Origin of the sequence: Phytoactinopolyspora mesophila, assembly GCF_010122465.1 — a bacterium.
Classification (GTDB): Bacteria; Actinomycetota; Actinomycetes; order Jiangellales; family Jiangellaceae; genus Phytoactinopolyspora; species Phytoactinopolyspora mesophila.
In genome coordinates, this window is sequence record NZ_WLZY01000004.1 from 454,988 (window position 1) to 510,831 (window position 55,844).

A 55,844-nucleotide genomic window follows, 5' to 3' on the forward strand; every position below is an offset into this window, starting at 1 on the left:
ACGTGTGCAGTACAGCAGCCCGCTGCAGTTGGTGTCGATCATCTGTTTCCAGTTCTCGAGGTCAGCTTCCTGCGCCGGCTCGAGGCCCTTGGCCAGCCCGGCGTTGTTCACCAGGATGTCGATCTCGGCGAACTGGTCCGGAAGTGAGCCAAGTGCGCGTTCGACGGACTCCCGTTCGCGCACGTCCAATTCGACCGCCAGCACCCGTGGTCCCAGCCCCGAGATCACCTCGGCGAGCCGCTCCGAGCGGCGGGCGCAGGCGATCACCCTGGTGCCGGCCTCGGCGAATCGCCGGGTGATAGCGGCGCCGAAGCCGGAGCTGGCGCCGGTAACTAGGACGGTGGTATCGGCGGTGATCATCAGGTGCGTCCTTCCGTGGCGGCCGGAGCCGGGATTCTCTCGAGGAACTGCTCCACCAGGGAGTTGAACTCGGCCGGGCGCTCGAGGTTCGGCATATGTGCTGCTCCGTCGATCACACCGAGGCGTGCGTCAGGGATCAGCTCGTGGATGAGTTCGGCATCACTCACTGGCGTGAACTCGTCGTCACTTCCGACGATGACGAGCGCCGGCACCGCAACCAACGGCAGCTCAGGGAGGTAGTCGGGACGTTCTGCCCGGCCCCGAAGCGCTGCCGCGGCGCCCTCCGGTGAGGTGTTCTTCATCATGCTGGCGACGTGGGCGGCCACGTCCGGCATGGTCTTGATGTTCTGCGGTGACAACATCTTCGGCAGTGCCTCGTCCGCGTAGTGACTCATACCTTTGCGCAGCAGCCGGTCGGCGGTCTGGTGACGGGCGACCTTACCGTCCGCTGTCTCGGCGACGGCCGACGTGTCGGCGAGGACTAGCCCGCGCACGCGGTCCGGGAACAGCCGGTGGATCTCCATGGCGATTTGCCCGCCCATGGACAATCCGCCGAGCACGAAACTCTGTACACCGAGCCGGTCGAGCAAGCCGGAGATGTCCCGGGCGAACGTCTCCAGCGTGGTCTTACCTGGTACAACGGTGGATTCCCCGTAACCTCGGAGGTCCGGCGCGATCACCCGCCAGCCGCGCCTGCTGAAATGCTCGATCTGCGGGCGCCACATCGACCGGTCGAAAGGATGGCCGTGTACAAGCACCAGCGCGGTGCCGGTGCCGGTCTCCTCGTAGCCGAAGGTCAGCTCGCCGAGTCTCATTACGCTCACGTCGTGGCCGTCCTCGTTGAGGTTCCAGGTTGACGCCTCGATGTTAATCGGTGCAATATGTCGGTGCAATTGAAGAAATGCACTCGGTGCAATTCTGGGTGATGGGAATGCCTGACTATCGGAGCGTCGCCGATGCCGTGGCGGAGGACATCCTGGCCGGACGGCTGCGGCCAGGCGATCGGCTGCCGCCCCAGCGCCGGTTCGCCCGAGAGCACGGAATCGCGAATTCGACCGCCGTCCGCGTGTACAGCGAACTGATCCGGCGCGGACTGGTGGTCGGCGAGGTCGGCCGTGGCACCTACGTCAAGGCCGGCACGCCGGATGTGGCGCCAGCGCTCAGCGAACCCGGCGGAGCGGGAGTGGACCTGGAGTTGAACTTCTCGATCCTGCCGGAGCAGCCCAGCTTGATGGCCGAGGGGATTGGGCGCGGACTGCGGCCCGATGCGCTTGCGTCCAGTTTGGTTCCCGTCGGTGCGGCTGGCACGGCGCCCGCGCGGGACGCGGCCATCTCTCTGCTCGCCCGGGCCGGTTGGGCGCCTGGGGCCAGTCAAGTCCTCTTCGCCGGTAACGGCCGCCAGGCAATCGCAGCGGTGGCCGCCGCGCTCGTCCCGGTCGGCGAGCGGCTGGCGGTTGAAGCGCTGACCTATCCGGTCGTCAAAGGCATCGCGGCGAGGTTAGGCATCTCGTTGGTGCCGATCGCCGTCGATGAGTATGGAATGGTTCCGGACGCACTGGAGTCCGCCCACCACGCCAGGCCGCTTCGTGCGGTCTACCTGCAGCCCACGCTTCACAACCCGCTCGGCAGCACGATGCCAAGCCGACGACGCTCGGAACTCGTGGACACGTTGCACAGGCTGGACATCCCGGTCATTGAGGATTCCATCTACGGGTTCCTGCGTGAAGACCTGCCGCCGCTGGCCGGCCTGGCCCCGGAGCGCGTCGTCGTCGTCGATAGCCTCTCCAAGCGTCTTGCGCCCGGCCTGACGGTCGGATTCGTCGTCACGGAGAGCGCCGAACTGCGCGAGCGCATCGCAGCGGCGCTGCGTTCGGGCGGCTGGATGGCCCAACGATTCGCCCTGGCCGCGGCTACCCGGTGGGTTGACGACGGCACGGCGGCCACTGTCCAGGAGTTAAAACGCCGGGATGCCGCCGCGCGCCAGCAGAGCGCGGCGCAACGGCTGGATGGGTTCGATATCGCCGCCGACCCGCACGCCTATCACTGCTGGTGGAAGCTCCCTGGGCAGTGGCGGGCGGAGACCTTCGTGGCAGCCGCCGCTCGTCGCGGCATCGCGATCACACCTGCCGCGGCGTTCACCGTGGGGGCCGGCCATGCGCCGAACGCGGTGCGGCTGGCCCTGGCCTCCCCGCCACCCGAGGCTTTGAGCCATGCCCTTGACGTGCTGGCCATGTTGGCTCGCGGGACGCCGGAAGACACCGGTGTCGAGTGAGCCGAGAGCTCTTCGATACCAGGAACTGAACGCTGACGCTGCTTGAATCGCTTCACGCGACGTTCTTGGTATCAAAGCTGGCGACCAAGAATCTCCTGGGCAAGGATGGCCACGTGCAGGGACGTGACGGTCTCTGGGTCAGAGAGGTCCACGTTGAGAATGCGCTCGATGCGGGCCAGCCGCTCGTAGTAGGCCGGCCGCGACAGGTGAGATGCGGCAGCGGCAGCGGTCTTGTTGCCGCCGTGGTCGACGAACGTGCGCAGCGAAGCCAGGAGCGTGCCGCCGTGCTTGTTGTCGTGAGTGTTCAGAGCCGCCAGTTCGCGTTCTGTGAAGGCAGTCAACCGCTCGTCGTCGATCATCACGTGTAGCAGTCCGCGCAGATGGACGTCGTGCAGCCGGTGACATGACCGATTCGCCGACGTGCGCCCGGCCGCCGAGGCCACCTGCCGTGCTTCGGTGAGCGTGCGCCACGCCATGCCCGCTCCGTCGACCGGTGTGCCGGCGGCGACGAGAACTGGCAGCCCGCGAGGCAACTCGATCGCCGCACGGTGGATGTCGGCGGCGAAGCTGTCCACCAGAGCTCGATCGTCATCGGTGGGTGACAAAGACAAGAGGCAACCGACGACATTGTCACTGGTCACAGCGACGAGCGCGGCAACTCGGCTGGTGCGTGCCGCTCCCGCGGTGGCTTCGGCGAGATCGCGGACCAGTTCCTGCGCGGTGAGGGTGGCCGGCGGCGCGGCGTCGCCGGCATGGGGTAGAACGGCCAGGCCGATCAGCTTTCGGGCGTGTAGGGGGACTCCGGCATCGGCGCACCGGTCCACCACATCCGCGTCCGGCGGTGTCGAAGTGGAGAGCGCGGCGAGGAGCGTCCGATGGGTCTGGCGTTCGAGGCTCTCCCGGTCCCGCGCCAGCAGCCGATGCAGCGCCAGCGTGGAAGCCGCCCGTTCGAGCAGGACGAGATGGCGGCGTGGTGGCGGCTCCGGTGAGACCAGCACGAGCCGGCCCCAGTTGTCGCCGCGGGCACCGACGATGGTCACCAGCCAGCCCTCGGGCTGGTGGTATGTGGTGCGCTCAGTCGACTCGACCGCGCGGGAGCGTTTGGCCCACTCGGCGAGTAGCTCCCGGGCCGGTTCGTGGGCCGCGTCGTAGCCGAGAACCTGGTGTTTGATGGATTCGAGGATCACCGGCAAGCCGGAGAGGCGGGCGACCTCGGCAAGGATCTCGCTGATGCCGGCGCCGGCGACGCTGAGCTCGGTGAAGGTCTCGTGTACCCGTTCGGTGGTGCGCAGCTCTTCGAGCTGGGAATCGACGACGAGTTCCCCGACGGCCTGGGTGATGGTGACGAATGCCGCCTCGCGGCTCAACGTGATGAGTGGCAGGCCGGCGTGATCACAGGCGTCGACGAGGGCGGGCGGAAGCGCTGAGCGCCACCGGCGACCCAGCTCCACCACCAGCCCACTGACGCCGACAGAGGCCAGCCCATTGGCGTAGCCGGCCAGCTCGGTGTCGTCGCTCGGCAACGCGATGCCGGTGGTCATCAGCAATTCCCCGCCCCGCAACAGATGCGCGATGTCAGACAGCTCGGCCGAGTGCGCCCAGCGCACGCTCTTGGTCAGTCCGTTGCTGCCGGCGACCACCTGAGGCGCGCCGCGGCGCATCGCGGGCAGCGCAAGGACTTCGGCGACAGTGGGCAACATGGCGGTCCTTCGGCGATCTTTACGGACCATAAGCATAAGGCGTGACATCCTTACGCATCGTCGGTTCACGTGAGAGCTGCCGAGGTATTGCATAGAGATACACACCACAGAAAGGGCGTGCTGGAGATGCCAGACGAATCGCTGCTGAAGCGTCACCGGGCGGTCTTGCCGGATTGGATGGCCCTCTATTACGAGGAGCCGATCGAGATCGTCAGCGGCGCGGGCCGCCATGTGACCGACGCCGAAGGCCGGACCTACCTGGACTTCTTCGCCGGCATCCTGACCAACGCCATCGGCTACGACATGGCCGAGATCAGCGACGCCATCCGGCGCCAGGTGGATACCGGCGTGCTGCACACCTCCACCCTCTACCTGATCCGGGAACAAGTGGCTCTGGCCGAGCGGATCGCTGAGCTGTCCGGTATCCCGGACGCCAAGGTGTTCTTCACCACCAGTGGCACTGAAGCCAACGAGGCGGCACTGCTGTTCACGACCCAGGCCCGCCGGTCCCATCAGGTACTGGCGCTGCGCAACTCGTACCACGGGCGGGCCTTCGCCACGATGGCGATCACTGGGAACCGCGGCTGGTCGGCGTCGAGCCTCAGCCCGATCAACGTCAGCTATGTCCACGGCGGCTACCGGTACCGCAGTCCGTTCGCTGAGCTGAGCGACGCCGACTACATCCGAGCTTGCACCGCCGATCTTCGCGACGTGATCGAGACGACGACGGCTGGCGACATCGCCTGCATGATCGTGGAGCCGATTCAGGGCGTCGGCGGGTTCACCATGCCGCCCGACGGGCTCTACGGCGCCTTCAAGGAGGTGCTCGACGAGTACGGCATCCCGCTGATCTCGGACGAGGTGCAGACCGGTTGGGGCCGCACCGGCGACCACTTCTGGGGGATCAGCGCGCACGGCGTCGTGCCCGATGTCATGACCTTCGCCAAAGGCCTGGGCAATGGGTTGTCGATTGGCGGCGTCGTCGCCCGAGCGGACCTCGTCGACAGCGTCAACGTCAACTCCATCTCCACCTTCGGCGGAAACCCGCTGTCTACAGCCGGTGCCCGGGCCACGCTCGAGTACCTTCTGGAGCACGACCTCCAGGCGAACGCCGCCAAGCAGGGAAGCCATCTGCTGACGGCTCTGCGGGCAGCTGCGGAGAAGTATCGGCTGATCGGTGACGTCCGGGGCAAGGGCCTGATGCTCGGCATCGAGATGGTCGAGCCGGGCACACTGACACCGTCGCCGCGGGCGGCCGGCCTGGTTCTCGAAGCAGCGAAGGCCGCCGGCCTGCTGGTGGGCAAGGGCGGCCTGCACGGCAACGTCGTTCGGCTGGCGCCACCCATGACGCTGACCGATGCCGAGGCCGACGAAGGACTGCAGAAATTGCTCACTGCCCTGGAACAGAGTGATCGGGAGCTGCGCGGATGAACCACGGCGGCAAGATCGTCCACTGGGTGGAGGGCAAGCCCTGGGAGGGCTCGTCCGAGCGCACCGGGCCGGTGTTCGACCCGGCCACGGGTGAGGTCAGCGGTGATGTGCTGCTTGCCTCCGCCGTCGACGTCGACCAAGCCGTCGACGCTGCGTCGCGGGCCGCGGTCAGCTGGCGACGTGCGTCCCTGGCCAAGCGCAGCGCGGTGCTGTTCCGTTTCCGTGAACTGCTCGCTGAACGGGTGGACGAAGTCGCCGCCGTCATCACGGCCGAACACGGCAAAGTGTTGTCGGATGCCGCCGGCGAGGTGCAGCGCGGGCTCGAGGTGGCCGAGTTCGCCTGCGGTATTCCGCACCTGCTCAAAGGCGGCTTCAGCGAGAACGCCTCGACGAACCTGGACGTGTACTCGCTGCGGCAGCCGCTTGGCGTCGTTGCGGTCATCTCTCCGTTCAATTTCCCGGCCATGGTTCCCCTGTGGTTCGTGCCCATCGCGATTGCCTGCGGCAACACCGTTGTGCTCAAGCCGAGTGAGCGGGACCCGTCGGCCAGCTTGCTCCTGGCCGAGCTGTGGGCTGAAGCCGGACTACCCGACGGCGTCTTCAACGTGGTGCACGGCGACAAAGAGGCCGTCGATCAGTTACTGCGTCATGACGACGTCAGGGCGGTCTCGTTCGTCGGCTCTACGCCGGTTGCCCAGTACGTCTACGAGACGGCCACTCGGAACGGCAAACGGGTCCAGGCGCTCGGCGGTGCGAAGAACCACATGGTCGTGTTGCCGGACGCGGACCTCGATCTCGCGGCCGACGCAGCGGTCAACGCCGGCTTCGGATCGGCGGGCGAGCGGTGTATGGCGGTGAGCGCGCTGGTGGTGGTGGAGCCGGTGGCCGACCAGCTGGTAGCCAAGATCCGGGAGCGGATCAGTGGCCTGCGGGTCGGTGACGGCCGGCAGGCATGCGACATGGGGCCGCTGATCACCCGGTCGCACCGGGACAGGGTGGCGTCGTACTTGGACGCAGGGGTAGCCGCGGGAGCGGACCTCGTCGTCGATGGCCGGAAACACCCGATCGAAGGCGCGGCGGACGGCTTCTGGCTCGGGCCGACGCTGTTCGACCGGGTCACGCCCGACATGTCGATCTACACCGACGAGATCTTCGGTCCGGTGCTGTCGGTGCTGCGGGTCGCTTCCTACGACGACGCGCTGGATCTGGTCAACCGGAACCGATACGGCAACGGCACGGCGATCTTCACCAACGACGGCGGCGCCGCACGCCGCTACCAGAGCGAGGTCGAGGTCGGCATGGTGGGCGTCAATGTGCCGATCCCGGTCCCAGTCGCGTTCTATTCCTTCGGCGGCTGGAAGGCGTCGTTGTTCGGGGACAGCCATGCCTACGGTGCCGACGGCGTGCACTTCTTCACCCGGTCCAAGGTGGTCACGAGTCGCTGGCCCGAGACCGGCCGGGCTAGCCAGGGCGCCACGAACGGCGTCAGCCTCGCCTTCAACCCCACCGGCTAGGCCGTCCCCCAAATGATCATGTTTGGGGGGTTCTCTCGCGCGTCACCATGCCTGCAGGCCTGTCGCCGCCCGGGGAAACCCACCAAACATGATCATTTGGAGGGGAAGACGTGCGTGAGGGCGTCGGCGAAACGCCAGCAGTCGTGGTACGTCGAATACAGCGCGGCAGGAGCGACGCGGACCACGTCCGGTTCGCGGGCGTCGGTCATGACGCCGTGTCCGGACCGCAGGCGCCGAACGAGTTCGCCGGCCGTACCCTCTGTCACGCGCAGTGACAGCTGACTGCCCCGCTGCGCTGGGTCGTGCGGCGTGATCATCGTGATCGGCCGGCCTGGAGTGATCTCTTCGATGAGCCCGGCCAGATAGCCGGTCAACCGCAGGCTGCGTTCACGTAGCGTCGCCATGCCCGCTTTGTCGAACACGTCCAGGGCAGCCCGCATCGGGGCGAGCGCGAGGGCGCACGGCGTCGAGATCTGCCAGGCATCGGCCGACTCCGGAGGCTGGGAGACCGGCTCCATCAGGAATCGTGTCTGGACGTCCGTGCCCCACCACCCTTCGAAACGTTGCAGGTCGCGATTGCGCAGGTGGCGCTCGTGGATGAACGCCGCACCCGGCGCGCCAGGGCCGGAGTTGAGGTACTTGTAGGTACACCAGGCGGCGAAGTCGACACCCCAGTCGTGCAGATGCAGCGGGACGTTGCCGGCCGCGTGAGCCAGATCCCAGCCGACCACGGCCCCGGCCGCCTGGCCGGCGCGTGTGATGGCGGGGATGTCCATCAACTGCCCGGTCTGGTAATTGACTCCGCCGAGCAAGACCAGGGCGTACGTGTGCCCTTCACGGGCGAGGAGATCCACGATGTCCTCGGTGCGCAGGTGCTGCTCACCGGTTCGCGCGCGCAGGCGGACCACTGCTTGGTCCGGGTCCAGCCCATGGAATCGGGCTTGGCTGCGCACGGCGTAGCTGTCCGACGGGAACGCGGTGTCTTCGATCAGGATCCGGGTTCTTTCGCCATGCGGGCGATAGAACGACACCATCAGCAAGTGCAGATTCACCGTCAGGCTGTTCATGACGACGGTCTCCCGCGGCAGGGCGCCGACGAGCCGCGCGGCGGACTCGGCCAGCTGCTGTGGATTCGGCAGCCATGGCCGGTCTCCTTCGAAGAAACCTTCCACCCCGCGCTTCGCCCAGCTGTCCAGCTCGTCGAGCACCATGGACGGCGCGGCCTTCGGCTGTAGTCCAAGGGAGTTCCCGACCAAATACGCAGCCTCGGCGTAGTGCCCGCCTTCAGCGGGCGGGACGACGAAATGGTCGCGCCATCCGGGATCGTCGGCATCGGCGGCGCGGGCGGCCTCTTCAGTGGCCGGCAGGGCAGCGTTCATCGCTGTTGTGTCTCCTCGTCACATCTTGGTGCGGGCGGACCACAGCTCCGGGAAGACCACCCTGGCCAGACTACGTTCCAGCCATTTGATGCCGTCCGAACCGCCGCTTCCGGCCTTGGCTCCCATGGATCGGTGGACGGCGCGAAGGTGTTGGTGTCGCCATTCGTTGAACTGTTCGGCCACCTCCGTCAGCGCCTCGCCGAGCAACCGGAGGTGGTTGTCCGGGGTGTCATTCCGGTAGATCTCGACCCACGCGTCTTCGACGGCCGGATGTGGTTCGTGCTCGACGGTGACGTCGCGTTCGAGCACCTCATCGGGGATGGCGTAACCGTTCCTCGCCAGCAGCGCCGTCGTGTCGTCCCAGACGCTCGGCTGCTCAAGCGTTTCGATCAGCTCCTCATGGACCTCGGGCTGCCGCTTGAACGGCCGGACCAGGGACGCTGTCTTCAAGCCGAGCAGGAACTCCAGATGCCGGTACATCGCGGATTGGAATCCGGAGCCTTCACCCAGCAGGTCGCGGAACCGGTTGAAGTCGGTGGGCGTCATCCAGCGCAGGCTTTGCCAGCTCGCGGTCAGGCCGGTGAGATGCAGAGCTGCTCTGTGTAGCGGCTGGATAGCCCGCCACGCGTCGTCATCACGCAGCAGCCGCCTGGTTTCGAGCAACTCGAAACAGATGAGCTTGAAGTAGAGCTCCATGACTTGGGAGATCATCAGAAAGGACATCTCGCCGGGCTCGTCGCTCAGCGTCTGCTGAAGGCTGTGCAGCGTGCTTGCGTGCACGTAGGCGTCGTAGGGCACCTCTCCGGTGAAGTCCAGATTCGGGGTACCGGCGGATTCAGCGGCGCGCTCGGCGCGTTCCTGTTCCGACAGCGGCCGGAGCGCTGGCTTGCTTCGTGTCGTGTTCATGCGCCCTCTCCTCCTATATACACCATCATCGCGAGGTTGAAGATCCGATGGAATGCCGGATCAACGGCACTGCGGGCACCTCGCCGTTGATTCTCGGCGTATCCTCGTAGATCACTTTGTGAATGAAAGGACCTCATGGCAGACGAGATGGACTGGGCGATCCTGCGCGAGCTCCAGGACGACGCGCGGCTCTCGTACAACGAGCTTTCCCGGCGCGTGCACCTGTCGCCGCCGGCCGTGGCCGAACGGGTCCGCCGGCTCGAAGAGTCGGGCGTCATCGCGGGCTACCACGCACATGTGAACACCGCGTCCGTGGGATGGGCGATCAGCGCGTTTATCCGGCTGTCCTGCTACGGGCCGCGCTGTGTGCTCCGTGACCCGGAGGTGAAGCGCTGGCCCGAAATTCAGGAGATACACCGGGTCACGGGGGACGTGTGCAGCATCCTTCGGGTGGTGGCCGAATCGGTGGAGACGTTCGAGGCGCTGATCGACCGGCTGAGTGTGTACGGGCGGCCGTCGAGCTCCATGGTGTTGTCCACGCCACTCGACCGGCAGCCGATCGCTCCCACGGCTCGGTCGGCTGACGCGTCCTCAGACGACGTGTGACTCAGGGCGGGTCGTGGCGCCTGCCGCGAAGCGTTCGCCGCTGAGTGGTGTGACGTCGACCGGCGGGGTGCGGTCCAGATAGAGGTCACGGACGATCTCGCCGACGGCCGGTGCCTGCAGAAAGCCATGCCCGGAGAATCCGGTGGCGTACAGGAAGTTCTCCGGCGACGACGCGCGCCCGATGAGCGCATTGTGATCAGGCGTGACCTCGTACAACCCGGCCCAGCCGTTCGCGATGGCCATGTCGGCCAGCTCTGGAGCACGCCGCCGCATCGCCTGGCGGAACAGCTCCATCCAGCCTGGGGTCCAGCCGGTGTCGAATCCGGAGTTCTCCCTTGGGTCGGCCAAGCCGAACAGGAGGCCGTCGTCGCTGTTGTGGAAGTAGCCGCTGGAGTCGAAGTCGATCGTGAACGGGATGCGCGGTGCCGCGGGTCGCAGCGGCACGGTGAACGCGATCTGCCGGCGGAACGGCCGCACCGGCAGGTCGACGCCGGCCATCTCGCCGATCCGCGCGGACCATGCGCCTGCCGCACAGATCACCGTGGAGCATCGGATGGTGCCGCGCGACGTATGGACCGCGGTGATGTCGTCGCCATGAGTGTCCATGCCGACGACGCTGGTTTGGGGCATGATGCACACGCCTTCCCGCGCGGCGGCCTGGGCGTAGCCCTCGATGACGAGCGTGGGCCGGGCGTGGCCGTCGTCGGGCGAGAAGACCGCGGCCAGCAGACCCTCGGTTGTCACATATGGGCACAGCTGGTGGGCTTCATCCGGGCTCATCAGCCGGCTCGGCACCCCCAGGCGGTTCTGGATGGCGACGCTGTCCTCGAACGCGCTCACGTGGTCGTCAGTGGTGAGCAGGAACAGGTAGCCGACGTTGTCGAGTTTGATGTCGCGGCCGGGGCGGCGAGGGAAGTCTTGGAAGGCACGTAAGCTGCGGGCGCCGAGTTCGATGTTGAGGGGATCGGAGAACTGGGCGCGCACGCCGCCGATCGGTTTGCCGGAGCTGCCGCTGCCCAATTCGCTGCGTTCGAGCAGGACGACGTCTTTCACTCCGGCCTCGGCCAGGTGGAAGGCGATGCTGGCGCCCATGACGCCGCCCCCGACTATCACCACCGTTGCCCTCTCAGGCACCGATGCGCTGCCGGGCGAAACGATGCTGGACGGGCTCATAGACATGGGGCGATCCCTTCGGGCGGACTCGACACCAGTGTTCTACACCTCAGTCGGTGACGTAGGCGCCTCGTTGCGGGTCGAATCTGCGTGCTTCGGGGCCGCGCAGCCCATGGCGCGGGTCCCAGCGAGTGAGCGTGAGGTCCCCGGCTCGCCATTCCATCATCGAGACAAGGTCGAGAGAGACGGTGGCGACGTGCCACGACACGGGTCGCCAGCCGCGTCTGTCCTCGATAGCGTCCGCGATGGAGTCCCGGAGTTCGTCGTCAGGAAGCACATACGCCCGGCCGCGGATCTTGAGTTCGGTTTCCGGTTCGTCGGCGTTGACGATGGGGGACTGCAACACGAGGCGAGGATCCCGCGCGACATCGAGCGCCTTGAGCGACTGCGGAATGAGCACGAGGACCAGATGACCCTCTACCAGGTGCGCCTCGATGGGACTGATGCGTGGCGCTCCGTCTGGCCGGATAGTGCCGGCGTACACGAACCCCCATTGGCGGATGATGGAGCGGGCCCGAGCCGCGAAGTCCGGTGCGCTGTGCTTCAGGTGGCTCCAGCTGGACTGTTCAGTCATATGGCAGACACCCCCTTCAAGCCCCCGTGCCGCTACCGTACGCGACGACGAGCGCTCACGCAGCGAAGTTGGCTTCGCAACCGCGGATGTCGTTGTCCCGGCCCCAGGTCATCGTCTCGGGCGGACGATGACCTCACTGCCGATCGGCCGGAAGCCGACGGCGAGGAATGCGCGCAGGGATCGTGCGTTGCCCGGTGAGACCGCGGCGAATACCGGTTCACCGGGCGGAACGAGGCCGAGAGCGTCGTTGAGCAGCGACCGGCCCCAACCTTGGCCGCGACCTTCAGGTTCGGTCTCGATACTGAGCTCGCGCCGTCCGGCAAGACCGCTGGCCAAAGTCACCAGGCCGCGTTCGTCACCGTAGACCCGGACATCGTGACGCAGGCGAGCGGCATGGCGCACCCGCGGGTGAGCGGTCATGTCCGGTCGTTCAGGGAGCGGAACGCCCCCGCGCCCGTCCGCGACGAGAGTGGCATCGATCGTCCCGATCTCCCCCTGGGTGCCGGCCAGCCAGCGTAGGAAGTCAGGGGCCAGCGAGCGCCCGAATCCATCGGGCTGGTGTGCAGCGACCGAGGCGGCCGGTGCGTCCGTGGCGATGACGGCGTGGCCGGTGAACGCGACCGAGCACTCCAGGCTGTGGCCAAGTGCTGGCAGGACCTGGAACGCCCCGTCGGCGGGTGGGAACTCGCCGCGGGCCGCCGAGAGCAGGAGGTCGAGGAGTGGGTGCGCCTCGTCGTGCCCATGATCATGAACACTGTGTGACCGTATTGGTTCACTAGTGTTCATGATCACCGGGACTGGGGGAGCTTGACGGATCCCGGTTTGGGGACCCGGGCGGACGGTGGCGGCACCACCGGTCCGATGTCGCCGTCAGGCGCCTCGTCCAGGTCGACGATCACCGGCGCGTGGTCGCTCGGCCCGGTGCCCTTGCGTGCCTGCCGGTCCACCCACGCCGCCTTGACTCGCTCCGCGACCGAGCCGGTGGCCAGGGCAAGGTCGATTCGCATGCCGAGATCCTTGTGGAACATACCCGCGCGGTAGTCCCAATAGGTGAACACCCGATCATTGGGCCAGCGGTCGCGGACGACGTCATGCAACCCAATGGCCTGCAGGTCGCCAAGTGCGGCGCGTTCGGGCGGCGTGACGTGGGTCTGGCTGATGTAGGCATCCGGATCGAACACGTCGGCATCGGTCGGAGCGATGTTCACGTCTCCGCACACCATCGCATCCGGGGGACCGGATGCCACCACGTCCCGTAGCGCGGCGAGCCAGGCGAGCTTGTAGTGGTAATGCTCGGAGTCCGGTTCCCGGCCGTTAGGCACATAGACCGAGTGCACCCGGACGCCGCCGCACGTGGCCGCTACCGCGCGAGCTTCCGGATCCGGAAAGCCCGGTGCGCCCTCGATGCCGCTGACGACGTCGTCGAGGCCCACCCGGGACAGTATCGCCACGCCGTTCCAACGAGGCTCCCCGTGATGGGCGATCTCGTAACCGAGTGCGGCCAGTGGTTCCCCGAGCACCGCGGTGAACGCTTCGTCGGTGAGCTTGGTCTCCTGGAGGCAGACCACGTCGGGCTGCCGCTGTTCCAGCCAAGGCAGCAGCCGGGGTACCCGCTGCTTGGCAGAGTTCACATTCCACGTCGCTACCCGCACGTGCCCAACGTTAGCGCCCGTGGGTCCGCCTTCGGCTCGGGGCTACTCGCGGTGATCTTCACGCTGAGTCAGCGGAAGTCGTCGGCGTGGTCGGCAGCCCATTGCCGGAATGTGCGGGCCGGCTTGCCGGTGACTCGTTCGACGGTTGTGGTGACCGGCTCCGGGGAGTCCACCATCGCCGCCCACGCGTCGAGTGCCCCCTGAACGAAGCCCGGGTCGCCCCATTCGGCCAGGAGCTGCTCGTGCGCTTCCTCGCGGGAAAGCTCTTCCCACCGCACGGTACGACCGACCGCTTCGCCGATGATGTGTACCTGGTCGGCCTGGCTGACGAGCTCAGGCCCGGTCAGCGCGTATGCCTGGCCGACGTGCTGATCGTCGAGCAGCGCTAGGACGGCTACCGCGGCGAGGTCTGCCTCATGGACGAGGGACCTGCGCGCACCGCCGTATGGCCAGCGCACGACGCCGGCGCGGACCTCGTCGGCCCAGCCCAGCGTGTTCGTGGCGATGCCGCCCGAGCGGAGGAACGTCCACTCCACCCCGGCCTCCTCGACCAGCTGCTCGATCTCGCCCCAGAAGCCGTCCGGTCGTTGGTCGATGTCGGAGCCTATGGCGGAGAGGTAAACGATTCGGCTCGCGTGTTTGGCGAGGGTCTGTATCGCGGCGGGTGCGGTTTCGGTGGAGAAGTTCGGCCAGAGCAGGAAGACGGCGTCGACGCCGTCGGCGGCAGCGGCGAGAGTTTCCGGTTTGGCCAGATCGCCGGGAACGACGTCGACCCCGTCGGGCAGCCGTGCCGTGTCCGGGTTGCGGACCATGGCTCGGACCTGCACTCCGGCGGTGAGCAGGCCGGACACAACATGGCGGCCGACGTTGCCGGTGGCGCCGGTGACGAGGATGGTGCGGGGTGTAGTCATGGGATTCCCTCAGGTCGTGATGTCGTCGAGCAGCCGTGGGCTTCCCGGCGGAGGCCCTGGGTGACGGCCTCGTTCACGAGCTTCCAACTTAAACAATGGTTTAAGTCAAGCTACGGTGGTCGGCATGACTCCCATCCCTCCTGGCGCTGACGTTCTGACCATCGGCGAGTTGTCGGAGCGCAGCGGCGTGCCGTCGTCGGCGCTGCGCTTCTACGAGCGGCAAGGCCTGATCCGCAGCCGGCGGACGACAGGAAACCAGCGCCGTTACAGCCGGGCGACGCTTCGGCAGGTCGCCTTCATTCGCGCTTCACAGAACGTCGGTGTGCCGCTGGGCTTGATCGGCGAGGTGCTGGCGTTCCTGCCGGACGACGCCGCACCGACGCAAGAGTTCTGGGAGCGGGCGTCGTCGTGCTGGCGCGACATGCTCAATTCGCGGATCAAGCAGCTCGAACGCATGCGCGATCTGTTCACCGAATGCATCGGGTGCGGCTGTCTGTCGTTCGATCAGTGTCAGCTCATCAACCCTGGGGACAAGCTGGGTGAGCAGGGGCCGGGACCGCGCCGGCTGGTCAAGTCCTGAGCGAGATGCCCGCGGCCAGGCCGCTGCGGTTGCGGGAGCCTGGCGGCGGAGTCCGGCTGGAGGGCAGAGTCTTGCGCCACTCGCACAGGGAGCTGTGATCATAGTGACCGTGACGGAACATGTGCGCGTAGTTGTCGTCGGGGCGGGAGCGGCCGGTCTGGCGGCCGCACTGGAACTGCGTCGGGCCGGCGCCGAGGTGACAGTGCTGGAGGCCCGGCCGCGGGTGGGCGGGCGCATCCACACGGTCACCTTCCCAGACGGCCGATGGGCCAATGCGGGCGCAGAGTGGGTGAACTCCGATCACCATCTGGTTCGTGAGCTGGCTGCCGCATATGGACTGGCGTTGATACCGGCGCGGGGTTTCGAAGCGTTCGTCGTCGAAGGCCGGCTCCATGAGGAGGAGCCTTCGGAGCTATCCGTGATCGGGGATGCTCTCGAACGTCTGGCCAACGGCCTGACGGATCCGGATGCACCATGGCGTGATCGATTCGCCCTTGACCTCGACCGGCGCAATGTTGCCGAATGGCTCGACGAACTCCGCCCACCCGACACCGCGCGGGCATGGATCGAGACCTATGCGCGCGGTGAATACATGGTGGAGCCGCACGAGCTATCGCTGGCCGTGATGGCGCTCGCCGTCCGGCTCGATACGGCTGACACCGCGTTCCGGTTCGCCGACGGCACAGCCGCGCTCGTTGAGGCGATGACGCGAGATCTCGGATCCGAACGGATACGTCTCGGCGAGCCGGTTCAGCGCATCGAGCACGACGCGTCGGGTGTTTCGGTCGTGACGCATCACGCCGAGTACGAGGCCGACGACGTCGTGGTAACGGCGCCCCTGCCAGCCGTCGACCAGATCACGATCGATCCCGCGATCGAGGTGCCGTCAGTCGGGCAAGGCCGCGGCGGGAAACTGCTCGTGCCGTACCCATCACGGGGGTGGGATCGGGTCGAGGGCGACGCCGACGTCGATGCCGCTTTCGATTTCGTGTACGAGAACGCTCCGGACCAGCCGGGCTCGGGGCGAGTGCTGACCGCCTACGGCACGCGCGTGATCGGCGACGACGACGTCCATCACGCCTTCGCCACCTGGTTTCCGGATCTGGAAACACCCGATGGTGACGCCATCGCCGCGTGGTGGAGCACCGAGCCGGAGACTGGATGCACGTACTCGGCGTTCCGGCCGGGTGACCTGCCCGCGCTGGCACGAATCCGTGAACCGTTCGGCCGGATCCACCTGGCCGGTGAACACACCGAGGTCGTCAACGGCTATGTCGAGAGCGCACTGCGCAGCGGTCGTCGTGTCGCCAACCGGATTCTGGAGAGGGCGTCCAGCGGCCAGATTGGTGGAGAGTTTCCGCGATAACGGTCGCTGCGGTTTCCGTTCGCGCGCCGTAGCGCGCCGCCGGCGATCGACGTCAGCGGACGGCAACCAGCACATGGTCGTCTCCGACCTGCCACAGCGGCGCGACGCTGCTGAACCCCGCTGCGCGCAGCATGTCCGACTGTTCACCCACGGTGAGGCCGTTGCCGTGATGGCTGTGTGCGTCCTCGTCGCCGTCGTTCGAGGCCGTCTGCGCGCTGTCGAAGCGCTCGGCCCGGGCTCGGGCGAGCTCGCCGAACTCCGGCTCGGCGAGAATCGTGTCCCACCAGCTCCGCCATTCCTCGTTGTCCTGCACACCGGCCCGAACGGCTCGCCGGTTCCGGACGGTCTCGGCCAGGGCCTGCATCCGTGCGTCACCGATGCCCAGATGGTCGCCGTTGACCACCACGCCGCCAGGTTCGATCACTTCGCCCAGCGCGCGATACATCTGCTCCAGCTCGTCGCTGGTCAGCCAGTGCAGCGCCGTTGTGGACACGGCGGCATGGACGGTTGAAGGAAGCCGGCGACGCCAGGACGGCGAGGCGAGGTCGTCGTCGACCCATTCGATGCCCTCGCGATAGTGGGATCTGGCCAGTCCGAGCAGAAGTGGGTCGGAGTCGATGCCGATGATCGCGGCCGCGGGGATACGTTCATGTAGGCGCGCGGCGAGCGAACCGGGCCCGCAACCGAGGTCGACCACCACAGGCTCGGCGACGTCGGCCACGGCGGTCTCCACGATGTCGCAGATGACAGCGAAGCGTTCCTCGCGGTCGGCGACATAGAACTCTTGCTGTTCGTCCCAGCGACGCATCCACGCGGCCGCCGTGGTGCTCGATACGGTCGCGTTAGCAGTGTTCTGCGTCATGCTGACTCCATCACTGTCGATAAACTCTTTGCCAGTGACGACGCTAGTCCCGGAAGGGGTAACTGGTCAAGTGAACTTTGACAGTCACACCAGTGACGTGCTCGCCGCCGCCGTGAAGGTCATCAACCTGCTCACGCCTGGGTATGCACGCGGTCGCGAGTACCACCCGGCCGCCACCGCCGACGACGTGCGGCAGGAACTGCACTGGCGTTCCGCTCGCGAGTACGAAGTCTCCGACGCCGACGTGGACACGTTGCGCGGCTACGCTGAACGGCTCCGCGCCATCTTCGAGGCCGTCGACTGTGGGCGTATCGACGACGCCTGTGAACAGACCAACACCCTGCTCCGCGAGACGCAGGCGGCACCGGTGTTGACCAGGCACGACGACGAGCCGTGGCATTTGCACTTCCACGCCGCGGATGCCGAATGGGCCCGTAGCTGGGCTGCGCCCATGGCGACTGGACTGGCGGTTGTCCTCGGCAATCCAGTCTTCGACCGGCTGGGAATCTGCACAGCGCCGATGTGCGACCGCGTCTTTGTTGATACGTCGCGCAACGGCGCCCGAAGATTCTGCTCGACCGCGTGCCAGAATCGGGTGAAAGCCGCCGCATTCCGAGCCCGGCAGCGGACATGACGGGCGTCTTCACGGCAGCGACGGCGCCTGCAACGCTCTGAAGGAATGTGAATGATCGAGCAGTTCAAGCCCATCGTGACCAAGCGCCTGGTCCTGCGCCCGTTCACCGCCCGGGACGAAGAAGACATGCTGGAGTTCGAGTCACGCGAAGACGTGGCCCGCTACCTCTTCAACGAGCCCCGGACCCGGGAAGACAACGCCCGCGAGTTGGCCGCCCGCCAGACCAAGACGGCGCTGCGCAAACAGGGCGACACCCTGATTCCAGCCATCGAGCTGGACGGCAAGGTCATCGGTTACACAGTCTTGAGCTGGTTGAGCGAGCAGAACCGGCAAGGCGAGTTCGGCTACGTGCTGCACCCGGACTTCGGTGGCCAGGGGTACGCCACCGAGGCCGGTATCGAGATGCTGCGGCTCGGTTTCGAGGAGATGCGGCTGTACCGCATCATCGGGCGCTGCGATGCACGCAACACGGGCTCCGCTCGGGTGATGGAGCGCATCGGGATGCGCAAAGAGGCCCATTTCGTCGGCAACGAAATCTTCAAGGGTGAGTGGGGCGAAGAACTGGTTTACGCCATGCTCGAGTCGGAGTGGAAACAATCCCCTTGGGCCTGAACCGTCGTCCGTTGCTGCTGTTTCACGGCACGAGCTTGGCGGCCGCACGTTGATATCGCACCGCCGCACGTAGGAGTTGTTCAGCCAGCTCTGGTGGATGCTCGACCTCGAAGTCCACGTCGAGAGCACCGAGCAGGAACGCGAGCGAGTGCAGCGTGTCCGCGCCGAAATGCAGCAAACAGGCATCGCGGTCGATCGGTTCGATCCGGCCGTAGGTGGTCGCCCGCCTAGCGGTCGCGGAGTCGGCCGGAACGTGCAACTTCACGGTGGCTTGGTAGGGCCAGGCCTGGTCGACGCTGCGGGCGACGAAGGCCGCCGCATCGCCGCCGGGTAGCTCTCGTGGTGAGAACCGCGGCCCGGTCGGTGTTCGCGTGCGGATCCGGTCGACCCGGAAGGTGCGCCAGTCGCGACGGTCCAGGTCCCATGCCACCAGGTACCAGCGTTTGCTCCATGTGACGAGTTCGTGTGGCTCGGTGTCGCGGCGGCTCGGTGTGCCTTGGCGGCCGTGGTAGTCGAATCGGAGCCGCTCGTGGTCGCGGCACGCTGTGGCCACCGCGGTGAGTTCGTTCGCGTCGACGGCGGGGCCGGCCGGCGTCTGCACCGTGGAGACTCGCAACGCCTCGATGCGCCGCCAGAGCCGGTGCGGTAGCACTTGCTCCAGCTTGAGCAGGGCACGCAAGGCCGCTTCACCGACCCCGGTTACGCCGCTCCCGGTAGCGGTGCGCAGGCTGACAGCCACCGCGACGGCTTCCTCGTCGTCGAGCAGCAGCGGCGGTAACCGGCCGCCAGCACCGAGCCGGTACCCGCCGGCCGGGCCCATGTCGACATCGATCGGATAGTCGAGGTCACGCAGTTTGTCGATGTCTCGCCGCACGGTTCGGGTACTTACCCCCAGATGCTCAGCGAGTTCCGCTCCGGGCCACTCGCGACGAGACTGCAGGAGGCTCAGTAGCCGGAGTAGACGAGCAGAGGTTTCCTTCATGCCCGACATTATGACCGGAGTAGAGGACCGAATCTGTCCGCTACTTCGCTTAGCTTCGGAGGTATGGATACCTCGATCAAGCCCTTCCGCATCAACGTTCCGCAGGCTGATTTGAACGACCTCGCCATGCGCCTGAAGAACACCCGCTGGCCCGACGAACCGTCCGGCATCGACTGGAGTTTCGGCATTCCCGTCGGCTACCTGCGGGAACTCGCCGACTACTGGCGAACCCGCTACGACTGGCGGGCCCACGAAGCGCGGCTGAACACCTTTGCGCAATTCACCACTGAGATCGACGGACATGATGTGCATTTCGTGCACGTCCGCTCGCCTGAGCCCGGTGCGCTGCCACTGGTGTTGACTCACGGATGGCCCGGATCGATCGTGGAGTTCATCGATCTGATCGGCCCATTAGCTGATCCACGCGCCCACGGCGGCGACCCGGCGGACGCCTTCCACGTAGTAGTGCCCTCTCCACCGGGCTTCACGCTGTCCGGGCCCACCCGTGAGCTGGGCTGGTCGGTGGCCAGGGTTGCGCGGGCGTGGGCGGAGCTGATGCGCCGCCTGGGCTACGACAGATACGTCGCGCACGGCGGTGATTTCGGTTCGCTGGTCTCTCGAGAGCTGGGTCTCGTTGATTCCGAACATCTCGCCGCGCTGCACCTCACCTCGGTCTTCTCAGCGAGCGCGACCCCGGAGAACGCTGATTTCTCCGTCGAGGCGGAGAAAATCAGCGTGGAGAAGGGGTACCGATACGAATATGAGCTCGGCGGCTACGCGTCGATCCAGGGAACGAAGCCGCAGCTCATGGCCTATGGGTTGACCGATTCGCCGGTCGCGCAACTGGCTTGGATCGCCGACGGGTTCAAGGCGTGGACGGACTCCACCGATGTGCCCGAAGACGCCGTGGATCGCGACGCGATGCTGACCAACGTGATGTTGTACTGGTTGACCGGCACAGCTGGATCGTCGGCGCGTTATTACAAGGAGGGCGTGGAGACCTGGGGAGAACCCGAGCCGGAGTCCTCGGTGCCGACGGCCGTCGCCGTCTTCCCGCACGACATCGCCCTACCGATCCGCCGGCTGGCCGAGCGGAACAATGCCATCGTGCGGTGGACCGAGTTCGACCGGGGCGGGCATTTCGCGGGCATGGAAGAACCCGATCTGCTCCTTGAGGACCTGCGAGAGTCTTTCCGCGCCTACCGCTAGAGACACCCCATGATCATGAACACTTCATGACCATATCGGTCACGAAGTGTTCATGATCATGGGGCAGGGGCGTCGTGGAACGCTTTCCTCGGCTCGTACCAGGTCTCGCCAGCGGGCTCGCCGGCGATGTTCCAGCTCCACGAGACGGTTGGCGTGATGCGGATGTAGGTTCCTGGGCCCACCATGCCGACTCGTTCGAATGGTTCCTCGGCGTACCCGAAGACCCGGATGCAGCGCGTGATGAAGGGCTCGAAGGAAACCATGTCGTCGACAACCAGGGCGACTTTGTGGTTCCCGGCCCGCACGTTGCGGAACTTGCGGGTTTCGGTCACGTTCGGGCCGGGACCACCGACCCAGAAGAACGACCCGTCGTATTCAAACGCAACGGGGACTGCATCCGGCTGCCCGCCCGGTCCAACGGTGGCGAGCCGGGCGAGCGACTGTGAGCTCAGGTAGGCGATCTCTTCAGCGGTGAACGTCATGAATGCCTCCATGCGTGGAGATGATTGTTCCGATACTCATACGAACGGCAGCCGGTCGCATCGACGTGCCGGCCGTTATCCGTTGGATTAGTGCAGGGCATTCCATTGGGGCGTCCCGGCGGACGGCGTAGAGTCAGATTCGTGCGGCATGATCACCATGGCCGGACGCACCGGCTAGAACTTGGCGACCAGACACTTCGCGAATGGGATTGCACGGTTCTCGCCAGCGATCCCGAAGACGGCATAGTGCTCGACCGCTCCGCCTTCTACCCGGGCGGCGGTGGGCAACCGCCCGACCACGGCGTGCTGCTGTGGGGTGGCGTTCAGACACGGATCGTGGGGGTGCGGGCGCGGGACGATCTCTGGCTCATTCCCGAGCCCGACGATCCGTTGCCGCCTGTTGGTGCCCAGGTCCAGGGGGCTATCGACGACGAGCGCCGCAGCATGCTCATGCGCACACATTCCGGCCTGCACGTGCTGTGCGGCGTGATGTTCCGTGACTTCGGCGTGCCGGTCACCGGCGGCAACATGGAACCGGGCGAGGCACGGCTCGACTTCGACTTCCCCGAGGTTCCGGCCGGGTTCAAGGAGTCGTTGACGGAGGCGCTGAACGCCGAGGTGGTTGCGGACCGCGCCATCCAGGTGAAGGTGTTGCCCCGTGAAGAGGCTTACCAGCTCGGCCCGATCATCCGGACCGCGACGGATCTGCTTCCGCCGGAGCTCGAGGTGGTGCGGCTGATCGACATCACCGGCCTGGACCTGCAGGCCGACGGCGGTACCCACGTCGCCTCCACGCGGCAGATCGGCCGGATCGAGGTCAAGAAGGTGGAGAACAAGGGACGCGGCTTCCGGAGAGTGCGGATCAGACTGCCGGAGTAGGTGTGGCGAAGCCTGAAGGGAGTGCGTCCGGGCGTCCGGCCCCATCGCGGATCTCGTGAGTGAGCAACGGGACTGATACGGCGGTCGTCAACGCAAGGCGGGTGCGTGAGGAACCCGAACGGGTAGAGAATCGTCCATGGGCATGCTCCCGGATCGAGACGAGTTCAGCCGCTGGAACGATGAGCTGGCACAGACCGGGTCTCGGCTGACCGGCACGGCGCAGCACGAGCGGTTCGTCGACAGCCTGGGTGAGCGGCTGGAGTCCCTTGGCCTCGAGGTGCACCGCGACACGGTTCGATTCACCCGTTGGCAGCCACGCCGTTGGGATCTGCGGGTGAGTGCGGCGATGACCCGATCCCTTCCGGTCAGCTCACCGTTCCCCTACTCCGGAGAGACACCTCCCGAGGGCGTCAGCGGTGAACTCGTCTACTGCGGCGGCGCACCGGGATCGTTCGAGGCGGCCGCGGGCCGGATCGCGATTGTCGAGGTCCGGGTGCCCCGGATTCCCACGCTGATCTTGCCTCGCCGGTCGGGCCGCCTGCCACTCACCATCACCAACCCGTTGCTGGCATCGTTCCTTCGGGCGCCGGACCTGGCTGCGGCCCGCGCCGCAGGCGTGCGGGCGGTGATAGGCGTGTGGAGAGGTGTTTCGCCCGATAACGCTGCTGGCCAGGTGCTGCCCTTCACCTTGCCCTACCAGGGCTGTCCGGGCCTGTGGGTCGATGCTTCGACCGGCGACGAGCTCATCGACGCGGCACGACGCGGCGAGACCGCCACTCTCGTGCTCGACGCCGAGATCACCGACGACGCCGTGACGCACACCATCTGGACAGAGGTGGCGGGCGCCGACCCTGCAGCCGCGGGCGAGACCGTCGTCGTGAACACCCACACCGACGGGCCGAACCTGATCGAGGAGAACGGCGGCCTCGCACTGCTCGCCCTGGCCGGGCACGCCAGGCACGCCGTCGGTGCGAGCCGGTGGCGGCGCTCGCACGTCTTCGCCTTCGTGAGCGGGCATTTCCGCATCCCCGACATCGCCACTGATCCGCACGGGCAGGCGACCAGCACCTGGCTGGACGCACACCCCGAACTATGGGACGGGGAGCACGGGCATCGGCGTGCGGTCGCGGGTGTCACCGTCGAACATCTCGGGGCCACCGAATGGGATGACCGGCGCGGCCGCGCGCCGTACCGGCACACGGGCGCACCGGCCCACGAGCTCGTGTACACCGGCAACCCGGAGATGGAGCGGATCTATCATGCGGCGTCACGGTTGCAACTGCCGCGGCGCCCGGTGACGCTGCGACCAGCCTTCGGTGTCTATTTCGGTGAGGGGGCCGCGCTGTATCGCGCCGGTCTGCCGACGATCTCGCTGGTGCCCGGCCCGTCGTATCTCGCGGCCGAGGCGCCCGACGGCGGGCGACAGTGGTTCGACCCGGTGCTGGCCCATGCGCAGCTGATGACCTTCGCCCGAGTCTTGGAAGAGATCGACCGGACCCCCACGTCGCAGGTCGGCGTTGCCCAACCAGAGCTGGGCGCCGCCTTGGGCCGGCTGACTGACAAGGTGGCCGCTCGCGGATGAGCCCCTAGACGTCCGTCCACTCGATCTCGCCGGCGACATGCCGCGCAGCGCCCTGGCTCCATGACGCCAGATCGGCGACGGTGCGTTCGACGGCATCAACGGGCACGGCTATCCGCAGGACGGCTTCGTCCGGCCCGAAGGCGACATCATGGACGGCGATCCCGGCATTGCGGATCGCGCCGTCGAGCCGTCCGGCCGTGGAGTGGTCGACGTGGACTCGTAGGCGGCGCATCAGCCGCCGCTCCCGGGTGCCGACGTCGTCGAGCGCCGCGGCCACAGCATCGGAATACGCGCGCACCAAGCCGCCGGTGCCGAGGAGGGTGCCGCCGAACCAGCGCGTGACGACGGCGAACGACGTCGGTGACGTCCCGGCGGTTCAGCACGTCGAGCATGGGTGCTCCGGCTGTTCCGGACGGTTCGCCGTCGTCGTTGCTGCGTTGCAGATCTCCCGTCGGCCCGATCCGGAAAGCCGAACAATGATGCCGCGCATCCCAATGGGTGCGGCGGGCGTCCTCGACGACCCCGCGGGCGGCGTCCTCGGACTCGGCGCGAACCAGCCGGCACCGGAATCGGGAGCGTTTGACCTCGATCTCTACCTCGCCGTCCCGGGCGATGGTGGTGTAGCGCTCGGGTGCGGGCATCGGTCCAGTTTAAGGATCGCGGGAGTCGCTCACGGCAGAAATGATCTTGCGAGGCCTTCACAGGCCACTTGACTCCTGGTTCAATGGTCTAGACCATCCTAGCCCCGAGGATTGGACAAGCCCATGAGACACCGCATCACGGGCCGGTTCGCGGTCGTGGCCGCGACCGCGCTCGCCGCGACCATCCTGACGCCGGTCGGGCCCGCCGCGGCAGACGAGTTCAGTGTCGTCGTCGAGGCCACGGACTCCGATCGGTTCACCGCGAGTGAGAACTGGGAAACCTCGTCGTGGTCCGATCAGCGTTACGGCGACGAGTATTACTTCGCCGACCCCGACACCAGCGCCAGCGACGCGGCCTGGTACTCGGCCGACATCCCCGAGACCGGCACGTATCGCGTCGAGGTCTGGTACCCGGCCAACGCCGGATACAACAACCGGACACCGTTCGTTGTCGCGACCGCTGACGGCAACCAGACCGTGCACGTCAACCAGCGCAGCAATGGCGGACAGTGGGTGAACCTGGGCGTCTTCCAGCTCGCCTCTGGCAATGACGACGTGGTGGCGGTGAGCCGTTGGACCACGGGAGACGGGTACGTGATCGCCGACGCGATCCGGATCAGCGAAGCGCCCGACGGTGGCAGTGACGAGTGGTCTTTGCCAGTACCGGACGACTTCTTCCCCCGCTCGGAGTACGAGCGGACCCACCACACCTACCCGGCCATCGATCTGCGGACCCCGACCGGCACGCCTGCCCGTGCGGTTCGCGCAGGCACCGTCACCAGGATCGACGACGGCAGCTGCGGGCTGGGCATGAGCCTGGCCGGCACCGACGGCGCCACGTATAACTACTGCCATTTCTCGGCGTGGTCGGTCCCGAGCGGGACCACCGTCGTGCCTGGCCAGCAGATCGGTCTGACGGGCAACACCGGGACGTCCACCGGACCGCACCTGCACCTGCAGATCCGCACACCTGACGGCGCGCTCCGGTGCCCGCAGAATCTACTCCTCGCGATCTACGACGGCGTTACCCCGCCGGCGGCGAACACCTTGCCCACCAGCGGCTGCACACACTGACGAGTTGCCAGGCGCGGAGCCGGGACCAGGTCTACCGGCTCCGCGCCACGGCCAGGTAGCCCAGGACGGGTAAAACCGCTGGTACAAGCCTTGTCCCGCCGGTTCTTAGGTTGCTCTTAAACGAAACGCGCACACTGAACCTGTGCGAGTCCTCGTGGTGGACGACGAGCCGGTGCTGCTGGAGTCACTGGCTCGATCGTTGCGATTCGAAGGCTACGAGGTAGTCACGGCCGGAAACGGTGCCGAGGCACTGGAGCAGCTGCCCGCCATGCGTCCCGACGTGCTGGTGCTCGACGTGATGATGCCGCGGCTGGACGGCATCGAAGTATGCCGCCGCATCCGTGATGCCGGTGACCGCACCCCCGTATTGATGCTGACCGCCCGGGACGCCGTGCGGGATCGAGTGCGCGGGCTCGACGTGGGCGCCGACGATTATCTGGTGAAACCGTTCGCACACGAGGAGCTGCTGGCCAGGCTGCGAGCCATGCTCCGGCGAGTTGGAAGCACCGCCGACGAACGCCCGCTGGTGGTGGGTGACCTGCACATGGATCCGAAGCGCTGGCACGTGGTGCGCGGCGAGCGTCAGCTCACCCTGACCCGGACGGAATTCGGTGTGCTCGAGCTGCTGATGCGACACCCGGGACAGGTTCTAACCAGGGCGCAACTGTACGAGAACGTGTGGGGGGCGAACCTCGACGGCTCGACGAACTCCGTCGACGTGTACGTCGGATACCTGCGCAAGAAGCTCGAAGCGAACGGCGAGCCACGGATGCTGCACACGGTGCGTGGGGTGGGTTTCGTGCTGCGGCCCCCCGAGCGGGAAACATGACGCTGCGCACCCGCCTGGTGTTGCTGGCCTCCGCCGCTGTGGCTCTCGCGGTCCTGGCCGCGTCGGTGGCTGCGTGGTTCCTCATCCGTGGCACGCTGATGGACGAGGTCGACCAGCGGCTGCTGGAGCGGACACCAAGCCTCGACCGGATAGCTGACGGGACCGTCCGGATCTCGGAAGAGCCAGCTGCTGGGGAGATCGAGGAGATCGAGAAGGTCGAGGGTGGGCCTCTCATGCTGCTTCAGGGCCAGCCCATCGGCGTTCAGCGGGTCGCACCGGACGGCACCGTATTGACCGCGGCGCCGCCAGGGGACCTACCGCTTGACCTCCACCCGGATGAGCGCGGGATCGTCGACGGCGAGACCGGAGACCCGCTGTTGTGGACCGCGACGGTCGACGGCGCGTCATACCGGGTCATGAGCGCGCCGCTCGACGACGAGTCCTTCTTGCGCCTGGTGCATCCGCTCGAGGATGTGGAGAACGCGCTGACCCGGATGGCCTGGCTGCTGGTAGGTGTGGCGGGTGTTGGTGTCGCGATCGCCGGCGGTGCTGGTTGGGTGATCGTACGAGCTGGCCTTCGTCCGGTCGACCGCCTCACCGAGGCGGCGGAACAGGTCGCCGCTACCAACGACCTCGCGCATCGGATCGACACAGTGGGCCACAAGCGAGATGAGGTCGCCCGGCTGGCGCGTTCGGTGAACACCATGCTGGCGGCTTTGGACGATGCCCGGACCGAGCAGCGGCAACTGGTGGAGAACGCCGGACACGAGCTACGGACGCCACTCGCCACGCTACGCAACGACATCGGTGTTCTCATCCGGGCTGAGCAGCATCCCGAGCGTGAGCTCGACGCCAAGGACCGCGCGGACCTGCTACGCGATCTCGATCTCGAAGCGGCGGCGCTCTCCGACATGGTCGCCGAACTCGTCGACTTGGCACGCGGTGAAGTCGAGCCCGAGCCGCTGCTGGAAACCGACCTGCGTGCGCTGGTCGACAGGGCGATCGCCCGCACTCGCCGGATCGATCCACGGGCGACGATCGACATCCGGGGAGCGAGCTTCGAAGCCACCGTCCGCCCGGCGATGCTCGAACGGGCGATCGCCAACCTCCTGCGCAACGCCGTCCAGGTCAGCGATGACGCCGGTCTGGTTGAGGTAAACCTCGCCGAGTGCGACGGGTGGGCGACGGTGCGCGTGCTCGACCGCGGACCGGGCATTGCCGAGCACGACCTGCCAAGGCTGTTCGAGCGGTTCTACCGTGGCGACAGCGCGCGTGGGCGGCATGGCTCCGGGCTGGGACTGGCGATCGTCGCCCAAGCCGCGGAGCAGCACGGCGGGAGCGCCGATGCGGCCAACCGCGATGGCGGCGGCGCCGTGTTCACTCTGCGGATTCCGGCACGTCAGGGCTAAGAGGCAGGGCAGCCTCCTGGTGTCGTGATTCTCAGGTAGCTCATAAAGAAGTTCTAAAGACGCTTAATGGCTGACTGGAAGCGTAGAGGACGACGGAGGGCCCCGGAGATCCCTGCCGCGTCCGCCGGGGTCATCGGGAGCCCCTCCGTCGCTAAGTCACCGAAATCAACTCGTCCCCGGGAGGACGATCATGACGAATCTACGATTGCGAAGCTGCGTGCCGGCAGGGATCTCACAGCGGGGCCGAACCGGGCCAGTGCTTGGATTGCTCGTCACGGCCGCGCTGACCACGACGCTGGCCGCCTGCGGATCCGATGACGCGGGCGGCGACAGTTCGGCGTCTGCTGCCGGCGAAGGCGCGGAGGCGAGCGAAGAGCAGCTGATCCTCGGCTTCTACCAATGCCTACGCGATAACGGGCTCGACGTGGCCGATCCAGATCTGGAAGGCAGCGGTCCGCAGGCAGGCGGTGGACCGCCAGGCATCGATACCAACGATCCGGCCGCGATGGAGGTTGTGGAGCTGTGCCGGGACGCCGTTCTGGGCGATGTCGAAGGACCGATGCAATTCGGTGATGGAGCGGGCGGGAACATGGCCGACACGTCGTCGCTGATCGAGTTCGTCAGCTGTATTCGTGACCAGGGCATCGATATGCCAGACCCGAGTTCTGACGGACGGCTGGCCATGCCCGACAACGTCGATCCGCAATCCAACGAGTTCCAGGCAGCGGTTCAGGAGTGCTCGGAGCATCTGGATGGCGGCGGCATCAGGATGGGTGAACCCGGGGGCGGCGGGGTCGCGGGCCGTGGGAACTGACCGGCCGACAGGCGAGCGGAGAGCGGTGATTCGACATGACTGACCAGGCAACGGAGATCGACGCGGAGATCGACGAACCACATCGCCGTCCTCGCCGGTCCCGCCTGCTATGGCTGGGTCTCGGCGTGCTGGCGGTGGCCGGCGCGGGTACGGGCTACTGGTATACCACTCAGGACGAGGCGGCGGACGCCACGAGCCAGGAGGCGGATCGGGCGGTCGCGACGGCGGAGGTTGGCCGGGACACGATCTCGGACACTCGGAGCTTCGACGGGACGCTGGGCCACGGCGAGGCGTTCACCGTGGTCACCGCCGGGCAAGGCGTCATCACCGGCATTGTTGACCAGGGCACCGAGGTCGAACGCGGCACCGAGTTGTTCCGGTTGGACCAGCAACCAGTCGTCGCCCTGCACGGAGCGGTCCCGATGTACCGCGATCTGCGGCCCGGAGCCGTGGGTGCCGACGTCGAGCAACTCATCTCGAACCTGACCGAGCTCGGCTACGCCGATTGCGAAGCCGAAGACGAGTTCACGTGGTGCGTCGAGGTAGCCGTCCAGGAATGGCAGGAAGACATCGGCGCCGACGAGACCGGTCTGGTGGCGCAGACCGATGTGGTGTTCGTTGCCGACGGCGGCCGGGTCGACACCATCCACACCGGCGTCGGCGGTGTCGTCAGCCAGGGGTCGCCGGTATTGGACCTCACCGGCTCCGACCACATTGTCAGTCTCGACGTGGACGTGCGAGACCGTGACCTCCTCGCCGTGGATACCGCCGTCGCGGTTCGCCTGCCGGGTGGAGACGAGGTCGACGGCCAGGTGAGCGCGGCCAACGTCGTTCCGACGGGTTCAGGAGGGGACGGCTCCGAGGGCTCCGAGGATGCCGTCGCTCGCGTCGAGATCACCCTGGACGAAGCGGTGGACGAGGCTCTGCTTGGTTCCCCCGCGGACGTGATCATCGAGGTCGACGAGCGCGTCGACGTGCTCACCGTCCCCGTGATCGCCTTGCTGGCACTACCAGGGGGTGGTCACGGCGTCGAGGTGGTAGCCGACGACGGCACTACCGACCTTGTTCCGGTGGAGACCGGGCTGTTCGCTGGCGGCCACGTCGAGGTCACCGGCGACGGCATCGACGAAGGCACCGTCGTACAGGTGGCGGGCCGATGAACGAGGCGGTTGTACATCTGGAGGTGGTCTCACGGGTCTATCCGGGCAACCCGCCGGTGCGAGCGCTGGACCGGGTCAACCTGACCATTCGCGCCGGAGAAATGGTCGGCATTGTCGGGCCTTCGGGGTCGGGCAAGTCCACCATGCTGAACATTCTCGGTACGCTCGACCGGGCCGACGCCGGCGCCGTGCACATTGACGGGCATGACATCGCGACCCTCTCCGACCGGCAGCTCTCAGCTTTGAGGGCACACCGGATCGGGTTCGTTTTCCAGCAGTTCTTCCTCTCTCCTGGTGTCACTGCCCTGGACAACGTCGCCGATGGGATCCTGTACACCGGGTTGTCTCTGCGCAAACGCCGGATCCGGGCACGTCGCACTCTGGAACGGGTCGGGCTCGGAGACCGGGCCCACCATCGGCCTCATGAGTTGTCGGGCGGACAGAAACAACGCGTGGCCGTAGCCCGCGCTCTGGTCGGGAAGCCAGCGATCCTGCTCGCGGATGAGCCGACCGGAGCGTTGGATTCGGCATCTGGGGCGGCGGTCATCAAGCTCCTTCACGAGCTGCACGATGCCGGCACCACCATCGTCGTCATCACCCATGATCACGGCATTGCCCGAGAACTACCGCGACAGGTCCACATCCTCGACGGCCGAATCGAATCCGACGAGCGGGCTTATGGTGGACCCCGCGGGTCGAGATACCACCATGGCGCACCGAGGAAGGTGGGCCGGTGATGATCACTCCCAAGCCTGCCCCTCCGCACATGCGCCCAGCTGACACCCTGCGGGTGGCCTTCTCGGGGCTGCGGACGCGACCCCTGCGCGCGGTGCTATCCGCGCTGGGGATCGCGGTCGGCATCGCGGCGATGGTCGCCGTCGTCGGGATCTCGGCCAGCAGCCAGGAGCAGGTCAATCAGCAACTGCGTGAGCTGGGTACTGACATGCTCACCGTCCAGGCGGGGACCTCCTTCAGGAGTGATGAAGCCAAGCTGCCCGAAGACAGCGTCGACATGGTTTCCCGGATCGAGCAGGTCGCAGCGGTCAGCGCAATCGGCACGGTCAATGACGCTGCCGTCTACCGCAACGAGCTCATCGACCCGAACCAGACGAACGCGCTCGCCGTCTATGCTGCTCACACGGATTTGCTCGCTGCGGTCAGCGGCACTCTCGACGAGGGGCGATGGCTCGACGATGCCTTGGCCGCCTACCCCGCCGTGGTGCTCGGTGCCACCGCTGCCGAGCTGCTGGGTATCACCAGGACCGACGGCAGCGTCGAGGTGTGGCTCGGCGGCCACTGGTTCACCGTCGTCGGGATCCTTGATCCGACACCCCTGGCGCCTGAACTGGACATGTCGGCCATGATCGGCTGGCCTGTGGCCCAAGAGTTGCTCGGGTTCGACGGTTCACCCACCACCGTCTACGAACGGTCCCATGAGTCCGACGTCGACGATATCCGCGCACTCCTGCCCGCCACCGTCAACCCGGCCAATCCCGAAGAGGTGGCCGTCAGCCGTCCGTCGGATGCGCTCGCCGCTCAGGTCGCCGTGGACGAGACGCTGACGACACTGCTGCTTGCCCTCGGGGGTGTCGCTCTTCTCGTCGGAGGAATAGGAGTAGCGAACACCATGGTCATCGCCGTTCTGGAGCGCCGCTCGGAAGTGGGTCTGCGTCGAGCCCTCGGCGCCACCCGCGCCCACGTCCGGCGCCAGTTCCTGGGTGAGTCGATCCTGCTCGCGGGTCTCGGCGGGATCGGGGGCGCGGTGCTGGGTGGTGTCGTCACGGCGGCGTTCGCCTATAGCCGCGGCTGGTCTCTCGCTCTTCCGATCTGGGTCCTCGGGGGCGCAGCCGGCGCCACCGTCCTCGTGGGCGCGCTGGCCGGCGTCTATCCAGCGGCCCGAGCTGCCCGGATGCCGCCCACCGCAGCCTTGGCCTCAGCCTGAGCGCGGTCTCCTTTGGGAGAGCTGATTCAGGGTGCGCTGGTGTGATGTCCGGCGGGCTCATAGCGTTGCGGTATGGGCCCGCCAGGCACGCTGCCGTTCCTCGGGGACCTCATCGCGTTCGGCTCCGATCGGCTCGGCTATCTGTCGCGTGTCGCCGACCGCGACGGTGACGTGGCCCGGATCCGCCTGGGACCGTACCAGTGCTGGCTGGTGACACATCCCGACGATGTCAAGGCTGTGCTTGTTGATCACACCGATCGGTTTCGTAAAGGACCGGTGCTTCAGCGGGCTCGTTTCGTCCTGGGCGACGGACTTCTGACGGCGGAAGGCGAGGTTCATCGGCGGCACCGCAAGCTGGTGCAACCGGCGTTCCACCCGCAGCGGATCGGCGGTTATGCCGAGACGATGATCGCCCGCGCCGCGGACACGTCGGGGCACTGGGTGCCGGGCGTCCCGCTGGATCTCCACGCGGAGACGGTGCGCCTGACGCTGGCCTCCGCGGGATCCGCGCTGCTGGGCGCCGATGTCGGCGATGACGACGTGCGTACGGTGGAGGCCGCGATAGCCGATCTGATCAGTGCGTACAAGCTGGCGTTCGTACCCTTCGGCTGGAAGTTGGAGCGAGTCCCAGTCGGCCCGATCCGGCAGCTGCGTCGTGGCCGGGAGAAGCTGTACAGCGTCGTCGACCACGTCATCGAGGCGCGTAAGTCCACGCCTGCAGATGCGGGAGACCTCCTCTCTTCGTTGGTCCATCCAGTCGACGGTGAACAGCTGTCCGATGACGAGATCCGCGACCACGCGACCACACTTCTGCTGGCCGGACACGAGACGACCGCAAATGCGCTCGCCTTCGCCTTCCACCTTCTGGCTTACCACCCAGCCGTCGAGTGCCGGGTACAAGACGAGATCGACAGCGTCCTGGACAAGGATGTCCCCGATCCGGACGATGCCGACCGCCTGCCGTTGTGCCAGGCGGTGATCTCCGAGTCGCTGCGGCTGTATCCGCCGTCGTGGATGATGGCCAGGCAGGCACTGCGAGAGCTTCGGCTGGGTGACCACGTTGTCCGAGCCGGAGACTTGGTCTTGCTGTCGCAATGGCTCGTGCATCGTGATCCGCGCTGGTGGCCGGACCCGGAGATGTTCAGGCCGGATCGGTGGCTCGACGGCAGTTCCAAGCAGCGACCCCGGTGGTCGTACTTTCCGTTCGGCGCTGGGGTGCGCCGCTGTATCGGAGCAGAGTTCGCCTCGACCGAAGGTGTCCTGGCTCTCGCCACGATCGCACGCCGGTGGCGGCTCCGGCCGGTGCCGGAACGTCGCCTGGTACTGGATCCGTTGATCACCCTTCGCCCGCGTGACGGGTTGTGGCTGCGTCCACAGCTTCGACGTCCGCGCTGAGCCCACGCGCGTGTATGGATGTCAAGAAGACTCGGGTCCGTGAGCTGGCTCGGCTGTGCGGGCGGTGGGTCCGCGCCGGACCCACCGCCCCTGGCCGGGTGCGAGTCTGTTCTGCGTCGCCTCAACGGTGCGAGGCGAACCAAGGCTCGTGCAGATCGAGGTAGTGGACGTCCTCCAGGAGCGCCCTCTCCTCGTCCATGAGCTGGCGGGCCATGGCGCTGAGCTCGCGTTGTTCGCCTTCCCTTGCCTCTGCCTCGCTGGTGAATGCGACCGTCTCCGTGACGATGCCGTCGTCATCGATGGCGATGGTGCCGCCGATGATCTCCGGGCGCTCGCTGGCGAGGACTGAATCCGTCTGCTCGATCAGCGAATGCATCCGGTCGCGATCTTTGACCCTGCCCTGGATCACCTGGACGAATCCGGCGTCGTCGGAGCCACCGCCGAGGAACATCATGACGTCCCTGCAGTCGTGGAACGTCACCTCGCCGTCGAAACACTCGGACATCTCGCGCCACCAGGCGTCCTGTTGTGGACGCTGGCTGTTCCTGCGCGCTGCCTCCTCCGACTCGAACCGGACCGTCCCGACGAACATCCCGTCGTCAGTGATGCCGTAGGTGCCGCCGAGCCAGCCGTCAGCGTTCGGTGCGAACTCAGCGAGCCACCGGTCCATTCCTGCACGCAAGCGTTCTTCGTCGCGCACATGACCCTGGATGACCTGGATGAACATGGCGACCTCCCCCAGGTCGCGATCCCCGCGGACCTCCCGATGACGTCCGCTCGAGGGACGTGACCGTTCCTCAATCTACGCCGGGAGAACGGCGACGTCGATAGGGGACTCGTGCCCGCGCTGTCGTCATCCAGTCAGTAGCTGCCAGCCCCCGCCAGTGGTCGACGAGCGTGTGGGATGGCACGTTGGATACACGCTGTAAACCGAGTTTTCGACGACATCAGCGTGTATTCACCGTGCCATGGTCACCGCGATACAGCCGCTGAAACCAAAAGACGGCCGAACCCACCACTATTGGGTTCGGCCGTCCACAATGTCTCGAGACATCACATGGTGCCCTCGGCAGGATTCGAACCTGCGACACTCCGCTTAGGAGGCGGATGCTCTATCCCCTGAGCTACGAGGGCATGCGCCAGCGCCGGGTCTCGGAGACGTGCCGCCGCGCCCGTACAGCGTACTAGCCGCTGGATCGTCGCCCGTCGGTACACGCCTTGTTGGAGGGTATGGCGTGACGTATGGCTGTACCGTACCGTGATACGGTACAGCCATGACGAACGAGGGGCGCCGACGCCGAGCCGGCGGCGAGCGAAGAGAAGAAGTCCTGGATATCGTGGTCGAGGTGCTCGCGAGGCGCGGGTACCAGCAGACACGTTTCAAGGACGTGTCCGAGGCCAGTAGCGTCGCGGTGAGCACACTGCAGGGCTATTTCGGCTCCCGCGAAGACATGCTGATCGAAGCCCTACATCGAGCGACCGAACGTGAGGTCGCCACGATGGAACGGGAGAGTCGCGACATCGATGACCCATGGCAGCGGTTGGTGTGGCTGATCGATCGTGGGATCTCCACACCCGTCCCGGTCTGGCGGATGTTGATGGAGTTCTGGACCGCTGCGGCACACGACGCGGAGCTGCGGCGGAACAGTCTGGACTTGCAGGCTCGCTATCGGCAGCCGTTGACGGCTGCGATCGAGCACGGCCGTGACAAGGGAGACTTCACGCTGAGACACGAGCCGGCGGCGGTGGTCGACGTCGTGGTGGCCGCGCTGGACGGGCTGCTCTATCCGCGGGTACTCGAGCAGCCGCGGCCGGACAGCGACGGTTTCCGGCACGTGCTCTTGGACCAGCTCGCCAGCACGCTGGGGGTCCGATCATGACGGTGCTCGTCACCGGCGCCAGCGGCAAGGTCGGCCGCCACGTCGTCCAGGCGCTCGATAGCCGTGGGGTGCCCGCTCGACCGGCTACTCGGCGCAGCAGTATCCCGCTGGACTGGACCGACCCGGCCGGGTGGAACGCGGCGCTCGCGGGCGTCGACCGGGTCTTTCTCGTGATGCCGGGAGGCGACGACGGGCACCGCTCGGTCACCGGGCTGGGTCGTCGGGTGATCCGCTTTCTGGACCTGGCAGAACAGTCGGGTGTCGGCCGAGTCGTGCTGATGACGGCGATGGGGATGCAGTACGTGCCCAGCGAAGTCGATCAGCGGGCAGTGGAGTTACGCGTTCAGAGCAGTTCGATGCGCTGGACCATCCTCCGTCCCAACTGGTTCTACCAGAACGTGACCGAAGGGCCGCTGCGCGACCTTGCCGAGGCGTATGCCGGGCGGTTGTTGTTGCCGACCGGTGATGCCGCAGTGAGCTTCATTGACGCCCGGGACATCGCGGCCGTGGCCGTGGCTGCCCTCGTCGCCGACCACCACGGGCACGAATACACGCTGACCGGATCGGAGAGCCTGACCTTCGCCGACGTGGCATCTCTGGCCTCGGCAGAAGGTCTCCCCGTCACGGCGTACGAGCATGTGCCCGTTGCGCAGTTCCGTCACGCCGTGCTCGATCTGGGATGGGAACCCAGCTACGTCGACACGATGTGCCAGTTGTTCGCGACGATCGCAGCCGGCCACGCCGCGCACATCTCGCAGGACGTGCCCAGCGTGCTGGGCCGGAACCCCACCACATTCACCGAGTTCGCACAGCAGTGGCAGGCCTCGATCGCGTAGGCCCAGCCTTGGTGCCGGTGACCTTAGTTCTTAGTCCAGGACGCCGCAGTCGGCACCCAGTTCCACCAGTCCTCCGACATATGCGCTGGTGAGGGTTGACGCGTCGGAAAGGTCGTCTTCGGACACATCGTCGTCGTCCTCCAGGCTCAGCCATGCATCCCGTGCTGGCGGTCCGAGGGCGACGATGGCGTCCACTTCGTCCTGAGCCATGTCTTCGGTGAGCGGCGGGAGGTCCTGAATGCGCGTGTTCAGGGTTTGTACGCCGGCTGACACGGTCTCGAGGTTGTCACTGTCCAGCCGGCTCTCGCTGCCCTGGGTGAGGAGCGGGTATTCCTCGGCTACCGCGAAGCACACGTCGCCGGCCTCGTCGACCCAGGTAGTCATCGAAACCGGTGCGTTGTCGTCGCGTTCGGTGCCTTCTCCAACCAGCATGGTGTAGCCGACATAGGTGGCGGCGACGACGATCAGCAGCGTTGTCAGCAGGGTCGCCACGACCCTTTTACTCGAGGGCCGTGGAGCCGGCGCTGCGCTGATTTCCTCGAGTAACCTCACCAATGACTCCTCACAAGAAGCGAAGATCCGCCGCCCGGAGGGACGCCGGAGCGATTTACCCCGTCACGGCGCGCAACTCTAGCTCGTTTTGCTCTTTTGTCCAGAGCCTTGCTGGTAGTGGGCGTGCCGCCAGTGATCGACTGTACTCTCCAGGGTTATGTCCCACGGCGTGGGATACAGGCCGAGATCGTCGCTCGTCGCAGTGGAGTCGATCTCCCACGGTTGCTTGAATTGGTACAGCACCCCATCCAGTTCCCGCAGCAGCGCGGAGAACGGGTAGAACGGCCGCAGCATGCCCCGGCGCACCCGGCGGACTCGTGGTGCCCGGGCTCCGGCGAGCTGAACGGCCTGTTCCACCACCGCTCGCGCTGAGACCGGCGGTGCCGTAGGGACATGCCAAGGCCGTCCCCACGCACGCTCGTCAGTGCCCAGTACGGCCAGCGTGCGGGCGACGTCGGGCATGTATGTCCAGCTGTGCGGCGCGTCAGGGTCGCCGAACATGTAGACCGGCTTCCCGGCCACGGCGGCCAGTCCGTACCGGGTTATCAGGCCGCCGTTGGGCCCGACGCCTGGTCCGATGAAGTCCGATGCCCGCGCTTCGGTGACCCGAACACGCCCGGCCTCGTGGGCCGCGAGCGCGTCCTGCCACATGCGGGCCCGCAGCATCCCCTTGTGATCGCTCGGGGTGAGCGGATGGTCACGGCTGATCGGTCCTTCCACCGGACCGTAGCCGTAGAGGTTGCTCATGGTGACCAGTACGGCTCCGGTTGATTCAGCAACGCTGAGCATGGACGCGGCCAACGGGGGCCACGACCTTTCCCACAGCGCGTATGTGGGCGGATTGGCGCAGTTATAGAGCGCGGCGGCGCCCGTCACGTGTGGCAGGAGCGCTGAGCGGTCAGCCGCGTCGGCTCGGATCAGCCGGATGTGCGGATGGGCAGGTCCGCTTCCAGAGCGGGTGACGAGGCGGACCTCGTGCCCGGAATCGGCCAGTTCAGTGGCGAGCGTGCTGCCCACCGCGCCGGCGCCGACGATCACATGAAACGACATGGCTCCTCTTTCAGAATGTGAGCACTGCTCTCGAATAGGACCAGTGTCCACCTAAGCGCTGCTTTAGTCAAGAGCAGTGCTCACAATTGTGTTGCCTGCTCTTGAGATGGCAGAATGTCCGGCATGCCGATACGGGGAATCCGAGAACGGGTCCGCGCGGAGCTGATCCGGGAGATCAAGGACGCGGCCCGCCGCCAGTTGGCCGAACATGGCCCGGACGGACTCTCGGTACGTGCCGTCACGCGGGAGATGGGTATGGCGTCGTCGGCGGTCTATCGTTACTTCCCTAGCCGGGACGCTCTGCTCACCGCGCTGATCGTCGACGCGTACGAGGGAATCGGCCAGGCCGCGCAAACGGCCGACGCCGAGGTGCCGCGGGCCGACTACCTGGGCCGGTGGCTGGCGGTATTCCGGGCCGTTCGTGCCTGGGCGCTGGACCACCCGCACGAGTACGCCTTGATCTACGGATCGCCGGTACCCGGCTACGCCGCGCCCGCGGACACCGCCGCGCCGGCCAGCACCGTAGCCCTGGTGCTGGCCAGGATCGTCGCGGACGTCGTGGCCGACCCCGCGATGCCCACGTCCCTGGCCGAACCGGCCGAAGGTGTCAGCGACGCGTTGGGTCATGACATGGAGGTCGTGAAGGAATACATACCGCAGGTTGTGACTGGCGCGGATGAGACCTTCACGCATGCCGACGCGTCCGCCGTCCTGCACGTCATCGATGCCTGGACCATGTTGTTCGGCGCGGTGAGTTTCGAGTTGTTCGGTCACTACAAGAACGTGGTGACCGCGCGGGGGGACTACCTCGACCGGTTGGCGCTGCGTGCCGCCGCGCCTTTCGGAATGACGGCGCCACGTGTGCCGTGATACATGCAACATCGAGGACTCCGACGCCACCTCACCGCCGATGATCACCGGCTTTACCCATTCGTACGGCTTGTCTGCGTCGCTCTGGGCGAGTCTCTGAACTACTCTCGGCGGAGTGAGGGAGAGTGAAAGCGTGAGCCAAGTGGTGGAACGGTGGAGAGATGAGCTCGCCGGGCTTGGTGGACGCGATCCCCTTCTGTCCTTCCGGGACCTGAAGGTTGGCACGCTTGACTTGGCCGCTGCCGAGCCCGAGGCGCGCCGGTTGCTGCTCGAGGGTGAGGAGACGCTGCTCTCAAAGCTCTTTCCACATGAGCCGTTACGCAGTTCCGCATTGCGTTCCACCCGTGCCATCCGGGACAAAGCGCGTGAACTCTTCGACGAACGCGGCCTGCACGTCTCCCTGATGGCCATCGGCATCGCCACCTGGTCCAACCCCTTCGTGGCGCACCGGCCCACCGCTCCCGTGCTGTTGCGAACGGCGACGGTGACGGCGCGTGATCCTGCCGAGACCGATTTCTCGATCACCGTGGCCGACGACCCCATCGTCAATCCGGTCTTGCTCCACGCATTGGACACCCAGCTAGGGCTCCGGTTCCATGCGGATGATCTCCGTGATCACTCCGGGCAGCTCAAATACCCCACGGTCGTCGAGCGGCTGCGCGAGTTCGCGCCCGCCCATGTGGTCGACGGATTCTCCATCGCCCATCGCGCGGTACTCGCGACGTTCGCCACCGCTCCGTTGCTGCTGAGCCGGGATGTCGAAGACCTCGGTGGCGAGATCGAGCAGCATCCGGTGATAGCCGCGCTGGCCGGTGACGACACCGCGCGCGCCGCGGTCAGCACCGCCGTGGCGCCGTCCGTGCCGAGATACCTGGCACTTGATACCGACGCCGACCAGCATGATGTCATCGCCGCTGCGGCGGGCGGCGGCAACCTGCTGGTCGACGCCCCGCCCGGCAGTGGTCGTACCCAGACGGTGGCCGGGATAGTGGCCGAGTTGGCCGGCCGTGGCCAGCAGGTGCTCGTCGTCGGGCAGAAACGGGCCACCATCGATGACCTGATGGCCCGGCTCGAAGCCGCGGGGCTCGACGACCTCGTCGTCGACCTTGGCAGTATGTCACCGGCGGAGGCTGTCGAACGTGTCACCGACCAGGCGCAGTCGCTGCGAGAGACGGCCGTCGAGGAGCAGGTCGAGTCCGTCGATGAGCTCGCCGCCAGCCGGCTGCGGACCGAGCTCGACGCGTACCGCGAAGCTGTCCATCGAGTCCGTGATCCGTGGCAGATCAGTGCTTACGATGCCATGCTGGTCACATCCACATCGCCTCAGCGCGCGCGTACGTCGGTGCGGCTGCCGATGAGTTCGCTCGAACGGATGACCGCCGCGTCGACGCTGGGAGCCGCGCTACGTGAGTACGCCGAACTCGAAGGTCTCACCCTCACGCACGAAGACTCGCCGTGGTTCGGCTCGGAGATACCGAGCCGTGATGCCGCTGACTCCCTGCTCACCACCGTCGTCGGACTGCGTGATGTTTACCTTCCGCAGCTGCGTGATTTCGCCACCCGAGCGGCGGTGGAGGTCGGCCTCAGCGGGCCGGCCACGGTCACCGAATGTGTCGAGGTCGTTCAACTACTGACTGACGTTGAGCGCACCGTCAAAGACTTCGGGCCCGGAATCTGGACCGAGCCGATCGACGACCTCGTCGCGGCCACGGGCACCAGGGCCGAGCGAGCCGAGAGCCCGAGCCGGCCAGGCTTCTTCGCCCGGCGACAACTGCGGCGTAGAGCTTTCGATCTGGGCGGGCGTTCCGGCCGGCACCAGCGCGAGGTCCTCCACGCCGGTCTCGTCGCCGCGCGTGACCAGCTGGCCAGTTGGAAGCGGTGGTCGCGCGACGGCAAACTGCCCCGCACGGGTGAGTACCTGGCCAGAGCGGCGGACGCGGTGACCGCGATTCAGCGACGCCTGGCAGTACTCGTTCAAGCCAACCCGCGAACCAAGGACTTCCCGGACGTCTCGTTCGCGGAGATGGCACGGCGACTGAACGATCTCGCCACGGACGAGCAACATCTCCGGGCAATGCCTCGGCTGATCAAACTCAAGGCCGAGCTCAGTGCTGCGGGCCTGGACGAGCTCATCGACGACCTGCGACGCCGGAAGATCCAGCCGGATGCCGTCGAGGATGTCCTGGAGTTCGCCCGCCTCGCCTCACTTCTCGAGCATTGGCGGACGCAGGACGCGGCGTTGCGGCAATTCGACACCGAGGCACACCGGCGCAAGATCGAGGAGTTCTGCCGCGCGGACCAGGCGGACGTGCGCAACGGCGCGAACCGGGTCCGTCAGGCCCGTGCCGGCCACTTCGCGCAGATGAGTGAAGAGTTCGAGGGTCAGGCGGAAGTCCTGGCGGGCTCCGCCCACGATCCCACGTCCGAAGCCATGCGGACGCCACGAACCCTGCTCGAGACCGCTCCGGACATCGCGCTGGCGGCGGTGCCGTGCTGGGTCATGTCACCGCTGGCCGTGGCCAGTACGTTGCCACCGCGCAGGCTGTTCGACGTCGTGATCGTCGAGGATGCCGCCCGGCTCGCCGTCGCACAGGCTGTTCCGGCGCTTGCCCGCGGTGAACGCGTCATCTTGATGTCCGACGAAGAAGTCGCCGTCACGGATTTCACGACGGCTTTCGAGCCGGCACCCGACCCCGACGAGCAAGAAGGCCCATGGGCCGGGGATCCACCTGCGTCCGTGGCCGAGACACTGCGCGGGATCCTGCCGGAGCGCGGCTTGCGCGGGCAGCACCGTTTCCGGGATGACCGCTTGGTGGGCTTCGCCGCTCGTACGGGGTATGCCGGGCGGATCAGCACTGTGCCCGCGGCGAGCGGCCAGGAGCGTCTGGTGCTCGACCGGGTGGACGCCCCGTCCGGCGGTGATGACCCGGTCGACAGCTCTTCGGCCGAGGTCAACCGGGTGGTCGAGCTTGTCCTCGAGCATCTCCGGGCCCGGCCGCACGAAAGCCTGGGGATCGTCACCCTCGGCCCCCGGCACGCCGAACGGTTGGATGCCGCCCTGCGCCGAGCGCTGGTCCGAGCGCCCGATGTCGCCCCGCTGCTGAACGACGAACGCGCGGATCCGTTCTTCGTCAAAGACGTGGAACGGGCCGCGGGTGATGTCCGGGACGCGATCGTACTGAGTCTCGGATACGGCCGTTCGGTGGACGGACGGATCCTGTACCGCTTCGGCGCGTTGGGCCGTCCTGGCGGCGACCGTCGCCTCATGTCGGCTACCACCAGGGCCCGAGAACGGTTGACCGTAGTGTCCACGTTCGGTGCCGAAGACTTGAGCCCGCGTCGCCTGACCACCCCCGGCGCGCAGGCATTGGGTGATTTCCTGTCGTACGTGGAGAGCGGAGCGCGCGCGCTGGGAGATGAGCCGACGCCCGGTGCCGATGCGCTCGCCGAGGCGGTAGCGCACCGGCTGCGTCAGGCAGGTGCGGCCGTGGAGGTCGGCTACGGCGGTCCAGGTGGCGTGGCGGTGGCGGTGCGGCATCCGACGCGTCGTGACCGGTTCGTCCTAGCCGTCGAAACCGATGCGGACAAAGGACCGGCCATGCGCTCGGCCACCGTGCGCGAACGGATCCGGCCGATGATGCTGGAACGGCTTGGCTGGAGTGTGCACCGGGTCTGGGTGGAGGAGTGGGCCGACGACCCAGACGACGCGGGCAAGCGTTTGGTCAAGGCCTACGAGGACGCGGTCGCGGCCGCGGACGCCTACGACTGGGCGGTGGCGGCCGCTGAGGCGGACGTCGTCGCCGGAATGCCCGAAGAGATCCTCGATCCACAGCCGGCGAGCCAATCCACCCCTACGGGTTCGGACACGGCGTCGAGCGAAATCGAGGCGGACTCGGCCAGTGGCGCTGAGCCGGGGGGCGACGAGCCGTCGGACGCCGCTTCCTTGGAAGAGGCCGACGAAGCTGAGCCGGCGGACGGACCCGGACCACGTGCGGCGCGGCGGGTCGGCGTGCGGCCCGAGATCACCGCGGGAATGCTCGTGCCTGATTACACCTGCCGCGAGCTCGCCGCGCTGGCCCGCTGGATCGAATCCGACGGCATGAGCCGCCAAGAGGATTACGTCGTCGATCTGATGACCGTCGAACTCGACCTGTCGATGGACGACGCTCGCACCAGGGACGTGCTGCGCCACGCCGTTCGGGTCGCCCGCGCCGGCTACCCACCCAAATGAGGCTCTTGTGACCTTTCCGTGGGTGAGTTCATGGGGGGCCGCTGCTGGCGGCTCGTGTTGCCCGGGGGCTTTCGGCGGGGTCCAGTTGTGGTGTGTCGCGTTCGTCGGGTGGTTGCCGCTGGTTGTGAAGATCGTCGTGTGAACCGCGACCGGCGGCAGGGGCGGTATTCGGGGTCGTGGAGATCGTCGTGCCGGCCAATGCCGCTGTGCGCCGTGGGGATTCACACGACTGGGCACACACCCGTCGTGAAGATCGTTGTGTGAACCACGACGGGCCGGCGGGGCGGTCTTCGGGGTCGTGGAGATCGTTGTGTGAACCGCGACCGGCGGCAGGGGCGGTATTCGGGGTCGTGGAGATCGTCGTGCCGGCCAATGCCGCTGTGCGCCGTGGGGATTCACACGACTGGGCACACACCCGTCGTGAAGATCGTTGTGTGGTGTGAACCGCGACCGGCGGCAGGGGCGGTATTCGGGGTCGTGGAGATCGTCGTGCCGGCCAATGCCGCTGTGCGCCGTGGGGATTCACACGACTGGGCACACACCCGTCGTGAAGATCGTTGTGTGAACCACGCCGGCGGTCCAGTGGGGGCGGGCGGTTCGAGCAGGCACGCCACCTAGCCCCAAAGGGCCCGGGCATGCGCCACAACACCCAACCGCCCACGGACACACCACCCGCCAAGGCGCTTCCACCCACGGACACGACAGAAGCGTCCCAAATGATCATGTTTGGCGGGTTTCCTCGTGCCTCAACAGGCCTGTAGGCATCGTGACGCACGAGATGTCCTGGTAACGCCGATCGTTGCGCGGACGGCTGTGGCTCGCCGGGGGAGTCATCTCCCGCCCGCCGAACTGGCCCGGCCGTAGCGAGCGGACAGGGTGCGGAAATGCTCGATCAGCTCCACGGGCTCGATCACCTCGAAGTCCACGCCCACCAGCCCGATGTAGACCGCCAGGTCGCCGAGCGAGTCGTTGCTCGTGCTGAGAACGCACGTGTTGGAGTCGATCTCCTCCAAGGTGCCCACGGCCGGGTTCAGCCGTTGTCGCATCGCCTCAAGTGGAGCGTGCAGCCGCACCTTCGCGTGGTATCGGCGTGGTGCGACCGAGACCTGCCTGGCTACATAGGCGGCGATGTCGTCATCGGGCAGTGGGCGCGGGGCGAAACGCGCACCTACGGGTGTGCAGGTCGCCACCCGGTCGATGCGGAATGTCCGCCAGTCGCTTCGGTCGAGATCCCAGGCCACGAGGTACCAGCGCCGTCCCCAGCGCACCAGCCGGTAAGGCTCGACGGAGCGACGGGTTTCCTCCCCGTTGTGGCTGCGATAGCCGAAGCGCACGCGCTCGTGGTCCCGGCTGGCGGCGGCCAGTACGGTCAGGGTCTCGGAGTGCACCGTGGGTGCGGGGCTGTCGTACGGAACGGACACAGTGAAGGTCTGCAGCGCGTTCACTCTCCGCCGTAGCCGGCTCGGCAAGACTTGTTCGAGCTTGGCAAGGGCTCGGATCGACGTCTCTTCGATACCTTCGACGGCGCCCGCGGCGGCGGTGCGCAAGCCGACGGCTACGGCAACGGCTTCGTCGTCGTCGAGCAGCAGCGGCGGCATCTCGGCGCCGGCGCCCAACTGGTAGCCACCCGCGGCGCCCGGCGTGGATTCGACGGGATAGCCGAGCGTCCGCAGCTTTTCGATGTCGTTGCGGACGGTCCGGGTGCTGACGTCAAGGCGGGCGGCAAGGTCCGGTCCGCGCCACTCGCGGCGAGTCTGGAGGAGGGAGAGCAATCTGAGCAGGCGGGCCGACGTTTCCAACATTCTTCAAGAATGCCAGTTATTGCGGAACGTAGTCTTCCGCAATAGTTTCTATCGTTCTTCACATGACGAACACCACGAACACCGCCCAGCAGTCTTCGACCGACATCCGTCCCTTCACCATCGACATTCCGCAGGCTGAACTCGATGACCTCCAGCGTCGCCTGGAACGGACTCGATTCACCCAGGAGCTGCCGGAGGCAGGCTGGGACTATGGCGTTCCCCTCGATTACGTCACCAAGCTGGTCCAGTACTGGAAGAACGGCTACGACTGGCGCGCCTGGGAAGCCAAGCTGAATTCGTACCCGCAGTTCACGACCGAGATCGACGGTCAGAATGTGCACTTCCTGCACGTCCGCTCGCCGGAGCCGGACGCGTTTCCCCTGGTGCTGACTCATGGCTGGCCCGGTTCCGTCGTCGAATTCCTTGACGTGATCGAGCCGCTGACCAACCCGCGTGCCCACGGCGGTGACCCGGCCAACGCGTTCCACCTGGTCATTCCCTCCCTGCCAGGGTTTGCCTTCTCCGGACACACCACCGACAAGGGCTGGAACACCACGCGGATGGCCAAGGCGTGGGCCACGTTGATGAGCCGGCTCGGCTACGAGCGTTACGGGTTGCACGGTAACGATGCCGGTTCGATGATCTCGCCGGAAGTGGGAAGGCTCGACGGCGACCATGTCGCCGGCGTGCACATCACCCAGATCTTCTCGTTCCCCACCGGGGATCCCAGTGAGTTCGAGGGAATGACCGAGGACGAGATGGCAGCCATGGAGCACCTCAAGTGGTTCTGGGAGAAGATGGGCGCCTTCAACCAGCTGCAATCGACCCAGCCGCAGACGCTGGCGCATGCTCTCGCTGACTCTCCCGTCGGTCAGCTCGCCTGGAACGCGCAGCTCTTCGGCGAGGGAGCGGTCAGCGACGACTTCATTCTGACCAACGTGATGATCTACTGGCTCACCAATACGGCGGCTTCGTCAGCCAGGTTCTACTACGAAGGCCAGCATGGCGAGCACCCGACGGAACCGACCACGGTCCCGCTCGGTCTGGCCGGCTTCGCCAGCGACTTCAAGTCCATTCGCCGTTTTGCCGAACGCGATCACAAGAACATCGTGCAGTGGAACACCTACGACACCGGCGGCCACTACTCCGCGCACCAGGTTCCCGACGTGCTGGTCAGCGACATCCAGGCATTCTTTCAGCGCCTCCGCTGATCGGCAGCACGATCCGCGGTTCAATCGATTGGCCGGGCGCCACCGGCGGCGCCCGGCCAATCGGGGAGCAACGAGCTCGTCGGATGACCGTCGGGCTTTCGAATCAGAGAGGGTATCGATGTCGGATCAGGTCTTGTCTCGTCGCGCGCTCAACCGGGCGACGCTGGCCCGTCAGCTTCTGCTCCGACGATCTTCCATGACGGCTGCCACCGCGGTGGAACACCTGGTCGGATTGCAGGCACAAGCGCCGTTCTCGCCGTACTACCAGCTGTGGTCCCGGCTCGACCGATTCGATCCGGATGAGCTGGCCAGGCTCCTGGTCAACCGTGAGGTCGCCCGGATCGTCGTGATGCGTGGAACCATCCATCTGATGTCCGCGGCGGACTGCCTGACCTTCCGGCCGTTGACACAGCCGCTGATGACCAGCGATCTACGCACCAACACCCAGCATGCCGCCGGCATCCGGGGCCTCGACCTGGCCGAATTCGTCCAGGTGGCGCGCGCCGTGCTCGAAGAGACGCCGCGCACCGTCTCTGAGCTCGGCACGGTGCTGGCTGAGCGGTATCCCCACCATGAACCGGGGGCGCTGGCCCACGCCGCGCGCGGACTGCTCGCCTTGGTCCAGATTCCGCCGCGCGCGGTATGGGGGATGAGCGGTCAGCCCAGGCTGACGACGGCGCAATCCTGGCTCGGAGGCGAATTGGATCCGGAGCCGTCGATCGATGCCATGGTGTTGCGCTATCTGGCCGCGTTCGGACCGGCCAGCGTCGCGGACGTGCAGACGTGGTGTGGCCTGACGAGACTTCGCGAGGTGGTGGAACGCCTGCGTCCCCGGCTGCGGACCTTCCGGGCCGAGAATGGCAAGGAACTGTTCGACCTGCCGGACGCGCCGCATCCTGACCCTGAGACCCCAGCACCGCCCCGCTTTCTTCCGGACTTCGACAACGTGATCCGCTCGCATGCGGATCGGTCGCGAGTGATCGACGACGACGCCCGGAAGCGGATGACCACGAGGAACGGGGTCACGCCGCATGCCCTCCTGGTGGACGGCGTGGTCTCAGGGAAATGGCGGGTGGCGCGCACCAACGGATCCGCTGCCCTGCACGTCGAGCTGTTCCGGCCGCTGGCCACCGATGATCTCACCTCAGTTGAGGCTGAAGCGCATCGGTTGCTCAGCTTTGCCGAAGCCGACGCCGACGCTCACGAGGTGGAATTCACCAAGGCCTGACCGCTGCCGTTAGGCTTGTCTCGTGAGCACACCGACCGGGTGGGAAGAAGACTTCGTCGTTCTTCCCGATGTCACCGCCGACGAGTCCAACCGCGCATGGGGCGATGACGACGCCTCCAACGACCAGCGGCTGCTCGACGAACGCCCGCCGCATTGGAGCTGAGTCGCACGGCGGGCTGAACCGCTATCCGCTACCGCCGGGCGCGGAGCTCGTCGCGGATCTCGCGCAGGAGCGCGATCTCCTCGGCAACCACCTCGTCGGCCGCTGCTGCTTCTTCCCGCGCCCTGATCGCCCGGATCTTGTTGATGGGGATGACGATCACGAAGTAGATGGCTGCCGCCACGATCAAGAAGTTGAACAGAGCATCCAGGATCAGACCGATCGAGAAGACCGCGCTGTTGATCTCGAAGGTTCCCACCTGGGTGAGGTCGGGCTCGCCGAACACGGCGGCCACCAGCGGGTTGATCAACCCGTCGACGACCGAATTGATCACCAGTGTGAAGGCAGCGCCGATGACCACCGCGACGGCGAGGTCGACGACGTTGCCGCGACTGATGAATTCGCGGAAGCCCTTGAGCATGGTTGTACTCCTGTGTGATGTCTGTGATCGAGGTCCGGACAGCGAACGTGACGAGCCGCAACTGTGTCGCGAGGCTTACCGTCGGCGACAGATTAGCCGTGATCGGTGAAATACGCGCGGAAGCGGGGCTGCGGGGGTGCTTCGCCGTAGCTATTTCACGGTCCACCGATCGTGAAGGAGATCCGGGCGCTGACACCGGCATGTGCGAGTTCGGCGGCCTGGTCCGGAGTGGCCCCGACAACGAGCAGCGTGCCTTCAGCCAGCGGAGCGCCGTCGTGCGTGGCGACGGTGAGGACGGGGACGTCGGCGGCGACGACCTGAGCGGACCCCATCCCATCCATGGCGGCGGCCAGCAAGTCGATGCGGTCACCGGACCTGATCAGTGCGGCAGCACCGGAGTCGGCGACCCGAACTGGGGCAGCGACGAGGTCCTCACCCCACCCTTCGAGGAGAGACGGCCCGATCAGCCGTCGGTCCGTGATGGGTTCACCGGCGCGGGCTGGGCCGGCGAGGACACCGCCCAGGACGTCACCGGTTTCGAGCCGGCCTTCTGGGAGCGCGTCCGATGGATATGACGTGATCGTGAGATGCTCGGCGGCGAGTGTGGTGCCGCCGGCGATATCTTCCGCGGCCACGACTACATCCACGCCGTCTGGCGGCGCCGGCGAGGCGGCGTGGATGGACAAGGCTACCGCCGCCGCGGCCAGCCCCGCGGCGAGCAACCGGCGGTGCCAGCCGAACGTGCGCAGCCACCGAGCCAGATTTATGTGCCTGTTCTCCATGTCAGGCGACAGTAGGCGCACGGAGGCGCCCCATGGACGTTATCCACAGGGCGATCTCCGGAAACTTCGCGGGTTCTCAGGCGGTGGACGGAGCCGGTGTCTTGCTCGACGAAGAGCTGGAGCCGTTGGTCGAGGAGCCGTTGCTGGAAGCGCTGCCGTTGGTGTTGCTCGAGGTGGCGCTGGAGCTGTCCGAGCCGCTGGAGCTGTCCGAGCCGCTGGAGCTGTCCGACGAACCGGACGTCTCGGCGGTCTTGGTGCTCTTTGGTGACTCGCTCTTCGAGCCATTGGAGCGGCTGTCGGTCCGGTAGAAACCGGAACCTTTGAACACGACCCCGACCGCGGAGAACACCTTGCGCAGCCGCCCCTGGCAGGCTGGGCATTCGGTCAAGGCATCGTCGGTGAAACTCTGCACGACCTCCAGCGGCTCGCCGCAGTCTGTGCAGGTGTACTGGTACGTGGGCACTCGTGGTCCTCCCGGCCGTCATGTCAGGTGGTCCGTCTGGCGTCGCCGAGTCAACGGCGGGCCTCTAGCACTCTTGGACCCCGACTGCTAATAATGCGCCTTCGGGGGCCGTTTTGTCCACGTGACCTCGAAACGATCATGCCCGGAGAGCGACGACGACGCCGGTGACGGCGACTGCCCACAGGATGCTCGTGAAGGTACCGATGATGAATCGTTCGGGGGCCGACGGCCGGCGCATTTCGGAGTATCGGCCGAATCCCTTGACGGCGAGGATGATGGCGAGCCCTTCCGGCCAGCCCGCCAGGAGTGTGACCACGATGGCGATGCGCTCTAAAGCTCCGATCGTGGCGCCGCCGCGCAGGGTTTCCGGGTCGGAGACGGTGTCCATGCGTGGCGGAGGTGGCGGGCCACCTGGTGTCGTCGCCGAGGGCGGCGGCGGGGGCGGCCCGATTCCGGCGCCACGGTCGGACGGCGGAAGCCGGGCGGCGTGCGCGCTGATCGGCCGTACTCGACGATCGGCCATCCGCAAGGTGGCGGTGACCAGGAGTCCTCCCCCGGGGACTGCCGCCACCACCGCAGCGACGGTGGCGATGTGGAGTTCGTTGCCGGTGGCGGCGGTGTCATCGAGTGCGAATAGTCCGGCGCCGGCGAGTAAGAGCACCGGAACAGCCGCGGCGATGACCGTCCCGGCGGTGGAGATCTCGTCTCGATGCCGGTCGACGACGAGCCAGAGTGCGGCACCGACAACGGCGGCAGCGGAAAGCAGAACGAGGACGACGGTGGTCAACGCGCCTCACCGGCCCCGGGCGACGGTTTTTGCGTTGTTCGGCCGCGCTGGCTGCCGGCGCCGGTATCGGATCGGGTGCCGGGCATCCAGTCGGACTCCTCCAGCAGACGTGCGGCCAATGGGCGGACGTCCTTCTCCTGTTGCCACAGTGCGACCGCGAGCCGTTGTCCTACTGCTTGCCGGGTGATGTGTAGGCGCTCGGCTGCGTCCGCGAGTGAATGACCGGACTCCATCAGGTCGATGGCTTCCCAGCCTGCAGGCGTGCGCCGAGAGATGAGTGCGGCCAGGAGGGTGAGAAGCACGTCGGCATCGCGCGCGGTCGCGTCGTCGGGGCCGGCGACCGCGATGCGCTGGGGGCGCCGTTTGGAGATGTCGAGGGCGCGCCGCGCATGCACGAAGGCCGGGCCGCGAGCAGCGCGGGTGCTCTCGGGGAGCGGTTCGTCGGCTGGCCCCAAGCCGATTCCGACGCTCCATGATCCCTGGCGAACGAGCGTGAGGGCGACCTCGACAGCCTGGACGGCATCGCGCAAGACGCCCTGGAATTCGTCTCCCGCCGTACGCTCGAAGCCGAGCATTGGTTCGTCCACCAGGTCTTTCAGCATGCTCAGGGCATCCTCGACCAGGTCGCGGCCGCGGCGGCTGTGCCGCTGGTCCGCCGTGAGGACGTACACCACTCGCGCAAGCCTAGAGCATCATCATCTGAAGCGGCAAGGGTAAAAGCTTTCGTGCCTAACATAAAGGCTCTTACCTTTCGACTCAGATTGGTGATCGTTGTCGGTTCACGGTCCTTGTTGGGGGGTGATCGTTGGCGCTTCTTGGTCATGGTTCGGCGGCGGAAATCCGCCAACGATCACTGATGAGATGGGGTAAAGCACCCCCGGGGCGTCGATCACACATCGGTACGTCCCCTACCCTTTGGCACGTGACTCGTCGCCGGATCACCATCATCCTGTCGGTTACGGCCGGGGTTCTTGTCCTCGCGCTCGTGGCCGTCACCGTGCTCACGGTGTGGTCGGTGCGCCGTCCGCACCCGGACTACGAGGGCACGGCCGAGGTGCCGCGGCTGAGCGCCGACGTCGAGATTGTGCGGGACGATTACGGCATCGCCCATGTCTACGCCGATACCGCCGAGGACCTTTTCCGCGGCCAGGGCTACGTTCACGCACAGGACCGGTTCTGGGAGATGGACGTCCGGCGGCACACCACGTCTGGGCGATTGGCTGAGCTTTTCGGGTCCGACCAGGTGGAGACGGACGCGTTCATCCGGACCTTGGGCTGGCGGCAGGTGGCACGGCAGGAGTTCCCGCTGCTCGCGCCGGAGACCCGGAGGTACCTGCAGGCCTACGCCGACGGCGTCAACGCGTGGCTCAACGAGAACTCCGGCGGCGATCTCGGTTTCGCGTACACACTCCTCGGGCTGACCGGCGGGGATTCCAGACCCGCCCGCTGGTCCCCGATCGATTCGCTGAGCTGGCTCAAGGCGATGGCGTGGGACCTGCGTAGCAACGTCACTGACGAGATCGACCGGGCGCTGCTGGCCGCCGAACTCCCGCCGGAGCGAGTTGAGCAGTTGTACCCCGAATATGACGCGGAGGTCGGCCCGCCGATCGTCGACGACGAATTCGTCACGGTCGACGAACCACTCAGCATCGTCGACGACGAGGGTGAACCCGTCGACTTCGATGTCGAGAGCGCTTTGCGCGACACCCAGGCCGCGTTGCGCTCGGCGCCCGCGCTGCTGGGTGACGGGCCAGGGCTCGGGTCGAACTCATGGGTCGTGGACGGCTCGCTGACCGAATCCGGTGCGCCGCTGCTCGCCAATGATCCACACCTCGGCCCCGCGTTGCCGTCGATCTGGTACCAGGTGGGCCTGCACTGCCGCACAGTCGGGCCGGAGTGCCCGTTCGAAGTCTCCGGCTTCTCCTTCTCCGGCATGCCAGGCGTCGTGATCGGCCACAACGCGGAGATCGCCTGGGGTTTCACGAACCTGGGCGCGGACGTCACCGATCTGTACCTCGAAGAAATCCAGGGAGATCTGTACCGCGTCGGTGAGAACTGGGAGCCGATGGACACCCGCGAAGAGACCATTCAGGTAGCCGGGGCCGCCGACGTCACCATCACCGTGCGTTCCACCAGGAACGGCCCGCTGCTCTCCGACCATTCAGACCAAATGCGCCGGGTCGGCTTCGAGGCGCCCGCCGGTGACGACGCGCCCCCACGAGGCGACGGATACGGCGTGGCATTGCGCTGGACAGCGCTAGACCCTGGTCAGACCGCCGACGCCGTCTTCGCGCTCAACAAGGCGACCGACTGGGAGACATTCCGGGAGGCGGCAGCGCGGTTCGAGGTGCCCGCGCAGAATCTTGTCTACGCGGATGTCCGCGGCAACATCGGTTACCAGGCGCCAGGCAAGATCCCGGTGCGTTCCGGAGGCGCCGGCCGCTACCCCGTGCCTGGATGGACGGGGGAGCATCAGTGGGAGGGCTACATACCGTTTGACGACCTGCCCAGCGTCTACAACCCCGACGACGGCATGATCGTCACCGCCAATCAGCCAGTGACCGGCGCGGCGTACCCCTTCCTGCTCACGGCGGACTTCGATTACGGTCACCGTGCCGGCCGGATCCATGAGCTGCTCGAGGAGTACACGGCGGGTGGCTCCGTGCTGGATGTCGATGCCATGGTCGAGATCCAAATGGACACCCACAGCGCGGCAGCCGAGATACTGATGCCGTATCTGATGGAGCTCGATACCCCCGCCGGATACTACGGCGACGGCCTGCGAATGCTGCGGACCTGGGATTTCCTTCAGGAGCCCGATTCTGGTGCCGCTGCGTATTTCAACGCCGTGTGGCGCCATGTCCTGGAGTTGACGTTTCATGACGAACTCCCGGAGGACCAATGGCCAAGTGGAGGTGGCCGATGGTTCGAGGTGATGCGTGATCTGCTCGAAGAGCCGGGTGATCCGTACTGGAACGACGTGGAGACCGCCCGGGTCGAGACCAGGGACGACATCCTGATGCGGGCTGCTGAGGCAGCTCGTGACGAACTCACACAGACGCAGGGCAAAGACCCCGAAGGGTGGGAATGGGGGCGTTCGCATACGTTGACCCTGATCGAGCCGACGTTTGGGACGTCGGGCATTGGCATCGTGGAACGGTTGTTCAACATGGGGCCGGTGGCGGTCGGCGGCGGCTCGGCCACCGTCCAGGCGAACGCGTGGTCGGCGCCGGAGGGCTACGAGGTGACCTGGGTGCCATCGATGCGGATGGTGGTCGACCTGGGTGATCTCGACGGATCGCGGTGGATCGACCTGACGGGTGTCAGCGGGCATCCCTACCACCAGCACTACGGTGACCAGACCGAGCTCTGGAGAACCGGAGGGATGTTGCCGATGCGGTGGAGTGAGGAGCGCGTACGTCAGGCCGAGCAGAGCACGTTCACGCTCATTCCGCGCGACCCCGTCACAGTCGGCTGACCCTACCCACGCTCAGCTAAATGATCATGTTTGGTGGGTTTCCCCTTGCGTCAAGAGGCCTGCAGGCATGGCAAGGCACGAGGAAACCCACCAAACATGATCATTTAGCTGGGTGGAGGTGGTGGGCGCCGGAGGGTGTCACCGCGTTCTCGACGGGCACGTCGTGCGGCTCCCGCGGGATGGGAATGTCGAGGACCTCTCCGTCATGGAGCAGCACGTAGGTGGGGACCTGTCCCGCCAGCCTGGCGAGCACGCGGTCGTAACAGCCTGCGCCCTTGCCGAGGCGGGTGCCGTGCCGATCGACCGCGAGGCCGGGCAGGAGCACGACGTCGACCTCCGTGATGGCATCCACGCCGGCTGGTACACCGGTCGGTTCGAGCAAGCCGCGGGGCGCGGACGCCAGCGACGCCGGACCGCGGTACGTCCCCCAGTCGAGGTCGAAGTCGGGGCACAGTATCGGCAAGATGATCTCCTTGCCCTGCTCGGACAGGTCCTCGATCAATGGGCCGGTGCCGGGTTCGTCGCCGACCGATACATAAGCGGCGATCCGCTGCGCGGAGGCCACGTCCGGCAGGTCAAGTACTACGTCCCGCAGCGCCCGGGCACCGACCGCGAGCGCACGGGCGTCCAGGCCGGAACGGTTGGCCATCAGGCGCTCACGCAGGGCTCGTTTCGCTTCGCGTATCGACGTCGGCACATGGCCACCGTACTGAAGGTCGGCCACACCAGCCGAGCACGGTGCTCTCGCGTCGACAGATCGGCGTCGTGCCGGCTGCTTAGTAGGCTGTTGGCATGAGTGCCGCCATGAACAACGACGCCGTGAAACCCGTTCGCAAAGTCGTCATCACCGTCGCTGGGCTAGGAACAAGATTCCTGCCCGCCACCAAGGCGACACCCAAAGAGATGCTGCCGGTTGTTGACAAGCCAGCCATCCAGTACGTCGTCGAGGAGGCTGTCGCCGCCGGCCTGGAAGACATCCTGTTCGTCACCGGTCGCAACAAACAGTCGCTGGAGAACCATTTCGACCGAGCCTGGGAGCTCGAGGCCGCACTGGAGCAGAAGGGCGACCACCAGCGCCTCGAACGGGTGCGCAAGTCTCAGATCCTCGGAGACATTCACTACGTCCGGCAGGGTGACCCGCGAGGGCTTGGGCACGCGGTCCTGTGCGGAGCGCTGCACGTGGGCGACGAGCCGTTCGCCGTCATGCTGGGCGACGATCTGATCGACACGCGGGATGAGCTGCTGTCGCAGATGCTCGAGGTGCAGCAGCGCTACGGTGGCAGCGTGGTGGCCCTGATCGAGGTCGATCCCAGCCAGGTGAACCTTTACGGGTGTGCTGCGGTGGAATCCGCCAGTGAGGACGACGTCGTGACAGTCACCGACCTGGTGGAGAAGCCCGACCCAGCGGACGCTCCCAGCAATCTCGCCATCATCGGCCGCTACGTCCTGCATCCAGCCGCCTTTGACGTCCTCCGGAACACGCCGCCGGGCCGCGGGGACGAGATCCAGCTCACCGACGCACTCAAGACTCTCGCCGGCATGCCCCCTGAGGAAGGCGGCGGCGTGCGGGCGGTGATCTTCCGCGGCCGCCGATACGACACCGGCGACCGCCAGGACTACCTCCGTACCACGGTTCAGCTGGCCGTCGAGCGCAGCGACCTCGGCCCGGACTTCCGGGCATGGCTGCGCGACTTCGTCGCGGCCCTGCCGCCCGAGGCCGGCCAATGACGGGCTATGTTTGCCGATACGGGCCGCGTGCTGCGCGTAGGCGCAGCGCCGGGTTCCGTCCGATCACCCACATTACCGAGGTCGCCAGGTGAAACGAGTCGCTGATCATCTCTCGGACATTCTCGAGACGATCCGGCCGCTCCCGGCGCTCGACGTGCATCTGCTCGACGCCCACGGGTGTGTGCTGACCGAAGACGTCGTGGCGTCGTGGCCGCTGCCGCAGTTCGACAACTCGGCGATGGACGGTTACGCCGTGTGCGCCGACGACGTCGCCGACGCGTCCGAGGACGAGCCGGTCGAGCTGCCCGTGGTCGCGGACATCGCCGCCGGGGAGACCCAGGTCAGCGCCATCCGTCCCGGTCTGAGCGCACGGATCATGACAGGTGCGCCCATACCTGCCCGAGCCGATTCGATCGTTCCGGTGGAGCACACCGACGGCGGCACCGCCCGGGTTCGGATCAAGGCACCGGCCAAGCTCGGCGCTCATGTGCGCCGCGCCGGGGAGGACGTCGCCAAGGGCGATGTCGTCCTGGGAGCCGGCACGTACCTCGGCGCCGCGCAGGTGGGTTTGCTGGCAGCCGTGGGGCGCGACCGCGTCGTCGTCCGCCCGAAACCCCGGATCGTGGTGATCTCCACCGGCAGCGAGCTCGTCGAACCGGGCCAGCCGCTGGCCATGGGACAAATCACCGACTCGAACTCGTTCACCCTTACCGCGGCGGCGCGCGAGGCCGGTGCCATCGCCTACCGCATATCGCCTATCGGGGACGATCCAGACCGATTGCTGGGGCTGATCGAGGACCAGCTTGTCCGTGCGGACATGGTGATCACCACTGGAGGCGTCAGCGCCGGGGCCTACGACGTCGTCAAAGAGGTCCTGTCACAGCTGGGCACGGTGACGTTCGAGCAGGTGGCGATGCAGCCGGGCAAGCCGCAAGGGTTCGGCACGGTCGGCGAGGAATCGACGCCCATCTTCACCCTGCCCGGTAACCCGGTCAGTGCGTTCGTTTCGTTCGAAGTCTTCGTGCGGCCGGCGATTCGCAAGATGTTCGGCGCCACTCGGCTGCACCGGCAGAGCGTCAAAGCCGTCTTGCAGGAAACCATGCGCTCGCCGGAAGGGCGACGCCAGTTCGCGAGGGCCAGGCTGCAGCCGGCATCGGACGGCTCGTATCTGGTGACGCCGTTGGGCCGGCAGGAATCACACCGGCTCGGTGACCTGGCATACGCGAACTCGCTCGTCGTCGTTCCCGAACACCTCACCGAGGTGGCTGCCGGGCAAGTCGTCGACGTCGTCCGGCTCGAGCACAGGAAGGACTGATCCGGTGGCGGATCGGCTCACTCACATCGACGACGACGGCGCTGCGCGCATGGTGGACGTCTCAGCCAAGGACATCACCGTGCGTACGGCCCGAGCCTCCGGCCGGGTGCTGATTTCGCC

At 66.7% G+C, this 55,844-nt stretch carries 54 protein-coding genes, 1 tRNA gene and 2 pseudogenes (2 of these 57 running past the window's edge); 31 read left to right on the forward strand and 26 right to left on the reverse strand.

The annotated features are described in order from the left end of the window. A protein-coding gene (locus F7O44_RS14455; protein ID WP_162450938.1) for an SDR family oxidoreductase crosses the window boundary here: on the reverse strand, nt 1-360 show its 5' end (the start). Its footprint begins 405 nt before the window's first position; the window shows 360 of its 765 coding nt (coding positions 1-360); the start codon lies at nt 358-360; its stop codon lies off the left edge, out of view. After that, on the reverse strand, nt 360-1,175 hold the full coding sequence (locus tag F7O44_RS14460; protein WP_162451052.1) for an alpha/beta fold hydrolase: 816 nt from the start codon (nt 1,173-1,175) through the stop codon (nt 360-362). The genes F7O44_RS14455 and F7O44_RS14460 overlap by 1 nt, the downstream gene beginning before the upstream one ends. Nucleotides 1,176-1,291: 116 nt before the next feature. On the opposite strand from F7O44_RS14460, the gene F7O44_RS14465 reads away from it, so the two are divergent. Then, nucleotides 1,292-2,632, forward strand: a complete 1,341-nt coding sequence (locus tag F7O44_RS14465; protein ID WP_162450939.1) for an aminotransferase-like domain-containing protein — start codon at nt 1,292-1,294, stop codon at nt 2,630-2,632. Nucleotides 2,633-2,703: 71 nt separating this feature from the next. Here F7O44_RS14465 and F7O44_RS14470 read toward each other — a convergent pair whose 3' ends face one another. After that, nucleotides 2,704-4,332: a PucR family transcriptional regulator gene (locus F7O44_RS14470; protein WP_162450940.1), complete on the reverse strand. Its 1,629-nt coding sequence runs from the start codon at nt 4,330-4,332 to the stop codon at nt 2,704-2,706. A gap of 126 nt (nt 4,333-4,458) precedes the next feature. On the opposite strand from F7O44_RS14470, the gene F7O44_RS14475 reads away from it, so the two are divergent. Further along, nucleotides 4,459-5,763, forward strand: a complete 1,305-nt coding sequence (locus F7O44_RS14475) for an aspartate aminotransferase family protein (protein WP_162451053.1) — start codon at nt 4,459-4,461, stop codon at nt 5,761-5,763. Further along, on the forward strand, nt 5,760-7,277 hold the full coding sequence (locus tag F7O44_RS14480; RefSeq protein ID WP_162450941.1) for a CoA-acylating methylmalonate-semialdehyde dehydrogenase: 1,518 nt from the start codon (nt 5,760-5,762) through the stop codon (nt 7,275-7,277). Before F7O44_RS14475 ends, F7O44_RS14480 begins: the two co-directional genes overlap by 4 nt. 92 nt (nt 7,278-7,369) lie before the next feature. Here the strand turns inward: F7O44_RS14480 and kynU are convergent, their stop codons facing one another. Both kynU and F7O44_RS14490 read right to left on the reverse strand, forming a co-directional pair. After that, the gene (gene kynU / locus F7O44_RS14485; protein ID WP_162450942.1) at nt 7,370-8,656 is read right to left on the reverse strand and encodes a kynureninase; all 1,287 of its coding nucleotides are present in this window, start codon (nt 8,654-8,656) and stop codon (nt 7,370-7,372) included. An 18-nt stretch (nt 8,657-8,674) separates the two neighbouring features. Next, nucleotides 8,675-9,562, reverse strand: coding sequence for a tryptophan 2,3-dioxygenase (locus tag F7O44_RS14490; RefSeq protein WP_162450943.1), 888 nt, complete (start codon nt 9,560-9,562; stop codon nt 8,675-8,677). Nucleotides 9,563-9,697: 135 nt separating this feature from the next. Here F7O44_RS14490 and F7O44_RS14495 point away from each other — a divergent pair, with 135 nt between their 5' ends. Next, entirely contained in the window at nt 9,698-10,168 is a 471-nt protein-coding gene (locus F7O44_RS14495; RefSeq protein ID WP_162450944.1) for an Lrp/AsnC family transcriptional regulator, read from the forward strand. Here F7O44_RS14495 and F7O44_RS14500 read toward each other — a convergent pair. The 5 genes from F7O44_RS14500 to F7O44_RS14520 all read right to left on the reverse strand — a co-directional run bounded on the left by F7O44_RS14500 (nt 10,154) and on the right by F7O44_RS14520 (nt 14,478). Beyond that, a complete protein-coding gene (locus F7O44_RS14500) occupies nt 10,154-11,341 on the reverse strand; it encodes an FAD-dependent oxidoreductase (RefSeq protein WP_162451054.1) in 1,188 nt (395 codons plus the stop codon). The genes F7O44_RS14495 and F7O44_RS14500 overlap by 15 nt on opposite strands. Before the next feature lie 49 nt (nt 11,342-11,390). Further along, nucleotides 11,391-11,915 carry a pyridoxamine 5'-phosphate oxidase family protein gene (locus tag F7O44_RS14505; protein WP_162450945.1) on the reverse strand — a complete coding sequence of 175 codons (525 nt, stop codon included), beginning with the start codon at nt 11,913-11,915 and terminating at the stop codon, nt 11,391-11,393. A gap of 108 nt (nt 11,916-12,023) precedes the next feature. Next, nucleotides 12,024-12,701, reverse strand: coding sequence for a hypothetical protein (locus F7O44_RS14510; protein ID WP_174255928.1), 678 nt, complete (start codon nt 12,699-12,701; stop codon nt 12,024-12,026). 2 nt (nt 12,702-12,703) lie between these two features. Then, the gene (locus tag F7O44_RS14515) at nt 12,704-13,567 is read right to left on the reverse strand and encodes an exodeoxyribonuclease III (protein WP_162450946.1); all 864 of its coding nucleotides are present in this window, start codon (nt 13,565-13,567) and stop codon (nt 12,704-12,706) included. Nucleotides 13,568-13,635: 68 nt separating this feature from the next. Then, on the reverse strand, nt 13,636-14,478 hold the full coding sequence (locus F7O44_RS14520; protein WP_162450947.1) for an NAD(P)H-binding protein: 843 nt from the start codon (nt 14,476-14,478) through the stop codon (nt 13,636-13,638). Between the two features lie 124 nt (nt 14,479-14,602). Between F7O44_RS14520 and soxR the strand changes: the two genes are divergently transcribed. Together soxR and F7O44_RS14530 are read left to right on the forward strand one after the other, a co-directional pair. After that, nucleotides 14,603-15,058 carry a redox-sensitive transcriptional activator SoxR gene (gene soxR, locus F7O44_RS14525; protein ID WP_162450948.1) on the forward strand — a complete coding sequence of 152 codons (456 nt, stop codon included), beginning with the start codon at nt 14,603-14,605 and terminating at the stop codon, nt 15,056-15,058. Between the two features lie 109 nt (nt 15,059-15,167). Continuing rightward, nucleotides 15,168-16,424 (forward strand): flavin monoamine oxidase family protein, encoded by a 1,257-nt coding sequence (locus F7O44_RS14530; protein ID WP_222851367.1) that lies wholly within the window; start codon nt 15,168-15,170, stop codon nt 16,422-16,424. A 52-nt stretch (nt 16,425-16,476) separates the two neighbouring features. On the opposite strand, the gene F7O44_RS14535 is transcribed toward F7O44_RS14530, so the two are convergent. Then, nucleotides 16,477-17,286 (reverse strand): class I SAM-dependent methyltransferase, encoded by an 810-nt coding sequence (locus tag F7O44_RS14535; protein WP_162450949.1) that lies wholly within the window; start codon nt 17,284-17,286, stop codon nt 16,477-16,479. A gap of 70 nt (nt 17,287-17,356) precedes the next feature. Between F7O44_RS14535 and F7O44_RS31875 the strand changes: the two genes are divergently transcribed. Together F7O44_RS31875 and F7O44_RS14545 are read left to right on the forward strand one after the other, a co-directional pair. Further along, a complete protein-coding gene (locus F7O44_RS31875; protein WP_222851368.1) occupies nt 17,357-17,920 on the forward strand; it encodes a CGNR zinc finger domain-containing protein in 564 nt (187 codons plus the stop codon). A gap of 51 nt (nt 17,921-17,971) precedes the next feature. Further along, a complete protein-coding gene (locus F7O44_RS14545) occupies nt 17,972-18,532 on the forward strand; it encodes a GNAT family N-acetyltransferase (protein ID WP_162450951.1) in 561 nt (186 codons plus the stop codon). 22 nt (nt 18,533-18,554) lie between these two features. On the opposite strand, the gene F7O44_RS14550 is transcribed toward F7O44_RS14545, so the two are convergent. Beyond that, nucleotides 18,555-19,514, reverse strand: coding sequence for a helix-turn-helix transcriptional regulator (locus F7O44_RS14550; protein WP_162450952.1), 960 nt, complete (start codon nt 19,512-19,514; stop codon nt 18,555-18,557). A 63-nt stretch (nt 19,515-19,577) separates the two neighbouring features. Between F7O44_RS14550 and F7O44_RS14555 the strand changes: the two genes are divergently transcribed. Next, on the forward strand, nt 19,578-20,723 hold the full coding sequence (locus F7O44_RS14555) for an epoxide hydrolase family protein (RefSeq protein WP_162450953.1): 1,146 nt from the start codon (nt 19,578-19,580) through the stop codon (nt 20,721-20,723). Between the two features lie 56 nt (nt 20,724-20,779). Here F7O44_RS14555 and F7O44_RS14560 read toward each other — a convergent pair whose 3' ends face one another. Beyond that, entirely contained in the window at nt 20,780-21,205 is a 426-nt protein-coding gene (locus tag F7O44_RS14560) for a PPOX class F420-dependent oxidoreductase (protein WP_162450954.1), read from the reverse strand. A 141-nt stretch (nt 21,206-21,346) separates the two neighbouring features. Here F7O44_RS14560 and F7O44_RS31880 point away from each other — a divergent pair, with 141 nt between their 5' ends. Next, complete coding sequence (locus F7O44_RS31880) at nt 21,347-22,084, forward strand: alanyl-tRNA editing protein (protein ID WP_162450955.1); 738 nt, start codon at nt 21,347-21,349, stop codon at nt 22,082-22,084. A gap of 142 nt (nt 22,085-22,226) precedes the next feature. Beyond that, nucleotides 22,227-23,666, forward strand: a complete 1,440-nt coding sequence (locus F7O44_RS14570; protein ID WP_162450956.1) for a hypothetical protein — start codon at nt 22,227-22,229, stop codon at nt 23,664-23,666. Nucleotides 23,667-23,670: 4 nt separating this feature from the next. On the opposite strand, the gene F7O44_RS29650 is transcribed toward F7O44_RS14570, so the two are convergent. Further along, the gene (locus F7O44_RS29650) at nt 23,671-23,964 is read right to left on the reverse strand and encodes a DUF1949 domain-containing protein (RefSeq protein WP_343073875.1); all 294 of its coding nucleotides are present in this window, start codon (nt 23,962-23,964) and stop codon (nt 23,671-23,673) included. Between the two features lie 112 nt (nt 23,965-24,076). Further along, nucleotides 24,077-24,307 (reverse strand): annotated as a pseudogene (locus tag F7O44_RS31885) (YigZ family protein); the annotation flags it as partial. 123 nt (nt 24,308-24,430) lie between these two features. On the opposite strand from F7O44_RS31885, the gene F7O44_RS29655 reads away from it, so the two are divergent. The 8 genes from F7O44_RS29655 (at nt 24,431) to F7O44_RS14615 (ending at nt 32,930) form a co-directional block, all read left to right on the forward strand. Next, nucleotides 24,431-25,381, forward strand: a complete 951-nt coding sequence (locus F7O44_RS29655; RefSeq protein ID WP_222851371.1) for a golvesin C-terminal-like domain-containing protein — start codon at nt 24,431-24,433, stop codon at nt 25,379-25,381. A 142-nt stretch (nt 25,382-25,523) separates the two neighbouring features. Then, nucleotides 25,524-26,210, forward strand: a complete 687-nt coding sequence (locus F7O44_RS31890) for a response regulator (protein ID WP_162450957.1) — start codon at nt 25,524-25,526, stop codon at nt 26,208-26,210. Further along, complete coding sequence (locus F7O44_RS14590; RefSeq protein WP_162450958.1) at nt 26,207-27,619, forward strand: HAMP domain-containing sensor histidine kinase; 1,413 nt, start codon at nt 26,207-26,209, stop codon at nt 27,617-27,619. Before F7O44_RS31890 ends, F7O44_RS14590 begins: the two co-directional genes overlap by 4 nt. A 190-nt stretch (nt 27,620-27,809) precedes the next feature. Continuing rightward, entirely contained in the window at nt 27,810-28,433 is a 624-nt protein-coding gene (locus F7O44_RS14595) for a hypothetical protein (RefSeq protein WP_162450959.1), read from the forward strand. Between the two features lie 35 nt (nt 28,434-28,468). Next, on the forward strand, nt 28,469-29,593 hold the full coding sequence (locus tag F7O44_RS14600; protein ID WP_162450960.1) for an efflux RND transporter periplasmic adaptor subunit: 1,125 nt from the start codon (nt 28,469-28,471) through the stop codon (nt 29,591-29,593). Next, entirely contained in the window at nt 29,590-30,330 is a 741-nt protein-coding gene (locus F7O44_RS14605) for an ABC transporter ATP-binding protein (RefSeq protein WP_162450961.1), read from the forward strand. The genes F7O44_RS14600 and F7O44_RS14605 overlap by 4 nt, the downstream gene beginning before the upstream one ends. Further along, nucleotides 30,330-31,535 (forward strand): ABC transporter permease, encoded by a 1,206-nt coding sequence (locus F7O44_RS14610; RefSeq protein ID WP_162450962.1) that lies wholly within the window; start codon nt 30,330-30,332, stop codon nt 31,533-31,535. Before F7O44_RS14605 ends, F7O44_RS14610 begins: the two co-directional genes overlap by 1 nt. Nucleotides 31,536-31,607: 72 nt before the next feature. Beyond that, nucleotides 31,608-32,930 carry a cytochrome P450 gene (locus tag F7O44_RS14615; RefSeq protein WP_162450963.1) on the forward strand — a complete coding sequence of 441 codons (1,323 nt, stop codon included), beginning with the start codon at nt 31,608-31,610 and terminating at the stop codon, nt 32,928-32,930. A 121-nt stretch (nt 32,931-33,051) separates the two neighbouring features. On the opposite strand, the gene F7O44_RS14620 is transcribed toward F7O44_RS14615, so the two are convergent. Both F7O44_RS14620 and F7O44_RS14625 read right to left on the reverse strand, forming a co-directional pair. Further along, nucleotides 33,052-33,657 (reverse strand): hypothetical protein, encoded by a 606-nt coding sequence (locus F7O44_RS14620; RefSeq protein ID WP_162450964.1) that lies wholly within the window; start codon nt 33,655-33,657, stop codon nt 33,052-33,054. A gap of 331 nt (nt 33,658-33,988) precedes the next feature. Further along, nucleotides 33,989-34,064: transfer RNA gene (locus tag F7O44_RS14625), tRNA-Arg, on the reverse strand. Nucleotides 34,065-34,204: 140 nt separating this feature from the next. On the opposite strand from F7O44_RS14625, the gene F7O44_RS14630 reads away from it, so the two are divergent. Both F7O44_RS14630 and F7O44_RS14635 read left to right on the forward strand, forming a co-directional pair. Further along, nucleotides 34,205-34,810, forward strand: coding sequence for a TetR/AcrR family transcriptional regulator (locus F7O44_RS14630; protein WP_162450965.1), 606 nt, complete (start codon nt 34,205-34,207; stop codon nt 34,808-34,810). Then, a complete protein-coding gene (locus F7O44_RS14635; RefSeq protein WP_162450966.1) occupies nt 34,807-35,646 on the forward strand; it encodes an NAD(P)H-binding protein in 840 nt (279 codons plus the stop codon). The genes F7O44_RS14630 and F7O44_RS14635 overlap by 4 nt, the downstream gene beginning before the upstream one ends. A gap of 30 nt (nt 35,647-35,676) precedes the next feature. Here F7O44_RS14635 and F7O44_RS14640 read toward each other — a convergent pair whose 3' ends face one another. After that, nucleotides 35,677-36,138, reverse strand: a complete 462-nt coding sequence (locus tag F7O44_RS14640) for a hypothetical protein (protein WP_162450967.1) — start codon at nt 36,136-36,138, stop codon at nt 35,677-35,679. Nucleotides 36,139-36,276: 138 nt separating this feature from the next. After that, nucleotides 36,277-37,248, reverse strand: a complete 972-nt coding sequence (locus tag F7O44_RS14645; RefSeq protein WP_162450968.1) for an NAD-dependent epimerase/dehydratase family protein — start codon at nt 37,246-37,248, stop codon at nt 36,277-36,279. A gap of 123 nt (nt 37,249-37,371) precedes the next feature. Here F7O44_RS14645 and F7O44_RS14650 point away from each other — a divergent pair, with 123 nt between their 5' ends. Continuing rightward, nucleotides 37,372-38,118, forward strand: a complete 747-nt coding sequence (locus F7O44_RS14650) for a TetR/AcrR family transcriptional regulator (protein ID WP_162450969.1) — start codon at nt 37,372-37,374, stop codon at nt 38,116-38,118. A 133-nt stretch (nt 38,119-38,251) separates the two neighbouring features. After that, a complete protein-coding gene (locus F7O44_RS14655; RefSeq protein WP_162450970.1) occupies nt 38,252-42,349 on the forward strand; it encodes an AAA domain-containing protein in 4,098 nt (1,365 codons plus the stop codon). A gap of 830 nt (nt 42,350-43,179) precedes the next feature. Here the strand turns inward: F7O44_RS14655 and F7O44_RS14660 are convergent. Continuing rightward, nucleotides 43,180-44,151, reverse strand: a complete 972-nt coding sequence (locus F7O44_RS14660) for a helix-turn-helix transcriptional regulator (protein WP_162450971.1) — start codon at nt 44,149-44,151, stop codon at nt 43,180-43,182. A 62-nt stretch (nt 44,152-44,213) separates the two neighbouring features. On the opposite strand from F7O44_RS14660, the gene F7O44_RS14665 reads away from it, so the two are divergent. From F7O44_RS14665 to F7O44_RS29340, 3 genes are all read left to right on the forward strand, one after another. Beyond that, nucleotides 44,214-45,362, forward strand: coding sequence for an epoxide hydrolase family protein (locus tag F7O44_RS14665; RefSeq protein WP_162450972.1), 1,149 nt, complete (start codon nt 44,214-44,216; stop codon nt 45,360-45,362). A gap of 118 nt (nt 45,363-45,480) precedes the next feature. Next, nucleotides 45,481-46,590 carry a winged helix DNA-binding domain-containing protein gene (locus F7O44_RS14670; RefSeq protein WP_162450973.1) on the forward strand — a complete coding sequence of 370 codons (1,110 nt, stop codon included), beginning with the start codon at nt 45,481-45,483 and terminating at the stop codon, nt 46,588-46,590. Between the two features lie 22 nt (nt 46,591-46,612). After that, nucleotides 46,613-46,753, forward strand: coding sequence for a hypothetical protein (locus tag F7O44_RS29340; protein WP_174255929.1), 141 nt, complete (start codon nt 46,613-46,615; stop codon nt 46,751-46,753). A gap of 28 nt (nt 46,754-46,781) precedes the next feature. Here F7O44_RS29340 and mscL read toward each other — a convergent pair whose 3' ends face one another. Both mscL and cpaB read right to left on the reverse strand, forming a co-directional pair. Further along, nucleotides 46,782-47,171, reverse strand: coding sequence for a large conductance mechanosensitive channel protein MscL (gene mscL / locus F7O44_RS14675; RefSeq protein ID WP_162450974.1), 390 nt, complete (start codon nt 47,169-47,171; stop codon nt 46,782-46,784). A gap of 155 nt (nt 47,172-47,326) precedes the next feature. Continuing rightward, nucleotides 47,327-47,953, reverse strand: a complete 627-nt coding sequence (cpaB, locus tag F7O44_RS14680; protein ID WP_162450975.1) for a Flp pilus assembly protein CpaB — start codon at nt 47,951-47,953, stop codon at nt 47,327-47,329. 32 nt (nt 47,954-47,985) lie between these two features. On the opposite strand from cpaB, the gene F7O44_RS30350 reads away from it, so the two are divergent. After that, complete coding sequence (locus F7O44_RS30350) at nt 47,986-48,261, forward strand: hypothetical protein (protein WP_246221038.1); 276 nt, start codon at nt 47,986-47,988, stop codon at nt 48,259-48,261. 14 nt (nt 48,262-48,275) lie between these two features. Here the strand turns inward: F7O44_RS30350 and F7O44_RS31895 are convergent. From F7O44_RS31895 to F7O44_RS14695, 3 genes and pseudogenes are all read right to left on the reverse strand, one after another. Beyond that, nucleotides 48,276-48,416, reverse strand: a pseudogene (locus F7O44_RS31895) (FmdB family zinc ribbon protein); the annotation flags it as partial. A gap of 136 nt (nt 48,417-48,552) precedes the next feature. Further along, entirely contained in the window at nt 48,553-49,203 is a 651-nt protein-coding gene (locus F7O44_RS14690) for a hypothetical protein (protein WP_162450977.1), read from the reverse strand. Then, nucleotides 49,200-49,874, reverse strand: a complete 675-nt coding sequence (locus F7O44_RS14695) for a hypothetical protein (RefSeq protein WP_343073885.1) — start codon at nt 49,872-49,874, stop codon at nt 49,200-49,202. The genes F7O44_RS14690 and F7O44_RS14695 overlap by 4 nt, the downstream gene beginning before the upstream one ends. A gap of 185 nt (nt 49,875-50,059) precedes the next feature. On the opposite strand from F7O44_RS14695, the gene F7O44_RS14700 reads away from it, so the two are divergent. Continuing rightward, on the forward strand, nt 50,060-52,681 hold the full coding sequence (locus F7O44_RS14700) for a penicillin acylase family protein (RefSeq protein ID WP_162450978.1): 2,622 nt from the start codon (nt 50,060-50,062) through the stop codon (nt 52,679-52,681). A 100-nt stretch (nt 52,682-52,781) separates the two neighbouring features. On the opposite strand, the gene F7O44_RS14705 is transcribed toward F7O44_RS14700, so the two are convergent. Next, entirely contained in the window at nt 52,782-53,378 is a 597-nt protein-coding gene (locus F7O44_RS14705) for a 5-formyltetrahydrofolate cyclo-ligase (protein WP_222851374.1), read from the reverse strand. Between the two features lie 95 nt (nt 53,379-53,473). Here F7O44_RS14705 and galU point away from each other — a divergent pair, with 95 nt between their 5' ends. The 3 genes from galU to moaC form a co-directional block, all read left to right on the forward strand. Next, nucleotides 53,474-54,409, forward strand: coding sequence for a UTP--glucose-1-phosphate uridylyltransferase GalU (gene galU / locus F7O44_RS14710; RefSeq protein ID WP_246221039.1), 936 nt, complete (start codon nt 53,474-53,476; stop codon nt 54,407-54,409). Nucleotides 54,410-54,497: 88 nt separating this feature from the next. Further along, a complete protein-coding gene (gene glp, locus F7O44_RS14715; RefSeq protein ID WP_162450979.1) occupies nt 54,498-55,724 on the forward strand; it encodes a molybdotransferase-like divisome protein Glp in 1,227 nt (408 codons plus the stop codon). Between the two features lie 49 nt (nt 55,725-55,773). Then, nucleotides 55,774-55,844 carry the beginning of a cyclic pyranopterin monophosphate synthase MoaC gene (gene moaC / locus F7O44_RS14720; protein ID WP_162451060.1) on the forward strand. It continues 358 nt past the right edge of the window, so 71 of the gene's 429 nt are visible here — the first part of the coding sequence; it begins with the start codon at nt 55,774-55,776; its stop codon lies off the right edge, out of view.

What these genes read in the sequence shown, in the direction of transcription:
- F7O44_RS14535 (WP_162450949.1), bottom strand. Translation starts at nt 17,286, where the DNA reads ATGACGCAGAACACTGCTAACGCGACCGTATCGAGCACCACGGCGGCC.
- F7O44_RS14475 (WP_162451053.1), top strand. Translation starts at nt 4,459, where the DNA reads ATGCCAGACGAATCGCTGCTGAAGCGTCACCGGGCGGTCTTGCCGGAT.
- kynU (WP_162450942.1), bottom strand. Translation starts at nt 8,656, where the DNA reads ATGAACGCTGCCCTGCCGGCCACTGAAGAGGCCGCCCGCGCCGCCGAT.
- F7O44_RS14550 (WP_162450952.1), bottom strand. Translation starts at nt 19,514, where the DNA reads ATGAAGGAAACCTCTGCTCGTCTACTCCGGCTACTGAGCCTCCTGCAG.
- F7O44_RS14510 (WP_174255928.1), bottom strand. Translation starts at nt 12,701, where the DNA reads ATGAACACTAGTGAACCAATACGGTCACACAGTGTTCATGATCATGGG.
- galU (WP_246221039.1), top strand. Translation starts at nt 53,474, where the DNA reads ATGAGTGCCGCCATGAACAACGACGCCGTGAAACCCGTTCGCAAAGTC.
- F7O44_RS14520 (WP_162450947.1), bottom strand. Translation starts at nt 14,478, where the DNA reads ATGACTACACCCCGCACCATCCTCGTCACCGGCGCCACCGGCAACGTC.
- F7O44_RS14615 (WP_162450963.1), top strand. Translation starts at nt 31,608, where the DNA reads ATGGGCCCGCCAGGCACGCTGCCGTTCCTCGGGGACCTCATCGCGTTC.
- F7O44_RS14700 (WP_162450978.1), top strand. Translation starts at nt 50,060, where the DNA reads ATGAGATGGGGTAAAGCACCCCCGGGGCGTCGATCACACATCGGTACG.
- F7O44_RS14610 (WP_162450962.1), top strand. Translation starts at nt 30,330, where the DNA reads ATGATCACTCCCAAGCCTGCCCCTCCGCACATGCGCCCAGCTGACACC.
- F7O44_RS14505 (WP_162450945.1), bottom strand. Translation starts at nt 11,915, where the DNA reads ATGACTGAACAGTCCAGCTGGAGCCACCTGAAGCACAGCGCACCGGAC.
- F7O44_RS14670 (WP_162450973.1), top strand. Translation starts at nt 45,481, where the DNA reads ATGTCGGATCAGGTCTTGTCTCGTCGCGCGCTCAACCGGGCGACGCTG.
- soxR (WP_162450948.1), top strand. Translation starts at nt 14,603, where the DNA reads ATGACTCCCATCCCTCCTGGCGCTGACGTTCTGACCATCGGCGAGTTG.
- F7O44_RS14480 (WP_162450941.1), top strand. Translation starts at nt 5,760, where the DNA reads ATGAACCACGGCGGCAAGATCGTCCACTGGGTGGAGGGCAAGCCCTGG.
- F7O44_RS14495 (WP_162450944.1), top strand. Translation starts at nt 9,698, where the DNA reads ATGGCAGACGAGATGGACTGGGCGATCCTGCGCGAGCTCCAGGACGAC.
- F7O44_RS14665 (WP_162450972.1), top strand. Translation starts at nt 44,214, where the DNA reads ATGACGAACACCACGAACACCGCCCAGCAGTCTTCGACCGACATCCGT.
- F7O44_RS14470 (WP_162450940.1), bottom strand. Translation starts at nt 4,332, where the DNA reads ATGTTGCCCACTGTCGCCGAAGTCCTTGCGCTGCCCGCGATGCGCCGC.
- F7O44_RS29655 (WP_222851371.1), top strand. Translation starts at nt 24,431, where the DNA reads ATGAGACACCGCATCACGGGCCGGTTCGCGGTCGTGGCCGCGACCGCG.
- F7O44_RS14500 (WP_162451054.1), bottom strand. Translation starts at nt 11,341, where the DNA reads ATGAGCCCGTCCAGCATCGTTTCGCCCGGCAGCGCATCGGTGCCTGAG.
- F7O44_RS14590 (WP_162450958.1), top strand. Translation starts at nt 26,207, where the DNA reads ATGACGCTGCGCACCCGCCTGGTGTTGCTGGCCTCCGCCGCTGTGGCT.
- F7O44_RS14545 (WP_162450951.1), top strand. Translation starts at nt 17,972, where the DNA reads ATGATCGAGCAGTTCAAGCCCATCGTGACCAAGCGCCTGGTCCTGCGC.
- F7O44_RS14465 (WP_162450939.1), top strand. Translation starts at nt 1,292, where the DNA reads ATGCCTGACTATCGGAGCGTCGCCGATGCCGTGGCGGAGGACATCCTG.
- F7O44_RS14650 (WP_162450969.1), top strand. Translation starts at nt 37,372, where the DNA reads ATGCCGATACGGGGAATCCGAGAACGGGTCCGCGCGGAGCTGATCCGG.
- F7O44_RS14460 (WP_162451052.1), bottom strand. Translation starts at nt 1,175, where the DNA reads ATGAGACTCGGCGAGCTGACCTTCGGCTACGAGGAGACCGGCACCGGC.
- F7O44_RS30350 (WP_246221038.1), top strand. Translation starts at nt 47,986, where the DNA reads ATGGACGTTATCCACAGGGCGATCTCCGGAAACTTCGCGGGTTCTCAG.
- F7O44_RS14570 (WP_162450956.1), top strand. Translation starts at nt 22,227, where the DNA reads ATGCTCCCGGATCGAGACGAGTTCAGCCGCTGGAACGATGAGCTGGCA.
- F7O44_RS14600 (WP_162450960.1), top strand. Translation starts at nt 28,469, where the DNA reads ATGACTGACCAGGCAACGGAGATCGACGCGGAGATCGACGAACCACAT.
- F7O44_RS14630 (WP_162450965.1), top strand. Translation starts at nt 34,205, where the DNA reads ATGACGAACGAGGGGCGCCGACGCCGAGCCGGCGGCGAGCGAAGAGAA.
- F7O44_RS14645 (WP_162450968.1), bottom strand. Translation starts at nt 37,248, where the DNA reads ATGTCGTTTCATGTGATCGTCGGCGCCGGCGCGGTGGGCAGCACGCTC.
- F7O44_RS14635 (WP_162450966.1), top strand. Translation starts at nt 34,807, where the DNA reads ATGACGGTGCTCGTCACCGGCGCCAGCGGCAAGGTCGGCCGCCACGTC.
- F7O44_RS14490 (WP_162450943.1), bottom strand. Translation starts at nt 9,562, where the DNA reads ATGAACACGACACGAAGCAAGCCAGCGCTCCGGCCGCTGTCGGAACAG.
- F7O44_RS14560 (WP_162450954.1), bottom strand. Translation starts at nt 21,205, where the DNA reads ATGACGTTCACCGCTGAAGAGATCGCCTACCTGAGCTCACAGTCGCTC.
- F7O44_RS14595 (WP_162450959.1), top strand. Translation starts at nt 27,810, where the DNA reads ATGACGAATCTACGATTGCGAAGCTGCGTGCCGGCAGGGATCTCACAG.
- cpaB (WP_162450975.1), bottom strand. Translation starts at nt 47,953, where the DNA reads ATGGAGAACAGGCACATAAATCTGGCTCGGTGGCTGCGCACGTTCGGC.
- F7O44_RS14605 (WP_162450961.1), top strand. Translation starts at nt 29,590, where the DNA reads ATGAACGAGGCGGTTGTACATCTGGAGGTGGTCTCACGGGTCTATCCG.
- F7O44_RS14660 (WP_162450971.1), bottom strand. Translation starts at nt 44,151, where the DNA reads ATGTTGGAAACGTCGGCCCGCCTGCTCAGATTGCTCTCCCTCCTCCAG.
- mscL (WP_162450974.1), bottom strand. Translation starts at nt 47,171, where the DNA reads ATGCTCAAGGGCTTCCGCGAATTCATCAGTCGCGGCAACGTCGTCGAC.
- F7O44_RS14620 (WP_162450964.1), bottom strand. Translation starts at nt 33,657, where the DNA reads ATGTTCATCCAGGTCATCCAGGGTCATGTGCGCGACGAAGAACGCTTG.
- F7O44_RS14555 (WP_162450953.1), top strand. Translation starts at nt 19,578, where the DNA reads ATGGATACCTCGATCAAGCCCTTCCGCATCAACGTTCCGCAGGCTGAT.